Origin of the sequence: Zoogloea oryzae (assembly GCF_030161255.1) — a bacterium.
In the GTDB taxonomy this organism is placed as follows: Bacteria; Pseudomonadota; Gammaproteobacteria; order Burkholderiales; family Rhodocyclaceae; genus Zoogloea; species Zoogloea oryzae.
Map to the genome: position 1 here is coordinate 1 of NZ_BSPX01000025.1, position 57,671 is coordinate 57,671.

Genomic DNA, 57,671 nt, shown 5'->3' on the forward strand with positions numbered 1-57,671 from the left:
CCCCGGCGCGCCCCGCACCCCAGCCGGCGCCGCCCCGAGAAGCGCCGCCGGTCGCCGTCACCCCGGAGCCGGAGCCCACCGTGATCCGCCAGCCGGAACCTGAGCCCGAGCTCGCCAGGCCAGCCCCGCCCGCAGCCCGTCCGGCGCCGGCGATGTCCGGCAGCGTCGATTGGCACGGTCTCCTCAACGAGCTGGGCCTTGGTGGCCTCAACCGCGAACTCGCCCAGCACTGCGAGCTGCTGGGCACGGCCGACGACACCTTCAAGCTGCGCCTGTCCCACACCCATCGCCACCTGCTGCAGATCAACAAGGGCGGCGCCGAAAAGCTGCAGGACGCGCTGAGCGCCCATCTCGGCCGCCCCATGCGGGTGGCCATCGAGGTCGGCGAGATCGCCACCGAAACACCCGCCCAGCGCAATCAGGCCGAGAAGGCCGAGCGCCATGCGGCGGCGGTGGCGGCGCTGGAGCAGGATCCTTTTGTTCGCGAACTGATCGAACGATTCGATGCGACGCTCGAGGAAGCGTCGGTCAAACCCCTCTGAACTCAACTCTCTGGAGAAGTCACCATGATGAAAGGCGGCATCGCCGGCCTGATGAAACAGGCCCAGCAAATGCAGGAAAACATGAAGAAGATGCAGGACAGCCTCGGCGGCATCGAGGTCGAAGGCCAGTCCGGCGCCGGCATGGTCAAGGTCCAGATGACCTGCAAGTACGACGTTCGCCGGGTGAGCATCGACCCGTCGGTGATGGACGACAAGGAAATGCTCGAAGACCTGCTGGCCGCCGCGGTGAACGACGCCGTGCGCCGCGTGGAAACCACCACCCAGGAAAAGATGTCCGGCTTCACCGCGGGCCTCAACCTTCCGCCGGGCTTCAAGATGCCCTTCTGACCGGCCGTGAGCGCACCCTCCAGCCTCGACGCCCTCATCGAAGCCCTGCGCTGCCTGCCGGGCGTGGGGCCCAAGTCTGCCCAGCGGATGGCCTACCACCTGCTGCAGCGCGACCAGCGTGGCGCGGCCCGGCTGGCCACCGCCCTCGGGCATGCCCTCGAGGTGCTGCGCCACTGCGCCCGCTGCAACACCTTCTGCGAAGACGAGATCTGCGCCCGCTGCGCCAACCCTCAGCGCGACGCCAGCCAGCTGTGCGTCGTCGAGATGCCGGCCGATCTGGCGATGATGGAGCAGACCCACAGCTTCCACGGCCTTTACTACGTGCTGATGGGGCGGCTGTCGCCGCTGGACGGCATCGGCCCGCGGGAGCTGGGGCTGGAGAAGTTCCTCCACCGCGCCTGTGATGGTGTGGTGCAGGAGGTGATCCTCGCCACCAACTTCACCAACGAGGGCGAAGCTACCGCCCACATGATCTCCGAGTTGCTGCGCAGCCGCGGCATCAAGGTGAGCCGCATCGCCCGGGGCATTCCGGTCGGCGGCGAGCTGGAGCACATCGACACCGGCACCATCGCCCAGGCGCTGGTGGAGCGCCGCGCCCTCTGATTTCGTCCCCTTCGGGAGTCCCACGATGGTCCAACCGGCCAAACCCCTCGCCGGCGTCAAGGTGCTGGAACTCGGCACGCTGATCGCCGGCCCGTTCTGCACCCGCATCCTGGCCGAGTTCGGCGCCGAGGTGATCAAGGTCGAATCGCCCGATGGCGGCGACCCGCTGCGCCAGTGGCGCAAGCTGCACGAGGGCACGTCCCTGTGGTGGTCGGTGCAGGCACGCAACAAGCGTTCTTTTACCGCCAACCTCAAGGACCCGGACGGCTTGGCGGCGGTGCGCAGGCTGGCCGCCGAGGCGGACATCGTGGTCGAGAACTTCCGCCCCGGCGTGCTCGAGAAGCTCGGCCTGGGCTGGAACGTGCTCTCCGCCGCCAACCCCGGGCTGGTGATGGTGCGCCTGTCGGGCTTCGGTCAGACCGGGCCGTACAAGGATCGCCCCGGCTTTGGCGCCATCGGCGAATCCATGGGCGGGCTGCGCTACATCACCGGCTTTCCGGATCGTCCGCCGGTGCGCACCGGCATCTCCATCGGCGATTCCATCGCCGCCCTGTGGGCCGCCATCGGCGCGCTGATGGCGCTGCGCCACCGCGAGGTGAACGGCGGCGCCGGGCAGGTGGTGGATGTGGCGCTCTACGAGGCCGTGTTTGCGATGATGGAGAGCATGGTGCCGGAGTTCGACGTGGCCGGCTTCGTGCGCGAGCGCACCGGTAACGTGATGCCGGGCATCACCCCGTCGAACACCCATACCACCCGCGACGGCCGCCACATCATCATCGGCGGCAACGGCGACGCGATCTTCAAGCGGCTGATGAACGCCATCGGCCGCTCCGATCTGGCCGACGACGCCAGCCTTGGCAACAACGCCGGCCGCGATGCCCGCGCCGACGAGCTTTACGCCGCCATCGACGCCTGGGTGCGCGAGCACGACGGCGATGCGGTGCTCGCTGCGATGGAGGCCGCCCAGGTGCCGGCCAGCGCGGTGCTGTCGGTGGCCGACATGTTCAAGGACGCTCAGTTCATCGCCCGCGACATGTTCGAGCAGGTCAATCTGCCCGGCGGCCAGCCCATGAAGATCCCCGGCATCGTGCCCAAGCTCTCGGATACGCCGGGCAGCACCGAATGGCTCGGCCCGAAGCTCGGCGAGCACACCGACGAGATCCTTGCCAGCCTCGGCTACGCCCCGCAGGAAATTGCAGCCCTGCGTGAAAAAGGCGCGGTCTGAGCGCTTTCCGGCAGGCCAGTCGACGGCGTTGCCGCGGTATCATCCTGGCATTCCCGATCACTCTTCATCGCGACTGATTCAATGGCTACCATCCTCGTGACCGGCGGCGCCGGCTACATCGGCTCCCACACCTGTGTCGAACTCCTCGCGGCCGGCTACGACGTGGTCGTGGTGGACAATTTCAGCAACAGCAAGCCCGAGGCCCTGCGCCGCGTCGAGGAAATCGCCGGGCGCAAGCTGGCGGCCTTCCACCGCGCCGACATCCGCGACAAGGCGGCCCTGCGCGAGATCTTCGCCGCCCACGCCATCGACTCGGTGATCCACTTTGCGGCCCTCAAGGCGGTGGGCGAATCCGTCGCCAAGCCGCTGATGTACTACGACAACAACATCGCCGGCACGGTGGCCCTGGCCGAGGTGATGGCCGAAGCGGGCGTCAAGTCGCTGGTCTTCAGCTCGTCGGCCACGGTGTATGGCGACCCGGCCAGCGTGCCGATCCGCGAGGATTTCCCCACCGGCCCGACCAATCCCTACGGCCGCACCAAGTGGATGATGGAGTTCGTGCTGTCCGATCTCGCCGCCGCCGATCCCGAATGGCGGGTGGCCCTGCTGCGCTACTTCAACCCGGTGGGCGCCCACGCCAGCGGTCGTATCGGCGAAGACCCCAATGGCCTGCCCAATAACCTGATGCCCTACGTGAGCCAGGTGGCCGTCGGCCGCCTGCCGCAGCTGCGGGTGTTCGGCGGCGATTACCCGACGCCTGATGGCACCGGCGTGCGCGATTACATCCACGTGGTGGATCTGGCCGTTGGCCATGTGGCGGCGGTGCGCCGTCTGGCCGAGCGCCCGGGCGTGCTCACCGTCAATCTCGGCACGGGCGCGGGCTACAGCGTGATCGACGTGATCAAGGCCTTCGAGAAGGCCAGCGGTCGTCCGGTGCCCTACGAGATCGTCGCCCGGCGCCCCGGTGACGTGGCCCAGTGCTATGCCGAGCCCACGCTGGCCGAGCAGGAGCTTGGCTGGAAAGCCACCCGTGGCATCGACGAGATGTGCGCCGACGCCTGGCGCTGGCAGAGCAGCAACCCGCAGGGGTATCCGGATTGAGCGACCTTCCTCCCAGCGACGCCCTCAACGTGCTCGGCGGGCCGCTGCTCGCCTGTAGCTATGCGCCCCTCACCGGCTGGATGCGCACCGGCTGCTGCGAGGCCGACCCCAACGACATCGGCCGCCATCACGTGTGCGTCAAGGTGACGGCCGAGTTTCTGGCCTTCAGCAAGATGCGCGGCAACGATCTCTCCACGCCGCGGCCCGAGTTCCGCTTCGTCGGCCTCAAACCCGGCGATCGCTGGTGCCTGTGCGCCCTGCGCTGGCGCGAGGCCTGGGAGGCGGGCATGGCGCCGCCGGTGGTCCTCGAATCCACCCACATGGCGGCGCTGGAAGTCATCCCCTTCGACGCCCTGCGGCGCCACGCCTATCAGGGCTGATCAGAGGCCCGCGACCCACTCCATCAGCGCGTCCTGCACCTCCCGCGCCGCGCCGGCGTTGGGGTGGTTGATGATCAGCACCACCACGTAGCGCCGGCCGCTGTTGGCGAGCACATAGCCGGCGATGCTGCGCACGCCGTCGAGAGCGCCCGTCTTGACGTGGGCCGAGCCCGCCGCCGGGCTGCCGGCCAGCCGTTTGCGCGCGGTGCCGTCGATGCCGGCCACCGGGAGCGACGAGATCAGCTCCGGCATCGTCCGGCTGCGCCACGCAGACTGCAGCATCTGGCCGAGCGTGGCGGCGGTGACCCGCTCGTTCCGCGAAAGCCCTGCGCCGTTCTCGATCACCAGCCCGGCGGTCGGGATGCCGTTGCTGGCCAGGCTCCGCTGGGCCGCCCGCGCGCCCGCGGCCACCGAATCCTCGCCCGGCTCGCTCACCGCGCCGAGGGTGGCGAGCACCTCCCGGGCGATCACGTTGTTCGACCACTTGTTCATGTCCCGCAGCACTTCCGGCAGCGCCGGCGAGACCGTCTCGACGAGCAGGCGGGCGTCGGGCGGCGTGCGCCCGTCGCGGAAGCGCCCGCCGATCTCGCCGCCGAGCTCCTTCCAGATCGCCCGGAACATGCCCTCGAAGAGGCGGTCCGGCGGCAGCGGCGCGAGGTTCCAGTCGAAGGCCTCGGTACAGCCCTGGGGCAGCGCGCCTTCCAGCGTCAGGCGGACGCCGCTGGCGCCTTCGGCTTTGGTGGCCACGAGGGTGTTGGTCGGATCGCCGCAGCTGCCGTTCTGGCCGCGGCGGATCCGGTTGTCGATGGCGAGGCCGGCGGGCAGCGGATCGCTGCTCACCCCGGCGCCGCCAGCGGTGGGCTGGACGCGCACCCGGATCGCCCCGTAGTCGATGGAAAGCGCATCAGCGCCGGCGTTGTAGGGGCGCAGCGGACGCTGGTCGAAGATGCCCGGGTCGTGGGGCGGCAGGCGGAAGAAGCTGCGGTCGGTGATCACGTCGCCGTCGATGCGCCGCACGCCCTGGGCGCGAAGGTCGCGCAGGGCCAGCCACAGTCGCTCGCGGGACAGGCGCGGATCGCCGCCGCCGGTGATGTGGAGGTCGCCATGGAGCGTCTGCTGGCGAATGTCGGCGCGGGTGGCGAAGCGGGTCTTCCAGCTGAAGGCCGGCCCGAGGCGGTCGAGGGCTGCGAAGCTCGTCACCAGCTTCATCACCGAGGCCGGGTTCATCGGGTCCTGGATGCGCTGGGCGATGACCGGCGGCGTGGCGTCCACGTCCTGAACCAGCACCGCGGCTGCGCTGCGGGGAACGCCGGCCCGGGCGAGGCTGGCGTCCAGTGCCGCGGGCCAGTTGTCCGCGAAGGCGGGCAGGGCACCGCCGAGCAGGGTGGCGAAGAGGATCCGGCGGGCGAGGCGGCGGGGCAGGGCGGGCATCAAATGGCGTTCCGGCAGCAACAAGGAGGCGGCCGCGATTATGCCCGACGGCCTTCAAGCCCTTGCTGCGGCGCCAAAAAAATTGCGCCTGAAAGGGCGCAAAGTTCGATCCGGATGCCCTCCGGTTAGCCCCGAAACCCGAATAATCTCCAATGCTGGCGCGGGTTTAGCAGGCTGGCCCTTTTTTTAGGGCGGGTATTTCGCTATACTCCGCAGGTTTTCCGTATTGCGATCTTCGAAGTCTCTTTTATTGAGGTTAGTGGGCCATGAGCGTGGATCAAAAAGTGGATGCGGGTCGGCGCCAGCTGTTGCTGGTGACGTCGGCTGCGGGGGGCGTGGGCGCAGTAGCCGCCGCCGTACCGTTTGTCGCGAGCCTGACGCCGTCCGAACGAGCCAAGGCAGCCGGTGCTCCGGTTGAGGTGGACATCAGCAAGCTGCAGCCCGGTCAGATGATGACCGTCGAGTGGCGCGGCAAGCCGGTCTGGATCATCAACCGGACCAAGGAAATGCTGGATTCTCTGAAGAAGACCGATAGCGAGGTCAGCGATCCGAAATCCGAGAAGCCGATGCAGCCGGCTTATGCCCAGAACGAAACCCGTTCCATCAAGCCGGAAATCCTGGTGGCGGTTGGTATCTGTACGCACTTGGGCTGTTCGCCGTCCGATAAGTTCAAGACCGGCGCCGAAAGCGGTGTCGCGGCCGACTGGCCGGGTGGCTTCCTGTGCCCCTGTCACGGTTCGACCTTCGACATGGCCGGCCGGGTGTACAAGAGCAAGCCGGCGCCGGACAACCTCGAGATCCCGCCGCACAAGTATCTGAGCGACGCCAAGATCATCATCGGCGAAGACGGAAAGGCATAAACGATGACGACCAAATCTCAAGCGGTTTTGGACTGGATCGACGCGCGCTTCCCGCTGACGTCGACCATCAAGGGCCACCTGACCGAGTACTACGCGCCCAAGAACTTCAACTTCTGGTACTTCTTCGGCTCGCTGGCGCTGCTGGTGCTGGTGATCCAGATCGTGACCGGCATCTTCCTGGTCATGCACTACAAGCCGGACGCTTCCCTGAACGCCTCCGGCGTGCCGGTGGCCTTCGCCTCCGTCGAGTACATCATGCGCGACGTGCCGGGCGGCTGGATCATCCGCTACATGCACTCCACCGGCGCTTCGGCGTTCTTCATCGTGGTGTATCTGCACATGTTCCGCGGCCTGCTCTACGGTTCCTACCGCAAGCCCCGCGAGCTCATCTGGATCTTCGGCACCCTGATCTTCCTGGCGCTGATGGCTGAAGCCTTCATGGGCTACCTGCTGCCCTGGGGTCAGATGTCCTTCTGGGGCGCCCAGGTGATCGTGAACCTGTTCTCCGCGATCCCTGTCATTGGTCCCGACCTCTCCGTCGTGATTCGTGGCGACTTCGTGGTGTCCGACGCGACCCTGAACCGCTTCTTCTCCTTCCACGTCATCGCCGTGCCGCTGATCCTCATCGGCCTGGTTGCTGCCCACATCGTTGCCCTGCACGAAGTCGGCTCCAACAACCCGGATGGCGTCGAGATCAAGAAGAAGAAGGGCGCTGACGGCCACCCGCTGGACGGCATCCCCTTCCACCCGTACTACACCGTGAAGGACATCGTTGGCGTCGTCGGCTTCCTGATCGTCTTCTCCTTCATCGTGTTCTTCGCGCCTGAAGGCGGCGGCTACTTCCTGGAGTTCAACAACTTCATCCCGGCCGACCCGCTGAAGACCCCGCCGCACATCGCGCCGGTCTGGTACTTCACCCCGTTCTACTCGATCCTGCGTGCTGTTACCTACCCGCTGTTCGGTATCGACGCCAAGTTCTGGGGTGTGGTCGCCATGGGCGCCGCGGTGGTGATCATCGCTTTCCTGCCGTGGCTCGACCGCAGCCCGGTGAAGTCGATCCGTTACAAGGGCGGCCTCTTCAAGCTGATCCTGACGGTCTTCATCATCGCCTTCTTCATCCTCGGCTACCTGGGCGTGCTGCCCCCGACCCCGGGCCGCACCATCGTTTCGCAGATCTGCTCGGTGATCTACTTCGGCTTCTTCCTGCTGATGCCGTGGTACTCCAAGATGGACAAGTGCAAGCCCGAGCCTGATCGTGTGACCGGTTAATGAGAATGAAAGCCATGAAAAAACTTTTGACGTCTCTTCTGTTCGCACCGCTGCTTGCGCTGGCCAGCGGCCCCGAACTGCACCTGGACAAGGCTCCGGTTTCCACCGAGCCGGCTGCGCTGCAAAACGGCGCCAAGCTCTTTGTCAATTACTGCCTGAACTGCCACGGCGCCAGCTACATGCGCTACAACCGGCTGCAGCAGATCGGTTTGTCCGAACAGATGATCAAGGACAACCTGATGTTCACCGCCGACAAGATCGGCGAGCCGATGCGCATCGCGATGCAGCGTGACGAGGCCAAGGTCTGGTTCGGTGCTGCGCCTCCGGATCTGACCGTGATCTCCCGCTCCCGCGCTTCCGAGTTCGGCAGCGGCGCCGACTGGCTGTACACCTACCTGCGCGGTTTCTACCGTGACAGCGAGCGTCCGACCGGCTGGAACAACGTGGTTTTCGAGAACGTCGGCATGCCGCACGTCCTCTACGAACTGCAGGGTGAGCAGGTTGCCAAGGTCGAGGAAAAGGATGACGGTCACGGCGGCAAGACCAAAGTGATCCATCTCGAGCAGGGCAAGCCCGGCACCATGTCCAAGGAAGACTACGACAAGTCCGTTGCCGACCTCGTCTCCTTCCTGACCTGGATGGGTGAGCCGATGGCCGAAACGCGCAAGTCGATCGGTTCGATCGTCATCGCGTTCCTTGGTGTTCTTTTTGTCCTGTCGTATCTTCTGAAGAAGAACTACTGGAAGGACATTCATTAATCGGCCGGTGCATTCAAGCCGATGCAATCTCTTGCTGCAACTGAGCAAGACGCACCACGCGCCCGGCGCGTGGTGCGTGATTCAGAGTATCCGTGGGGTAACACAACGATGATGAATTTGTATTCCGGAACGACAGATCCTTTTAGTCACCGGTGTCGTATCGTGCTCTTTGAAAAGGGCATGGATTTCCAGGTGATTGATGTCGATCTCTTCAACAAACCGGAAGACATCGCCGTCATCAACCCGTACAACCGGGTTCCTGTGCTGGTTGATCGTGATCTCGTGCTTTACGAGTCCAACATCATCAACGAGTACATCGACGAGCGTTTCCCGCATCCCCAGCTGATGCCGCCTGACCCGATCATGCGTGCCCGGGCCCGTCAGTTGCTGCATACCTTTGAACTTGAGCTGTTTTCCCACATCGACGCCCTCGAAAAGAATCCCAAGGGTGCCGAGAAGGAGCGTGCTCACGTTCGCGACCAGCTGACCCAGCTGGCGCCCATGTTCACCAAGCAGAAGTTCCTGCTGGGCGAAGAGTTCTCGATGCTCGACGTGGCGATCGCACCGCTGCTGTGGCGTCTGGACCACTACGGCATCGAACTGCCGCGTTCTGCGGCACCGCTGATGAAGTATGCGGAGCGCATCTTCAGCCGCCAGGGTTTCATCGACGCGATGACCCCGTCGGAGAAGGTGATGCGGCGCTGATTGCCGATCCGGGGCCGCTTCAGACGTTGCGGCCCCGATGCTTTTCTGGTGCCCGTTCCGACCGCCATCAGGCAGTGTCCTTCAAGCAATTCCCGCGACCACCGGTCGGTCGGCTCGTCAGGGTTAAACTGGCTGGAAAGTTCGACTCATGAGTGAAATCTCCACCAAGCCTTATCTGGTCCGTGCCATCTATCAGTGGTGTGCCGATCAGGGTCTGACGCCCTACATCTCGGTGGCCGTCGATCGGCACACGATGGTGCCCCGGCAGTTCGTCCAGGATGGCCAGATCGTCCTCAACATCAGCCCCGACGCCACCCAGAGCCTCGTGATCGGCAACGAGCTGATCGCCTTTCAGGCGCGTTTTGGCGGCATCGCGCAGAACATCTCGGTTCCGGTCGACAACGTGACCGCGATCTACGCCCGCGAGAACGGCCACGGCATGGCCTTCGAGGTGGCCGGGGTGCCCGCTCATGACGCCGAGCTCGAAGCCGAGACCGAATCCGTCGTGTCCGGCGAGGCGCCTGAACTGTCCGCAACTGATGAGCGGCCCGAGCCCCCGAAGGGTGGCCGCAGCCACCTGAAGCTCGTCAAGTAAGGTCTGCCGCCGGCGGCTTGATCTTGCTCAGGGAGCCGCGTGTCCGCGCGGGCGTAAAGTAGCTCCCCTTATCCGCATTAACCCACGCTTTGAGGTTTCCCGACATGGCTGCCATGGAATGGTCTGAAAAACTCGTTCTCGGTCTGGCGCCGATGGATCAGACCCACGTCGAATTCGTCGACGCCTACAATCGTCTGCTCAATGTTTCGGGCGCCGAGCTGCTCGCCGAGATGGACGTGTTCATCGCCCACACCGTCGAACACTTCGACCAGGAAAATCGCTGGATGGAGCAGATCGGTTTCCCAGCCTGTCACAAGGCCGAGCACGACCGTGTGCTGGCCGTCTGTCAGGATGTGCGCAAGCGCATGGAGCGTGGTGATGAAGCGCTCGGCCGCCAGCTGATCCGTGAACTGCCCGTATGGTTCGACAACCACGTGGCGACGATGGACGCCGCCTTGTCGTCCTACATCGAGTCCATCGGCTTCGATACCGAAACCGGCGAGATCCGCAACCCGCCGCAGGCCGACTGCGAGGATGGCTCGTCCTCCTGCTGCACGCCGCCCGCCAAGGCGGAAGAGGCCGCGGCGGCGGCTGAAGGTCAGCCGGCCTGATCCTCGCGTTTGGCGGGGCTGGCGATGAGCATCTTCGACGTCCTTGCCGAAGAGCGCATCCGCGCAGCGCTGGCCCGGGGTGAGCTGTCCGGGCTGCCCGGTGAAGGGCGGCCGCTGGTGTTCGAGGATGACTGCCTCGTCCCCGCCGAGGCGCGGATGGCCAACAGGATCCTCCGCAACGCCGGCTATATTCCACCGGCCCTGGCGGACCTGAACGAACTCCGGACCCTCGCCCAGAGCCTGGCAACGGAGCAGGATGCACCCACGGCGGCCCGGCGCATGCGCCGGATGACCCGGCTCCTGTTACAGCTGGAGGCAGCCGGACTCTCTCATGTGTCTTCGGCGCTCCTGAAACGCGTCGGCGGGCCCGCCGATTTGCCGAAATTGCATTCCTCCGGCGAATTGCCCCTAAAGTAGTGGCGCCCTGCTGACGATATGTCGCTCACTCGTGTTCACATGGCAGGTGGGTGATGTCTTTCGTTCGTGTCAATAGTGGTGAAGTGGAGATCGGGCAACCGGTTCCTTGGGCGCTATACGACGACAGGAAACAGCTGCTGCTTGCCCGCGGCGTTGTCGTCGAGACGGAAACCCAGAAAAGGGCGTTGATGGAGCGTGGCTTGTTCCGCAAGCTGCAGATCAGCGAGACCAGGCTCAACACCGAAAGTGGCGGTGACAAGCCGAGCGAAAGTTCGTTTGCCTTCGATGACGTACGGCTCGATATCGGCGACACCCTCCAGCTCCAGTCCCAGGGCGACACGGCGCAGTCGCGTTACTACGTCAAGCTGATTGGCTATCTCAAGGGCAAGAGCATCATCGTGTCCACGCCGTCGGTGGATGGCAAGGTGCTGCTGATGCGTGAAGGGCAGGCCTTTGTCGTCCGGATGTTCTCCGGCAAGAGCGTCTACGCTTTTGGCACGACGATCTACAAGGTTGCCAACGTGCCGTTTCCGCATCTTCATCTGAGCTATCCGAACCAGGTGCGCGGGCTGGTGGTCCGTCGCGGGGCCCGGGCGCGGGTCAATCTGATCTGCGCGGTCACCGGCTCGGATGGTCGCGCCCACGCTGCGTCGTTGGTGGATCTGAGCACCGGCGGCGCGATGCTCACCGCCAAGACGCCGGTCGGGATCAAGGATGACAACATCTCGATCAAGTTCCGGGTGACGGTGAGTGATGTGGAGGAATATCTCACCGTACCGGCCGTGCTCCGTTCTGTGCATGCCACTGCGGTCGCCGAGGGCGAAGTTCCCCAGGTGACGCACGGCGTTCAGTTTGGCGACATTCCCTATTCCGAGCAGGTCGTGCTCTCGGCCTTCGTCTATCGCGCCCTGTTCGAGGAGACCGCCGAGGTCTGATTCCGTCGGGCCCCGGGCCTCAGCGGCCCTTGTCCAGCAGAAACGGAAAGTCGGGTCGGGGCTGCCGGCCGGTGACGATGTCGCTGAGTGCCTGGCCCGAGCCGCAGGCCAGCGTCCAGCCCAGGGTGCCGTGGCCGGTGTTGAGGAACAGGTTATCCACCCGCGTCCGCCCGATCAGGGGCACGTTGCTCGGCGTTGCCGGGCGCAGGCCGCACCAGTGTTCAGCCTGGCCGAGATCGGCGGCGCCGGGCAGGTGGTCTTCAATCCATTTCACGATGGCCGCGCTGCGGGCGGGGTTCGGCTCCAGGTTGTAGCCATTGAGTTCTGCCGTTCCCGCCACCCGCAGGTGATTGCCCAGCCTCGAACACACGATGCGGCGGGACTCGTCGGTCAGGCTGAGGCGTGGCGCCCGGTCGGGATCGAGGATGGGCGCCGTGATCGAATAGCCCTTGACCGGGTAGATCGGCAGTCGGATGCCCAGTGGCCGGGCAATCTCCGGGCTATAGCTGCCAGCAGCCAGCACGACGGCGTCGGCCCGCAGCACGCCCGCCCGACGGGCGCTGTCCAGCACGCGCACGCCGGTGATCCTGCCGTTGATGGTGTCGAACGACTGAAGAATGCTGTTCAGGCAGAAGCGCACGCCGGCTGCTTCGGCCCGCTTTGCCAGTTCGGTGCAGAAGAGGTGCGCGTTGCCGGTCTCGTCGTCGAGACCATGCAGGACGCCGGCCAGGCGCGGACGCAGCCCCGCCAGCGCGGGTTCGACGCAGATCGCTTCGTCGGGGTCGAGAATCCTGCCGTGGATGCCGAGCTTTTCGAGTTGGTGAAGCTTGGCGGGCAGGTGGGCAAGCTCCCGCCGGGTTTCGAACAGGTGCAGGATGCCGCCGGTGCCGGCTTCGTATTCGATGCCCGTCGCTTCGCGCAGCGCCCGCAGCTCATTGCGGCTGTAAACGGCCAGGTTGGCGATGGCCGCGGTGTTGCGGGCCGTGCGACCGGGCAGGCATTCGCGCAGGAAGGAGAAGGCCCAGCGCCACTGGGCGGCATCGGCCCGCCAGCGGAACAGCAGCGGGGCGTCGCTGCGGCCGAGCCAGCGCAGTACGGTGGCCGGCGCCGCCGGATTGGCCCAGGGTTCGGGGTGGCTGACCGAGATCTGCCCGCCATTGGCGAAACTGGTTTCCATGCCCGGGCTGGGCCGGCGATCGATGACGGTGACGCGACATCCGGCCTGGGCGAGGTACCAGGCGCTCGTGACGCCGGCGAGGCCGGCGCCTATGACCAAGACTTCCATGATGACTTGCGAAGAGTGCTTCTCGAGGGGCGGTGGCCCGCTGCAAAAAATCGATCCGCAATCATAAACGACGGAAGGCCCTGATCCGGGCGATAATCTCTACTTTTACTGGTTATTCCGGAGATCCGAGTCATGCGTCGAGTCACGCTCACCCAATTCCTGATCGAGCAACAGCGCAAAGGCCTGATGGGCGCCGATCTGCGCCTGCTGATGGAAGTCGTCGCCCGTGCGGTCAAGGCCATTGCCGTCAATGTTTCCAAGGGCGCCCTTGCCGGTGTTCTGGGCGAGGCTGGCAGCGACAACGTGCAGGGCGAGGCCCAGAAGAAGCTCGATGTCATCGCCAACGACATCCTGATCCAGGCCAACGAATGGGGTGGCCACCTCGCGGCGATGGCCTCCGAGGAAGTCGAGGAGATCCGCCCGATTCCCAGCGACTACCCGAAGGGCGGTTTCCTGCTGCTGTTCGATCCGCTGGACGGCTCGTCCAACATCGACGTGAACATCTCCGTCGGCACCATCTTCTCGGTGCTCCGCTGCCCGGAAGGCAGCGCAGCGGCTACCGAAGCCGACTTCATGCAGCCGGGCACGGCCCAGGTGGCGGCGGGTTATTCGGTATATGGCCCGTCCACCCAGCTCGTCCTCACGGTGGGCGACGGCGTGCACGGCTTCACCCTGGATCGCGAGATGGGCAGCTTCATCTACACCCATCCGTTCATGACGATTCCCGAAGACACCAAGGAATACGCCATCAACGCGTCCAACCAGCGTTTCTGGGAGCCGCCTGTCCAGCGTTACGTGGCCGAGCTGCAAGCCGGCAAGGAAGGCCCCCGCGAGCGCGACTTCAACATGCGCTGGGTGGCCTCGATGGTGGCTGACGTGCATCGTATCCTCACCCGTGGCGGCATCTTCATGTATCCGCTCGACAGCAAGATGAAGGACAAGGGCGGCAAGCTGCGCCTGATGTACGAAGCCAATCCGATGGCGATGATCGTCGAAGCCGCTGGCGGCGCCGCCACCACCGGCCGTGAGCGCATCCTAGACATCCAGCCGAATCAGCTCCACCAGCGCGTACCGGTGGTGCTCGGCTCGAAGAACGAAGTCGAGCGCGTCACCCGCTACCACCTCGAAGGCTGATCACCTTCAGTGCAGCCCGGCACACCCCGTCCAGCCGGGCGGGGGCGGGTGCCTGCTAGAATCCGCCCCGTGCCGTTTCATGTCCTTGTCCTTCGTCTGCTTTGCGTACTGATCGCCCTTGCGCCGGTCGGTGCGCACGCGGCAGAAGGCAGGGTGACGCTGGTGGCGCCCGACGAGCTGAAAACCCTGCTCGTCAGGCATCTGGATTTCCTCGACCGCAGCGCCGATGGCGCACTCGACGAAGGCGGGCGGGTGGCGCTGCTGCGCCGGGCCCGCAAGGAAATCGGCGACATCCTCGCCACCGAGGGCTATTTCTCGCCCGGCATCGAAGGTGAAGCTGGGTCGGACGGCGGATACCGGATCGTCGTCAAGCCGGGGCAGCGAACCCGGATCGCCCGCGTCGAGATCGGCGTCACCGGGGATCTGGCCCGCGACGAGGGTGACCGGGTCGCAAGGCTCGCCGCCATCAAGGCCCGCTGGGATCTGCCGGTGGGGCAGCCATTCCGTCAGGCCGACTGGAGCACCGCAAAGCAGCGGCTGCTCGACGCCATCAGTACCCGCGACTACGCCGCGGCAACGATCACCGACAGCGAGGCGGTGATCGATCCGGTCTCCGCCGAAGCCGTGCTGACCGTGCAGGTGGATTCCGGGCCGGCCTTCCGTTTCGGTCCGCTGGAGGTGACCGGGCTGGTGGATTACGACCAGTCCCTCATCGAGCGTTATCGCCCACCCAAGGCTGGCGAGCCCTACAGCCAGGAACGCCTGCTGCTTTTCCAGACCGCGCTCCAGAACACCAGCTACTTCGCCTCGGTGGTCGCCGACATCGATCGCCACAGCGAAACCCCTGGCGCGGCGCCTGTCCGCGTGCAGGTCATCGAGGCCAAGCCGCGGCGGCTCGGGTTTGGTGTGGGTGTGAGCAGCAATACCGGCTACCGGGTCGAGACCAGCTACCGGGATGCCCATTTCCTTGGCGAGCCTTACAACCTCGTGAGTGGCCTGCGGATCGAGCAGCGCCGGCAGCTGGGTTACATGGACGTGTTCCTGCCGCCGACCCTGGATGGCTACCTGGACAGCGTTGGCGCGCTGGCCGAGCACACCAACATCGCCGGTCTGCAGACCCGCCGGCAGTCGATTGGTGTCGTTCGCACCATTCCGCGGGGCAAGATCGAGAATCGCTTTTCCCTCAACTACCAGCACGAAGTGCTGATCCCCGAAGGCAGCCTGCGCACCAGCAGGGGCGCGCTGACCGCAAACTGGTCGTGGACCCATCGCAACGTCGATAGCGTCCTCGATCCCCGTCGGGGTCATGTGTTCAATGTGCAGGTCGGCGGCGCGTCCCAGGCGCTGATGTCCGACCGCAACTTTGCCCGCTTCTACGGGCGCTACCAGCGCTTCATCCCGGCCTTCGGGCGCGATGTGGTGATCGTGCGCGCGGAAGGCGGCATCACCGCGGCGCAATCCCGCGAGGGGGTTCCCCAGGATTTCCTCTTCCGCACCGGCGGCGCTCAGACCGTGCGGGGCTATGCCTACCAGAGTCTAGGCGTGCAGGACGGCAACGCCACCGTCGGCGGCCGCTACCTTGCCGTGACCAGCGCCGAATACGTCCATTGGGGCTGGGGCGACTGGGGCATTGCCACCTTTGTCGATGCCGGCAACGCCAACGACGAGCGCAAGCTCTTCAAGATGAATGTCGGCTATGGCTTCGGGCCACGCTGGAAGAGCCCCGCCGGCCCGATCGCCGTCGACCTGGCCTACGGTCAGAGCGACCACCGGGTGCGGCTGCAGTTTGCGGTGGCCATTGCGTTCTAGCCTGCGGACGTCAACGCGCCCGGGCTGCCGCGCGTTGTCGGCATGCTACCGTTTTCAACGGACGGTGCGATTTCGGGTCGCATTGGCAAACGCCCGGGCTGGGTTTAGACTCCGCTAATATTTCCCTGCATCACCACTTGAGAGGATCACAATGAAAAAACTCGTTGCTGTTGCCGCCATCGCTGGCCTGATGGGTTCCACCGCAGCCTTCGCCGACGCCGGCGCCGATCTGGCCAAGGCCAAGAACTGTCTCGCCTGCCACGCCGTCGACAAGAAGCTCGTCGGCCCGGCTTACAAGGACGTGGCCGCCAAGTACAAGGGTGACAAGTCCGCTGAAGCCAAGCTGATCGAGAAGGTCCAGAAGGGTGGCGTTGGTGCCTGGGGCCAGGTTCCGATGCCCCCCAACCCGCAAGTCAGCGCGGCTGACGCCAAGACCCTCGTGGCCTGGGTGCTCAGCCAGAAGTAAGGCTGCCGCGGGTCGGCTGGAAGAGAACGCCCCGGCATCTCTTCTGCGCACTCGGCAACAACGCCCTGCTCACGCAGGGCGTTGCTTTTTGGGGACGCAGATCAACCGTTGTGGATTGGCGTGGTGATGCAGGCTGAGCGGGGATAGCGGGTGGCGTCCAGTTTTCCATGGGCCACGGAGGTGGCTTCAGTGGCCGTCAGGGTGGCGTCCTTCGTGGCTTTTCAGGTGAATGGAAGGCCCGGTTGCCAACCTGGGCAGGCGCTTCGACGCCCATTATTCCGGCCGTCCGTTGTCGCTTGAGTACCCCCGCGCCGGTGTCGCCTTGTCTTGTTGCGAACTTGCAACAGTCCACCCGGCGGGCGCATCCAAAAAACAACGCTGTCCTTGCCCTGGGCTTCCCTTCGCACAGACAATGCAGTCCAACTTCTCGTTAGAGAGGTGAAATTGGTCGGCCCCGCGAAAGCGGCGCGTGCCAGTCTTCAATCAAGAGGAGAATCATATGCAAAAGAAACTGATCGCTCTGGCCGTTGCTGGCCTGGCTTCCACCGGCGCCTTCGCTCAAGCCAACGTTACCGTCTACGGCGTGGCCGACGCTTCCTTCGACGTTGTTCGTACCTCCAACGCCGTCAGCGAACTGGGCAACACCACCCGCGTTTCCACCAACTCGTCCCTGATCGGTTTCAAGGGTGCTGAGTCCCTGGGCAACGGCCTGACCGCCGTGTTCCAGTACGAAAGCGGTATCAGCTTTGAAAACGGTGGCGGCTTCAGCGCCTCCCGTGACAGCTTCGTTGGCCTGGCCGGCGGCTTCGGTACCGTGGTTCTCGGTAACCTGACTGGCCCGACCCGTGCTCTGGGCGGCGCTGTTGACGTCAACGCCGGCGCCACCAGCATCGGCTCCAACGCCGCGCTGCTCGGCAAGCTGGGCAACAACCTGCTGGGCACCACCAACACCACCAGCGGCAGCTACACCGCGGCTGGCAATGCCAATTGTGACCGCAACACCACCTGCACGTCGATCTTCGACACCCGTTGGAAGAACGCCATTGCGTACGTCTCCCCGACCTTCGCTGGCCTGAACGTGACCGCTGCTTACGTCGCCAACGAAAACAAGACCTTCAACAACAACGGTTTCGGCACTGCCTACAACCCGTCCAACACCAAGGGCTACGACGTTGGTCTGAAGTACGCCAATGGCCCGGCCATGGCTGCTGTCACCTACAATGCCGTTTCCCTGGGTAACGAAGCCAACACCGACGTCAGCGACTTCCGCGTTGGTGGTGTGTATGACTTCGGTATGGCTTCCGTCCGCGCCGTGTTTGATCGCGCTCGTGCTGACCACTTCGGTGGCAACACCGTTACCCAGAACGTCTTTGGTCTGGGCGGCACCTTCAACGTGACCCCGGCTGGCAAGCTGCTGGCTCAGGCTTACTTCGCTCGTGACCTGAAGGTCAACGGCTCCTCCTCCAAGGACTCCGGTGCCAAGCTGTTCGAAGTTGGCTACGAGCACAGCCTGTCCAAGCGCACCATGCTGAAGGCTGTTTACGCTCACCTGAACAACGACGACAAGGCCTCTTACGACTTCGGCATCAACGCTGTTGGCGTGAATTCCACCTACAATGGCGGCGCCACCGGCGGTGCGACCATTCAGGGTGTTCAGCTGGGCCTGCGTCACTCCTTCTAATTCAGACTTCGTCTGAGTCAGAAATCAACGGGCACCTTCGGGTGCCCGTTTTTTCGTTCACGAGGGCTGCTGGATGTGACGTGATGCCGACAGTTGCCTGCCTGTCGTGACGAGTGCGTCACCCCAAATGAAAAGGCCACCCGGAGGTGGCCTTTTCATTTGGGGCTTGAGTCGATCTCACCCGATCAGGATCAGATTGTCCCGGTGGATGAGTTCGGGCTCTTCGATGAATCCCAGCAATGACTCGATCTCGCCCGAGCCGTGGCGGACGATTCGGCGGGTGTCGTTGGCTGCGTAGTTCACCAGGCCGCGGGCGATCTCCCTGCCGTCGCGGGTGCGGCATGCGACGACCGCCCCTCGGGTGAAGTCGCCATCCGCGGCGATCACGCCGATGGGCAGGAGGCTCTTGCCGGACTTCAGGGCTTCGATCGCGCCGTCGTCGAGCGTCAGGCTGCCGGCCAGTTGAAGGTGGTCGGCGAGCCACTGCTTGCGGGCGGCGAGCGGGGTGCTGGTGGCGTAGAGCAGGGTGCCGAGCTGCTCGCCCCGGGCGACGCGCAGGAGTGCGTCCGGCTCGCGACCGCTGGCGATGCAGGTGTGGGCGCCACTGCGCGCTGCGCGTTGGGCTGCACGCACCTTGGTGATCATGCCGCCCTTGCTGATGCCGGAGCCGGCACCGCCGGCCATGGCTTCCAGGGCGGTGTTCTCGGCGCGCTCCTCGCTGATCAGCGTCGCGGACGGATCCTTGCGGGGATCGGCGGTGTACAGCCCCTGCTGGTCGGTGAGGATGACCAGCGCGTCGGCGTCGATCAGGTTGGCGACGAGGGCGCCGAGGGTGTCGTTGTCGCCGAACTTGATCTCGTCGGTGACGACGGTGTCGTTCTCGTTGATGATCGGGATGACGCCCAGCTCGAGCAGGGTGACGAGGGTCGAGCGGGCGTTGAGGTAGCGGGTGCGGTCGGCCAGGTCGGCATGGGTCAGCAGGATCTGGGCGGTGTGCAGGCCGTTGGCGGCGAAGACGCTTTCGTAGGCTTGGGCGAGGCCCATCTGGCCGACAGCGGCGGCTGCCTGGAGCTGGTGCATCTCCTGCGGGCGGCTGGTCCAGCCGAGGCGCTGCATGCCGGCGGCGATGGCGCCGGAGGAGACCAGCACCACTTCGCGGCCTTCGGCGCGCAGGCCGGCGATCTGCCGCGCCCAGTCGGCGAGGGCGTCGACGGCGAGGCCTTCGCCGTTGTTGGTGACGAGGGCGCTGCCGACCTTGGCGACCAGCCGGCGGGCGTTACGGATTGCGGTTCTCATCGTCGTCTTCGTCTTCGTAATCTTCGTCGTCGGCGTCATCGGTGGGGATGTCGTCGTCTGCTGCTTCGAAGTCAGGGGTTGCGGCTGCTTCGAGGGCGGCGGCGTCGGCGGCGGCCTGGGCCGCAGCCTTCTCTTCGTCGAGGAGATCCTGGATCGCGAAGACGACTTCCTGACAGCCCTGGCGGCTGATGGCCGAGACTTCGAAATGGCGCTCGATGGGGCCGTAGGCGTCGAGGAAGGCGGCGATGCGTTCCTTGCGTTCGTCCTCGTCGGGGATCAGGTCGAGCTTGTTGAGGACCAGCCAGCGGCGCTTCTGGTAGAGGCTTTCGTCGTACTTGCGCAGCTCTTCGACGATCGCATGGGCGTCGTGGACCGGATCGGCCTCGGGGTCAAAGGGGGCGAGATCGACGATGTGCAGCAGGATGTGGGTGCGCTGCAGGTGGCGCAGGAACTGGTGGCCGAGGCCCGCACCGTCGGCCGCGCCTTCGATCAGGCCGGGGATGTCGGCGATCACGAAGCTGCGGTTTTCGGAGGTGCGCACCACGCCCAGATTGGGGGCGAGGGTGGTGAAGGGGTAGTCGGCGACCTTCGGCTTGGCGGACGAGACCGCGCGGATGAAGGTGGATTTGCCGGCGTTGGGCATGCCCAGCAGGCCGACGTCGGCCAGCACCTTGAGCTCGAGGTTGAGGCTCTTGCGCTCGCCTTCCTGGCCCATGGTCTTCTTGCGCGGGGCGCGGTTGGTGCTGGTCTTGAAGTGCAGGTTGCCCAGGCCGCCGCGACCGCCCTTGGCGATCAGGACGCGTTTGCCGTCGTGGTCCAGGTCGGCGATGATCTCGCCGGTTTCCTGGAGCGAAACGATGGTGCCGACGGGCATGCGCAGTTCGATGTCGTTGCCACCCTTGCCGTAGCAGTCGGCGCCACGGCCGTTCTCGCCGCGTTCTGCGAGGAAGGTGCGCTTGTAGCGGAAATCGATCAGGGTGTTGAGGTTGCGGTCGCCGACGGCATAGACGTCGCCGCCCTTGCCGCCGTCGCCACCATCCGGGCCGCCCATGGGGATGTATTTTTCGCGGCGGAAAGTGGCGGCGCCGTTCCCGCCGTCCCCGGCGATGACTTCAATTCGGGCTTCGTCGAAAAATTTCATGGGTGCTTCCGGTGTTGGGGGATTCGGGCCCCCGAAAGAAAAAAAGCCCTATCGTTGGATAGGGCTTTGGCAACCTGCTGTCGGCGCTTATTCAGCGGCGGCGACGATGCTCACGGTGCGACGCTTGTTGGCGCCCTTGACGGTGAACTGCACGGTGCCTTCGGTCAGCGCGAACAGGGTGTGATCCTTGCCGATGCCGACGTTTTCGCCTGGGTGGTATTCGGTGCCACGCTGGCGAACGATGATGTTGCCGGCGAGGACGAATTGACCGCCGTAGCGCTTGACGCCAAGGCGTTTGCTTTCTGAGTCGCGACCGTTACGGGAACTGCCGCCAGCCTTTTTGTGTGCCATGTGGGTTACTCCTTAGGCAGTGATGGCTTCGATGCGAAGCTCGGTGTAGTTCTGACGGTGACCCTGATGCTTCTGGTAGTGCTTGCGACGACGCATCTTGAAGATCTTGACCTTGTCGTGACGGCCGTGGGAAACCACGGTGGCCGTGACGGTGGCGCCGGCAACCACGGGGGTGCCGATCTTGACCGACTCGCCTTCGCCGACCATGAAGACCTGGTCGATGGTGATCTGCGAGTCCACGTCAGCCGGTATCTGTTCTACTTTGAGTTTTTCGCCGACGGTGACACGGTACTGCTTACCGCCGGTTTTTATGACCGCGTACATGGATGTACTCCGAGTGATGGTTTTCAGGAAACGCGGAAGTTTATCGGTTTCCGGTCCTTGAGTCAAACGGTTTTGCGTTTTGCGTCAGTGGCCTATGCGTTCCTGAACGATCTGCCAGGCGCTGCCGCTGCGGGCCAGCTCGATGGTCTTGGGCTCGGTGAGCTTGAGATTGCCGGAGCGGTAATGCTGGATGAAGCGGGCGCTGGCCTTGTCGCCATCGACGCGGATGTCGATGGCGTCGAGCTTCACGGCGATGTCGCCGGGGCGTGCGATGCGCTGGCGCCGCTGCTCGGCCCAGGCGCTGCGGTCGAGGTCGCCGGCCGGCTTGAAGCTGGTGGCGTAGTGGGCGAGGTAGGCGTCGACATTCTTGGCGGACCAGGCGCTTGCCCAGGCCTGGAGGGTGGTCTGGATGGTGTCGCTGGCGGCGGGCGCGGCGGGGGTCGCGGGCTTGGGCGCTGCGGCCGGGACGGTCGGGTTGGCGGCAGGCGGTGCGGTGGTCGCGGGTGCCGGGGGCGCGGCGGGAGCGCTGGCCACGGGCGTGGGCGCGGCGGTGATCGGCGGCGTGCGCAGGGTGTCGTTGCTGGCAGGCGGGGTGTCGAGGGCGCTGCTGTTCCTGGCCAGGTGGGAGACTTCGGCCGGCAGGATGTTTTCGGCGCCGGAGACGAAGGTGGCGCCCGGCGTGGTGGCCTGGGCGCTGCGGATCGCCGGCGCGCTGCTGGTGGTGACCGGCGGCGTGGGGGCGGCAGAGGCCGGCACCTGGGTGGCGGGTTGCTGCGCATCGGAGAACGGCAGATTGCCTTCGAGGCCGAGCTTGATGGCGAAGATCGTCGAGACGAGGGCGAACATGCCGGCGATGCCGGCGATCAGCCAGAGGACGGTCTGCACCGCGGAAAGCGGGCGCGGACGGCTATAAGGGTGCTGCGGGTTGGTGTTGCTGGTGGTCATGTGTTGCTGGCGAGAAGTGGGTTCCGGGGATTTTAGGCGGCTGGCCGGATTGCGTTTGCAAGATTCCTCCGCATCGGGGGTTTGCTGACGCAAGTTCACAGACCCGTCCGTGAAATGCTGACGCGTCCGGCGTGGCGGGTTGCGTGAGGGTTCAGGGCAGGCGCAGGAGGACGCGCATTCCGCTGGTGATGTCGGTGCGTTCGAGGTAGCCGATGAGGTTGGGCGTTTCGGTGAGCCACTGGCGGGCTTCGCCGACGTTGTCGGCTTCGATGGGCGGGGTGGCCCGGCCGTTGAAGACCAGCCGGGATCGGTAGGCGACGATCTGGGCGGGGTTCTTGTTGGTGAGCTTGAGGTAGAAGTCGTCGCGGGTCGCGCCGTTGGGCAGATCGACCAGCTTGACCGGGGTGCCGTCGATGAGGGTGGTGGCCCGACCGAGGTAGAGCTTTTCGGCCTGTTCGCGGCTGAGCTCGATCGCACCGCTGCGCTGGCTGGTGACGATGACGATCTCGGCCTGGGCGGCTACGGGCAGCAGCGCGGCGGCAAGGGCGAGGAGTCGGATCAGGCGCATGGGTGACATGGTCGGGCGGCCTTCAGAAGACGAAGTCCACCGACAGGCTCAGGACATGGACCGGCGTGGTGGGCCGGAGGTAGTCCGCCAGGGTGTCCGAGGGGAACAGGCCGCGGCTTTGCGGCGCCGGGGTGATGCGTTCGATCTGGCCCTTGAGGGCGATGCTGCGGGCCACGTCCCAGCGGGTGCCGAAGGCGAGGGTGTGCTGGGCGGTGTTGCGGGAGTTGTTGTAGATGCCGACCAGCGGGGCGTGGATGGCCGGCACGGGCGTGCAGAAGGCGGGGGTGTCCTGGTTCTGGTTGGCGTAGGTGACGTAGGGCGTGAAGGCGTCGATGCGGTGGCCGACGGTGAGATACCAGCCGTGGGCGGTGGAGATGTAGCGGTCGACCTTGCGCTTGGCGAACTCGGCGATGGTGATCCAGTTGTTCTTTTCCCACTGGAAGCCGGCGGAGAAGAATTCGGCACTGGCGTGGGTGCCGGAGAGCTCGTCGGCGGCATCGGCTTCGCCGGCGGCGATGAGCTGGCGGCGCAGGGCCTGGTGGAAGCCGTCGGTCCAGTTGAGGTGCAGATCGGTGCGGGTGTAGCCGGCCTGGGCGCTGAAGCCGGTGCCGGCCAGGCCGACGCGCAGGGCGCGGGCGTTGCGCAGGCGACCAGAGGCGGAGCGGGTGAGTACGGCGCTCTGACCGACGAGGCCCTGGATCTCCAGGTCCATCTGGCCCAGCGGTGCGCGGTAGATCGCATCGACGCCGTCGAGATCGGAGAAGGGGTTGAGGCTGTAGACCTCGGCCGGCGGGCGGAGCCACGGGGTGGCGTAATTCACGTTCAGGGAGTCGGAGAACATGAAGAACGGGGTGGTGGTGCGGCCAGCCCGCAGGGAGAGGGCTGGCGTGGGGCGGTAGTGCAGGTAGGCCCAGGTGATGTGGGGCGTGTAGTCGTAGCCGGCGGCCTGCCGCGAGACGGCCTGGACCGTGAGGTCGAACTTGTCGGACAGGCGGGCCGTGCCCTGCACGCCGAGGACGCTGTCGGTGGACGGGTCGAAGTTCTGGCCCGGCATGGTGCTGGGCTGGGTGCTGCTGCTGTGGAAGCGGTAGTTGTCCTTGTCGCTGCGGGTGAGCCCGAAGGTGCCGAATCCGGACAGGGCGAAGCGCGGCGGTTCGTCGGCAGCGGATGCGCCGCCGGTCAGGCTGAGAAGGATGGCCGCCAGCAGCGGCCGGAGGTTCCGGCGGCGTCGGGGTTGCAGGGCTGGAGCGTTCTGGAAGCTGTCCATCCTAGACTCCGGTGGGGATGTGTTGCGTGGTGAGCCAGCGGGCGGCCTGGTCTTCGGGTTCGGCGGGGGCGAAGAGGTAGCCCTGGCCGTAGTCGCAGGCGAGTTCGCTGAGGATGTTGGCCTGGGCCTGGGTCTCGATGCACTCGGCCACCACCTGCATGCCCAGTTCGTGGGCGAGGTGGATGGTGGCACCGACGATGGCGCGCAGGCGGGTGTCGCGCTCGATCTCGCGGATGAAGGAGCCGTCGAGCTTGATGGTGTCGCAGGGGATCGAGTGCAGGTAGCTGAGGGACGAGTAGCCGGTGCCGAAGTCGTCGATGAGGATCTTGAGGCCCTTGGCGCGCAGCTTGCCGAGCTGGCTGATGGCGAGTTCCTTGCGGGTGACGAGGGTGCTTTCGGTGATCTCGAGTTTGAGGGTGCTGGGCGGCAGGCCGTGGCGTTCGATGCAGGCGACGACCTGATCGGCGAGGTCCACCTGCATGAGCTGGCGGGCCGAGAGGTTGACGCTGATGGAGAGGTTTTCGTCGGCGAGGCCCCGCTCGCGCCAGGATTTGAGCCGCGCGCAGCTCTGGTCGAGCATCTGCATGCCGAGCTCGTGGACGAGATCGAGGGATTCGGCGACCGGGATGAAGACGTCGGGGCCGATCCGCCGGGCGCTGGCCTGGGGCCAGCGGACCAGGGCTTCGAAGCCGGTGGCCTGGCGGGTCTTGAGATCGACGATGGGCTGGAAGTGGGCGACCAGCTGGTGGTCGCGCAGGGCGGCGCGGAGCTGGGATTCGAGCTGAAGATCGCGCATGACCTGCTGGTGCATGGCCGACTGGAACACGGTGATGGTGTTGTCGGCGCTGCGGCGGGAGCGCTGCATGGCGTTGTCGGCGTCGCGCATGAGGTCTTCGGCATTCTGGAAGCCGCCGCTGCCCAGCGCCACGCCGATGCGCGTCTTCGGATAGAGGATGTGGCCGTTGAGCTCGGCGCTCTCGGCGAGGTGGGTCTGCAGGTTTTCGGAGAAACGGATGGCTTCGCTGGCGTCGGCGATGTCGTTGAGGAGCACCGCGAATTGATCGCCACCGACCCGGCCGACCACGTCGCCCGGGCGGGCGAGGGCGCGGATGCGGGCGGCCACGAGGCGCAGGAGGTCGTCGCCGGCGGAGTAGCCGAGGCTGTCGTTGACGACGTGGAAGCGTTCGATGTTGATGTGCAGCACCGCAAACAGGCTGCCGGTGACCCGGTCGGCGTGGCGCAGGGTGTTCTGCAGGTGTTCGGCGAACAGGGCGCGGTTGGCGAGGCCGGTGAGGCCGTCGTGGAGGGCGTCGTAGAGGAGCTGGTCTTCGACGCGCTTGCGCAGGTGGATGTCGCTGATCGAGCCGGCCATCCGCACGGCGCGACCGGTGTGGGGATCGTGGACGGCCATGCCGCAGGTGAGGATCCAGCGGTAGCTGCCGTCGGCGTGAAGGATGCGGTGCTCGATGGTGAGCTGGGTTGATTCGCGCTTGAGGTGGGCGATCATGCGCAGGCGGAAGGCTTCGCGGTCTTCCGGGTGCAGGCGGGCGTAGAGGGCGTGGCTGTCGTCGAGCACGGCGCTGGGCGGGATGCCGAGGATTTCGGCAAAGCGCGGGGCGAAGTAGGTCTTGTCGCCCACGATGTCCCAGTCCCACAGGCCGTCGTTGGCTGCGCGGGTGGCGAGGGCGTAGCGCTCTTCGCTGTTGGCGAGCTGGCGGGCGGTGGCTTCGAGCTCGAGGATGCGTGACTGCAGGGCGCTGGCCATTCGGTTGAAGTGCTGGCACAGCTGGGAGAGTTCGTCCTTGCCTTTTTCGGGCAGGCGGTGGGAGAGCTGGCCGGCGGCAATGGCCTGGCTGCCGCGGAGCAGACGACCCAGGTTGCGGGTCATCAGATAGCCGACGGCACCGAGCAGCAGCAGGGTGAGGAGCACCTCGGCGCTGGCGATGGCGATGCCCTGGCTGAGGATCTGGCGCTTGGCGAGGGTGAGCGCCGCGACGGACACCCCGAACTGCACGAAGCCGACCTGGTTGCGTTCGAGCAGCACGGGGCGGCGGACGTGGATGAGGTTGTGGGCGACGCCCGCGTCGACGCCCAGCGCGCTGGCATCGTCGGGGGGGGGCAGAGTCTGCATGTCGGGCAGGCCGGCGCGGACGCGGGTCTTGCCGGTGGCGTCGACGATGCGGACGTAGATCAGGCCTTCGTTGGTCTCGTTGAGGAGTTCGCCGAGGGCGTCCTGCAGATCGTTGTAGCGCCCCTGGGGTACGAAGGTGGCGGTGACGACATTGAGGATGGCAGCGTTCTGGGCGATCAGCGTGTTGAGGCTCGCCGTCGTCGCCTCGTTCATGAGACGCCCGCTGTTGGTGAGCAGCAGCGTGAGCATCACGACCTGGACCACGGTGCTGGCCAGCAGGAGGCGAACGCGGATCGAGAGGTTGCTCAGCATCTGAGACGGGTATCGTGCAAGGCGAGGGGCATTTGCGACTGGAGTTTGCGTTGCCGGGTTACAAAGCGATGAGCCTATGAGGGGCGTCTGGGTGTAATCGGCACTAACGACAGAAGCTTAAGCGGAGCCGGCGTGGGGACATCCGTATGACAGCCGGCGCCCCCCTGCATATTCTTGCGATTATCGCTTGATCCATGCCGGGGCGGGGATGGAAAGACGGGGCCGTGGTGCCGCCACCTGCGTGGCAGGCACCACCTGAACGGCATGTCTATTTCTTCCAAGCGTCACGCAGGGTGACGGTGCGGTTGAAGACCGGCGCGCCCTCGACGGAATCGACCCGATCTGCCACGAAGTAGCCGTGGCGCTCGAACTGGAAGCGGGCTTCCGGCTTTGCGGCGCGCAGGGCGGGTTCGAGCTGGGCGGTGATGACCCGCAGGCTGTCCGGGTTGATGTCGCTGATGAAATCCCGCTCCAGATCTTCCGGGTCGCCCTCACGGCGGTTGCCCGGGTAGGCGTGGGCGAACAGCCGGTCGTAGAGGCGGACCTCGGCGGCATAGGCGTGCTCGACGGAAACCCAGTGCAGGTTGCCCTTGACCTTGTAGTTGTCGGCACCGGGCGTACCGGACTTGGAGTCGGGCAGGTATTCGCACAGCACGGCGGTGATGTTGCCGTCGGCGTCCTTCTCGCAGCCGGTGCACTTGACCACGTAGCCGTAGCGCAGGCGGGCCATGTTGCCCGGGTAGAGGCGGTGGTAGCCCTTGACCGGGGTTTCCATGAAGTCCTCCCGCTCGATCCACAGTTCGCGGCCGAAGGGCATCTCGCGCTTGCCGAGTTCGGTGTGGAGCGGGTGGTTGGGCGCGTGGCAGCGTTCGCTCTGGCCGGCCGGGTAGTTGGTGATGACAAGCTTGAGCGGGTCGAGCACGGCGACGCGGCGCTCGGCGGATTCGTTGAGGTGCTCGCGCATGCAGTCTTCGAGCACGCTCATGTCGATCCAGGAATCGGCCTTGGAGACACCGATGCGCTCGGCGAACAGGCGGAAGCCTTCGGCGGTGAAGCCGCGGCGGCGGGCGCCGACCAGGGTGGGCAGGCGCGGGTCGTCCCAGCCGGCGACGTGGTTTTCATCGACCAGCTGGATCAGCTTGCGCTTGGAGAGCACCACGTAGGTGAGGTTGAGGCGCGCGAACTCGATCTGGCGCGGCACCGGGCGGGGGAAGAAGCCGCCTTCGGCCAGGTTGTCGAGGAGCCAGTCGTAGAACGGGCGCTGGTCTTCGAACTCGAGGGTGCAGATGGAGTGGGTGATGTCTTCGAGCGCGTCTTCGATGGGGTGCGCGAAGGTGTACATCGGGTACACGCACCAGCGGTCGCCGCTGCGGTGGTGGGTGGCGTGGCGGATGCGGTAGATGGCCGGGTCGCGCAGGTTGATGTTGGGCGAGGCCATGTCGATCTTGGCACGCAGGATGTGGGTGCCGTCGGGGAACTCGCCGGCCTTCATGCGCTGGAAGAGCTCCAGGTTCTCGGTGACGCTGCGGTTGCGGTAGGGGCTGTCCTTGCCGGGGGCGGACAGGGTGCCGCGGTAGGCGCGCATCTCCTCGGCTGAGAGCGAATCCACGTAGGCCTTGCCGACGGTGATGAGGTGCTCGGCCATGGCGTACATCTTGTCGAAGTAATCGGACGCGAAGTACAGGTGCTCGCCCCAGTCGAAGCCCAGCCACTGGACGGCCTCGATGATGGCGTCCACGTATTCCTGGTCTTCCTTCGTCGGGTTGGTGTCGTCGAAGCGCAGGTGACAGGCGCCGCCGTAGATCTGGGCGAGGCCGAAGTTCAGGCAGATGCTCTTGGCGTGGCCGTAGTGCAGATAGCCGTTGGGCTCCGGCGGGAAGCGGGTCTCGACGCGGCCACCCCATTTGCCGAGGCGGCGGTCTTCGTCAATGATGTTGCGGATGAAGTTGCTGGGTGCGGCGTCGGCTGCCGGCGTGGTTGGAGCGGTCATCTGGGTCGTACCTTGCTTGGCGCGGGCGGTGGTCCGCCGTTGGTCTGAGTAATCCCGGGATTGTAGCCGATGGCGGCCTTTGCGCAGGGTTGCGACAGCTTTGGGGGTGGGCGTGATCTGGTTCATGGGAATGGGCATGCAAATCGGCAAAATCATATGAATGCCAACTGTTTGGCGGCGATGCTTGTGTGATTTTGTTAAAAATGCGAACTTGATGGCTGCGCGCCTTGACTCCATCCGCCCTTTTCCGAGATCTGCATTGATGCCCTGCAATCGTGTCCGTCTTGTCCTGCCCCTTGCCCTGAGTGTCCAGCTTGCCTGGGCCGACGATGCCGTCCTCGCCGACCTGGCGCTGGAGGATCTCGCCCGTCTTGATGTGGCGACCGTCTCGCGCAAGACGCAGAAGCTCTCGGAGACGCCGGCGGCGGTCACGGTGCTCACCGCCGAGGACATCCGCCGCAGCGGCGCCCGCAGCGTGCCCGAGGCCCTGCGCGAGGTGCCCGGGGTGTCGGTGGCGCAGATCGGTGCCGGTAGCTGGGCGGTGGGCGTGCGCATGGCCGAGGGGCGCTTTTCGAACAAGCTGCTGGTCCAGATCGACGGGCGCAGCGTGTATAACCCGCTGTTTTCCGGTGTGTTCTGGGAATCCCTCGATCTGCTGATGGAAGACATCGAGCGTATCGAGGTGGTGCGCGGGCCCGGCGCGTCCCTCTGGGGCGCGAACGCCGTCACCGGGGTGATCAACATCGTGACGCGCAAGGCGACCGCGACCCGGGGCTCGCTGATTTCGGCGCGGGTGGACCATAAGGGCCATCCGGCCTTGGCGGTCCGCCAGGGGTTCGACATCGGGGAGCTCGGGGCTGTGCGGGTGTATGCCAAGGGCAGCGAGATGCTGCCATCGCGCAGTGCCGATGGCCGCTCGGAGGTGGATCACAACCGGGGCTGGTCGGCCGGTTTCCGGATGGACAGTGCCGGCTCTGCGGGAAACACCTGGATGGTCCAGGGCAACAGCTTCCGTCGCACCACGTCCGAAAGCCTCGTGACGACGGGGCTTGACGGGTCCGCCGGGCTGTATCCCCTGAGTCTCGAGTTTGAGGGGTCGAGCCTGCTCGGCCGCTACAGCTGGGGTCTGCTCGGTGGTGAGGCATCCGTCCAGACCTACTTTGACAACCTGAACGCATCTGTCGGCGAGTCTGGCCGCGGCGGCATCAGCACCTTCGACCTGGATTTCCAGCACCGCCTGGCGCCGGTCGGGCGGCACGAGTTGATGTGGGGCGCCGGCGGTCGCTATGTGAAGACCGATATCGACGCCGCCACGCCCATCCTGACCATCTCGCCGGCGGAGCGCAGCCTCCAGGTGATGAGCGCCTTCGTGCAGGACGAGATCACTCTTCAGCCGCGCACCTGGAAGGCGACCCTGGGCGCCCGCCTCGAGCACTCGACCCTGTCCCACTTCGAGCCCCAGCCCACCGCCCGTCTGATGTGGACGCCGACCGAATCCGACAGCGTTTGGGCGAACTGGTCGCGGGCCACCCGCACGCCTTCGGTAGGCGAGATCGGTGCGTCGATCCTCTTTGGCGCAAAGCCCACCGGCAATCCGATGTTGCCGATCGTGTTCGTCCGCTCCACGCCGGGGCAGGGCTGGAGCCCCCGTGCCGAACGGGTCGATGCGCTGGAGCTGGGCTATCGTCGCACCCTGCGCAACGGCAGCTTCGAGGCGGTGTTGTTCCACCATGACTACCGCCGCCTGATTGCCGGCTATCTCGATCCGAACGGGCTGATCCTGCCGGGCATCCCGCTGCCGATCCCGCCTTACTTCATTCCGGTCCAGAACATTTTCCGGGGCAACGTCGGCAAGGCCCGATCGACGGGCGTCGAACTGGGGCTGGACTTGCCGGTGAACGACCGCTTCCGTTTCCAGGCGAGCTACACGGCCGTCAACCTCAAAGGCGCCCGCAGCAGCGACCCGGTCACCGATGCGGCGGGGGCCGAGCTTGAAGAGGCCTCTCCTCGATACTGGGGCACCCTGCACGGGGTGATCGGCCTTGCGCGGGGGCACGAGCTTGACCTGATGGTCCGGCGCACCGGCGCCATCACCCACGGCAACGTGCCGGCCCACACGAGCTTCGATGTGCGTTACGGCTGGCGTCCGGGGCCGGGGTTCGAGCTGACGGTCATGGGCATCAACCTGTTCGACAAACAGCACCTCGAATACATGTCGAACTTCCTCCCGACCCAGCCGGCCTACCTGAGCCGGCAGGCCTATGTCCAGGGTGTCTGGCGGTTCTGAGGGGACAGGGGTGATCCGCCGTCTCGTGGCCCATCGGGCCCTCAAAATACTCTGCGTCGCGGCTGCCTGCCTCGGCGTCGCCCCCGCGTGGGCGATGCAGCCAGGCGAGTACCAGATCAAGGCTGCCTACCTGCTCAACTTTGCGCGCTACGTGGAATGGCCCGCCCAACGCCTGCCGGCCGGCGCGCCGCTGCGGCTGTGCGTGCTCGGCCGCGACCCCTTCGGCGAGGCGCTGTCCGCCCTCGAGGGGCGGCAGGTCAATGGGCATGAAGTGAAGCCGCGCGTCGTCGATGGCGTCGAGATGGCCTCGGACTGCCACCTCGTCTTCATCACCGATTCGGAAGAGCGGCGCGTCGGCCTGCTGCTGCGCGGCCTGGCCGGGCGCAGCGTGCTCACCGTCAGCGACATCGACGGCTTTGCCGAGGCTGGCGGCGGGATCGGGCTGGTAGTGGACGAGCGCCGGGTGCGCTTCGACATCAACCTGACGTCGGTGCAGCGGGAGGGCCTGCGGGCCAGTTCGCAGCTGCTCCGTCACGGCCGCTTCGTGTTCGGCCTGAGGGCTCCCTGATGGCGCAGCTCAAGGATCTGCCCATCGGACGCAAGCTCGGCATCGTTGCCCGGCTGAGCGTGCTGATCGCCCTCGGCGTGGCACTGCTGACAATCTTCCTGACCGAAGTGAACAGCGAGCTGCGCCGGGCCGACGAGGACGGCCGGATGCTCTCCGAGATCGTCGCCGACAACGCCATCTCGCCCCTGCGCTTCGACGACGCCAAGGTGGCGGTATCGCTGCTCGGCGCCCTGCGTCACCACGAGCGGGTGGCCGCCGCGGTGGTGCTGCGCCCGGATGGCAGCGTGTTTGCCGATTACCCCCTGGGGCTGCACGCCGATACGGAGCACCTGGCCAGCCTGCGCGACAACCCGGCCGCAGGCGCGCTCAACTGGCACACCCTCAGCCTGGTCGTCACCAAGCCCCTCGAGAGCGACGGGGAGACCCTCGGCCGACTGATCCTCGAATTCGACCTGCGCTCCATTGTCGGGCGGCTGGTGCTGTGGCTGGGCCTGGCGCTGCTCGGGCTGGTGATGGCGCTGATCGCCGCCAGCCTGTTCTCCCGGCGCATGCAGGGGATGATCGTCGAGCCGCTGCAGAAGCTCGCCGATGTGGTGCGGGCGGTGAGCGCGGGCAAGCGCTACGACCTGCGCGCGCCGGCCGGCTACGCCGACGAGGTGGGCGAACTGATCACCGGATTCAACGGCATGCTGGCCGAGATCGCCAACCGCGACCGGGAGCTGACCCTTCACCGGGAACGCCTCGCCTCCGAGGTGGCCGCGCGTACCGCCGAGCTGCGGACGATGATGGAACAGGCCGAGGCCGCCAGCCGCGCCAAGACCCAGTTTCTCGCCAACATGAGCCACGAGATCCGCACGCCGATGAACGGCGTGATGGGCATGATCGGCCTGCTTCGCCAGACCTCGCTCGGTGAGCGTCAGGGGCGCTTTGTTGATATGCTGGACGACTCTGCGCGCGCCCTCATGGAAATCATCAACGACGTGCTCGACGTATCCAAGATCGAAGCAGGGCGGCTCGAACTGGAAGCCCTGCCATTCTCCCTGCGGGACACCCTCGATCAGGTGGCGACCCTGTTCGCCACCTCGGCCTACGCCCGTGGCCTGCAGCTTGGCCTGCACGTGGACCGGTGCGTGCCCGACAGGGCCGTGGGCGACGCCCTGCGCGTGCGCCAGGTGCTCAACAACCTGGTCTCCAACGCCCAGAAGTTCACCGAGAAGGGCAGCATCTCCATCGCCGTGCTGCCCGTGCCCTGCGCGCGGGAGGGCGCCCTGCGCCTGCGCATCGAGGTGCGCGACACCGGCATCGGCGTGCCGCGGGAAGCCGGCGCGCGCCTGTTCCAGTCCTTCTCCCAGGCCGACAACTCCATGGCCCGGCGCTTTGGCGGCACCGGGCTGGGGCTGGCCATCGCCCGTCAGCTGGTGGAGCTGATGTCCGGCGAGATCGGCTACGTCACCGAACCGGGCTGCGGCTCGTGCTTCTGGGTGGAATTCGAACTGACCCGCGACGTGGCCGGCGAGGCGCAGGAGCGCCCGCTGGTCGGCCGCGCGGCCCTGGTGGCGGTGGGCGACTCCCACCTGCGCGACGCATTGTTGGAGCAGCTCGCCTTTGCCGGCGCACGTTCCGAACTGGCCTACGACCGTCTGGCGGTGGATGAGATGCTGGCCATCGGCACCGGCTACGACTGGCTGATCGTCGATGCCAGCTTCGACGGTGGCAGCGGGCGGCAGCTGCTCGCAGATCTGCGCTACCGGGCCGGGCGCCCGGCCCTCGCGGCGATCGTCGGCATCGGCCGCGAAGAAGTCGCCGCGATGCGCGATATCGGCGCCGAGATCATCCTCAGCCGGCCCGTCACCAGCAACGAGATCCGCCAGGGGCTGGCGGGCGCTAGGCCGGCCGATGCGGCGCCGCCGGTCGGCCACAAGCTGGCCGCGCACCTGCTGCTGGTCGAGGATCACCCGGTCAACCGCGAGGTGGCGGTGGCGGTGCTCCAATCCCTCGGCTGCCGGGTGTCGGTGGCGGTGGATGGGCGCGACGCGGTGGAGGCCTGCCGCCGGCAGCGCTTCGATCTGGTGCTGATGGACATCCAGATGCCCGAGATGGACGGCCGTCAGGCCACCCAGGCGATCCGCGTCGACGAAAAGGCCCGCGGCCTGCCGCGGATGCCCATCATCGCCCTGACCGCCAACGCCCTGCGCGAAGACCGCGACGCCTGCCTCGCGGCGGGCATGGACGACTACGTGGTGAAGCCGGTTTCCGGCGAACAGCTGTGGGTGGTGCTGAGCCGCTGGCTGCGGGCAACCCTGCCGCCCGATCCCCCGCCCGCTCCGGCGACCCCCGCGGCCCCAGTGGCCAGCCCGAACGCCGAGCCGGTGCTCGACATGAACCTGCTGATGGGCCTGCCCGGCGTCAACGGACGGCGGGACGCGCCGATGCTCAAGCGCATCCTGACGCTGTTCATCAGCGAAACCGACCGCAACGTGGGTGGTATCGTCGATGGCGCTGCGGCCGGCGACACCGCCGCCGTGCAGCGCCTCGCCCACAAGATGAAATCCGCCTGCCTGGCGATGGGGGCGGTGCAGCTGGGCGTGCGCGCCCGGGCCCTGGATGAACGGATGAAGGCTGGCGTGCAGCCCGACGCCACCGACGCCGCACGGCTTACCGACGCCTGGGACGCCTGCAAGCGGCGCCTGGTGGAGGAAGGGCTTGCGAGCCTGGACGAGATTACCCGGGTGGAAGGCCCGATCAACCCATGACGGCGACACCCAATCCCCACATCCTGGTCGTGGACGACGACCCCCTGACCCGCATGATGGCCACCGAAGCCCTCCGCGAAGGCGGCTTTGCCACCTCCGAGGCCGAAGACGGCGTGCGGGCGCTGGCGGCCTTCGAGGCATTGCACCCGGATCTGGTCCTCCTCGACGTGATGATGCCGGGCCTCACCGGTTTCGAGGTGTGCCGCCGCGTGCGCGCCACCCCGGCCGGCGAGCTGGTGCCGATCATCATGCTCACCGGGCTGGACGACAGCGAATCGGTGGAGCAGGCCTTCGACGCGGGGGCCACCGACTTCATCTCCAAGCCGATCAACTGGACGCTGCTGCGTTTCCGCATCCGCTACGTGCTGCGCTCGGCCCAGCTGCTGAAGGAGCTCGTGCGCAACAAGGAGAGCCTCTCCAGCGCCCAGCGCATCGCCCGCCTGGGGAGCTGGGAATGGTTCGTGCCCGCCGACGAGGTGCAGCGCTCGGCCCAGTATTACCGGCTGTTCGGCCAGCAGGTTGACACCTTTGGCGAGGGCATGGATTCGCTCGTGGCCCACGTCTATGGCCCTGACCGGCCGATGGTCGGCGCCGCCCTGGCCGGTGCCCGCAAGGGCGTTGGCTACCAGCTCACCTATCGGGTCGTGTGGCCCGACGGCAGCGTGCGCACCCTCCTCGAGACCGCCGAGCGCACGAGCGACTCCGACGATCCCCAGGCGCTGCTGATGGAAGGCAGCGTGCAGGACATCACCGAGCAGGTCGAAGCCCAGCGGCGGATCCGCCAGCTGGCCTATTTCGATCCGCTCACCGGCCTGCCCAACCGCGAGTTCTTCCGGGAGAGCCTGCTCTCCGCTGCTGCCCGCTGCCTGCGCAACGACAGCCGCTGCGCGGTGATGGTGGTGGATATCGACCGCTTTGCGCGGATCAACGACAGCCTGGGCCCCGAGCGGGGCGACCAGGTGCTGCAGGTGATCGGCCACCGCCTGCGCGAGCGCATGGGCGACCGCACGCCCGCCGAGCCGGCCGGCGGCGGCGGGCTGCCGCGGCTCAAGGTGGCCCGGCTGGCGGCCGACGAGTTCGGCATTCTGGTGAGCGACGCGGGTTCGGTGGAAGACGTGCTGGCCACTGCCCACGAGCTGCTGCAGGTGGTGCAGGCGCCGATCCACGTGCCGGGGCAGGACATCACCCTGTCGGCCCGGGTGGGGGTGGCGGTGATGCCCGACCACGCCACCGAGGCCGAGGCGATCCTGAAGGCTGCCGAGACGGCGCTCAACCGGGCCAAGCGGGTCACCCGCGAATCGGTGGCGCTGTTCTCGGAAGAGATGAAGGTGGCCGCTTTCCTGCGTTTCACGCTGGAGGGCGACCTGCGCCGGGCCATCGGCGAAGAGGAGCTGCAGGTGCTCTACCAGCCCATCGTGGATGTGGCGCGCAAGGCCATCGTGAAGGCCGAGGCGCTGGTGCGCTGGCCGCATCTGGCGCGGGGTTCGGTGCCACCGCCGGAGTTCATCTCCCTGGCCGAGGAGACCGGGATGATCGTGCCCCTCACCCGCGCGGTGATGGAGCGCGTGTGCAACGATATCGCCGAGCTGGGTTCGGCGCTGCCGCCGGATTTCCGGATCAGCATCAACCTGTCGGGCGTGAACTTCATGGACGCGCAGCTCATCCCCACCGTCAGGGCGGTGCTCGACGGGGCCGGCGTGCCGGCCTCAAGGATCGAGTTCGAGCTGACCGAGACGGTGCTGATGCGCGATCTCGACTACGCCACGGTGATCCTCGCCCAGCTGCGGGAGATGGGCATCCGGGTGGCAGTGGATGATTTCGGCACCGGTTATTCGTCGCTGGCCTACCTGCGCCGGCTGGCGGTGAATACCCTCAAGATCGACCGCTCCTTCGTGGGCGAGCTGGACGACGGCCAGGGCGTGGCGATCGTCAAGGCGGTGATCGGGCTGGCCCACAGCCTGGGGCTGGAGGTGGTGGCCGAGGGCGTCGAGACAGCCGCCCAGCTGGAGGCCCTGCGCCAGCAGGGCTGCAACCTGATCCAGGGTTATCTGTTCGCCCGGCCCATGTCGATCCGGGCGCTGGCCCAGTCCCTCGCCTGTGCCAGCGTCACCCTGCCGGAGAGTCCGGCGCCGGCCGAGGACTGAGCGTGCGGCGCCTCAGCGCCGTTCGGGCTGGATGGCGATCTTGAGGCGCACGCCTTCCGAGGCTTCGAGTTCGCGCAGCTGGCGGATCAGGTTCTCGTCGAGCACGAAATCCGCCGCCAGCAACATCACCCCGTCGCGGGTCACCAGATCCCGGGCCAGCACCATGCCCGGCCGCAGCGACGTGGCGGTGACTTCGTTCATCGGCGGCGGCATGTTCTCGGTGCTGGAGCCGATCACGTCGAGGAAGGCATCCACCACCTGCGGGCAGTAGCGCTTGCCGCGGTTCTGCTGGATCAGGGCGATCGCCTCGGCGGGCTTGAGCTTGCGCGGCGAGAGGGTGCCGCTCTGCATGTCGTCGTAGTCGTTCACCACCGCGATCACCCGTGCGCCGTACGGGATCGCCAGCCCTGACAGGTGATCCGGGTAGCCCTGGCCGTCCCAGCGTTCGTGGTGGCTGCGGATCAGGGTGGCGGCGCCGCGCATGTTCTCGAGGCCCATCAGCGCGGCCTGGCCGGTGATCGGGTGTTTGCGCATCACCCCGAGCTCGTCGCCGGTCATGTGGGAGACCGGTTTGGCGAGCAGATCGTCGGGCAGGCCGATCTTGCCGATGTCGTGGAGCAGGCCGGCCAGCATCACGTCCTGGACTTCGGCCGGTGCAAAGTTCAGGCGGACGGCGACCTTGCGCGCCAGATCGGCGACCCGCTTGGCGTGGCCGGCGTTGCTGCCTTCGCGCAGCTCGATGAGGTTCGAGAACACGCGGATCGAGGTGAGGAAGTTCTGCTTGAGCTTCTCGTGGGCGCTCTTGAGTTCGGCGGTGCGGGCTTCGACCTTTTGCTCGAGGCTGGCGTTGAGCGATTTCAGCTCGTCGTTCTGCTTCTGGGTGAGGGCTTCGAGGCGGGCCTTCTCGCGGGTCAGGGCCTGGCGTTCGAGGGCCTCGCGGACGGTGAGCAGCACGTCCTGGTCGTTCCAGGGCTTGGAGATGTAACGGGTGATCTGGCCGCTGTTGATGGCCGCGACGGTCGATTCCATGTCGGCGTAGCCGGTGAGCAGCAGGCGCACGGTGTCCGGGTGGCGCTTGCGGGCTTCCGCCAGGAAGGCGGCGCCGTCCATCACCGGCATGCGCATGTCCGAGATGATGAGATCCACGTGCTCGCGGCCGAGCAGCTCCAGCCCTTCCGCGCCGCTGTTGGCCACATGCACGGTGTAGCCGTGGGGGCGGAACAGCCGGCGCAGGGCCGACAGGATGTTGGCTTCGTCATCCACGCACAGGATCGAGAAGGCGGGGGTGGGTGCCGCGCTCCGGTCGGGCGTGGCGGGGGCGGTGGCAAGGGTCATGGGGATACTCCCGGTACGGCCATGTGATGGACGGGCAGGGTGATACGGAAGCAGGTGCCGGTTTCCGGCGAGCTGCTGGCGGTGATGTGGCCGTGGTGCTTCTGCACGATGCCGTAGGAGAGCGACAGGCCGAGGCCGGTGCCCTTGCCGACGGGCTTGGTGGTGAAGAAGGGGTCGAAGATGCGGTCGAGGACGTCCGGCGGGATGCCGCTGCCGTCGTCGGCGATCTCGATCCACACCGTGTCGCCGTCGTGGCCGGTACGGACGTGGATCGTGCCGCGCCGGTTGTCCGGCATGGCCTGGGCGGCGTTCACGAAGAGGTTCATGAACACCTGGTTGAGCTGGGAGGGCAGGCACTCCACCACGGGCAGCGTGCCGTATTCGCGCACCACGTCAGCCTTGTACTTGATCTCGTTGCTGGCGATGTTGAGGGTGCTGTCGAGGCCCTGGTGGATGTCGGCGGGCTGCCAGTCCTGGCTGGCGTCGGTGCGCGAGAAATCACGCAGATCCTGGACGATCTTGCGGACCCGGGCGGTGCCTTCGGCGGATTCGCTGATGAGCTCGCCGATGTCGTCGCGCAGGTAGGTGAAGTCCACCGCGCGCTTCACGGTTTCGATGGCGTCGGCGTCGGCGGGTGGCAGGGCGCCTCGGTGGGCTTCGTAGGTGTCGAGCACCTCCAGCAGCTGGCCGACGTAGGTCTTCAGGCTGTGCAGGTTGGAATTGACGTAGCCGATGGGGTTGTTGATCTCGTGGGCGACGCCGGCGGCGAGCTGGCCGATGGAGGCCATCTTTTCGGACTGGACAAGCTGCTGCTGGGTGTCGTGGAGCCGGCAGTTGAGATCGGTGAGTTCGACATAGCGCTTGAGGAGCTCGGTCTCGGCCATCTCGCGGCGGGCGATGTCCTCCTCGAGGGTGGCCTTGGCGTCCTGCAGGTCGCGGGTGCGCTGGACGACGGTGGCTTCCAGGTCGGCGCGCATCTGCAGCAGGGCGTTTTCGGCGTTCTTGCGTTCGGTGATGTCCTGCAGGGTTTCGATGGCGCCGATCATGGTGCCTTCGGCGTTGTGGAGCGGGGCCGCGGTGAAGTACAGCCAGCGCCCGGTGCCGCCCACGCGGGGGAAGAAGTCCTCGGCCTCGTAGGCGCCGGTGATGACCTGCGAGCGGCGCAGGTTCTTGGTGCCGTACAGCCCGATGATCTCGTCCACGGTGCCCGACACGATGAGGTCGGCGAGGATCGGGCGTTCGCTGTCGTAGAAGGCTTCCCACTGGCGGCGGGTGCCGACCATCGCTGCGGCGGGCTGCCCGAGGATCTGTTCGCAGGCGCGGTTCCAGTGGGTGACCACGTGGCTGGCGTCGATCACCAGGGTGGGCACCGGGTCGCCGTCGATGATCTGGGCGAGCAGCTGCTTGGCCTGCTTCTGGGCGGCTTCGGCGAGCTTGCGGTCGGTGATGTCCACCAGGCTGCACACGGCCGTGCATTGGCCGTCGATGTCGGTGCGGGCGATGGACAGCTCGACCCAGCGCGTCTCGCCGGTGCGGGTGACGATGTCGGTCTCGTGGCGGTTCGGGGGGGCGTCCTTGATGGCGCTCCGCGCCAGCTCGCAGACGCAGTCCCGGACACCTGCCGGGAACAGCCGCGAGAAGGGCATCCGGGCGAGTTCGGCCTCTTCGTAGCCGGTGAGCCGGGTGAAGGCCTGATTGGCGAACAGGATGGTGCCGCCCCGGTGCAGGGCAAGGGCTGTCGCCACGCACTCGGCGAGGGGGAACAGGCTGGCCTGGAGGGAGTAGGTGGGGGCGCTCATCGGGTGTTCAGCCGAGCAGGGGAAGGTGGGCCTCGAAGCGCCCGTGGGTTTCGGCCAGCACGGCGGTGAGGGTTTGCCAGTCGAGCCCGAGGGCGTCGATGGCGGCAGGCTGCAGCCGGGCCATCTGGGTGTTCTCGGCGCCTTCCAGGTCGAGCGCCTTGGCGATGCCGTCGGCGTAGTGGATGATCGCCGCGAGGCTGCCCGGTGCGGTCTGCGCCGGGTTGTGGTGGAAGGCCAGGGCTTCGACGATATCGGCCGGGAAGTTCCAGTGCTGGGCGATGGCGGCGCCGACCGCGGTGTGGTCGCAGCCGAAGATCTCGGTCTCCACGTCCACCAGATGGCAATCCCGTTCGGCGGCGATCTGGATGACCCGGGCGAAGCCCTCGGGGTTGGCCGACAGCATCACCAGCCGGCCGATGTCGTGGAGCAGGCCGGCGATGAACAGGCTCTCGGGCTTGCGGCGCAGGGGGCGGGCCAGGGCCTGGGCGGCGACGGCGGTGCCCAGCACGTGGCGCCAGAAGCGGTCGGCCGAGAAGCCCGCGCACTTGCCGGCCGGCAGGGTGGTGACCACCGCGCTGGTCAGCACCAGCGAGCGCACCGCCGAGAAGCCGAGCACGACGATGGCGTCGTGGATCGAGCCGACGCGCATCTGCAGGCCGTAGAAGGGTGAGTTGGCCACCCGCAGCACGCGGGCGGTGATGGCCTGGTCGCGGGCGATGCGGCTGGCCAGGGCGTCCACGTCGGGGTCGCCGCCGGAGAGGGTCTGGAGCAGCTCCAGCGCCACCGCCGGCATGGCCGGCAGGCTGTGGATGTGGCTGACGATGTCGGCGAGGCTCGGCTGGCTCACTTGAGTTGCTCCTCGCGGAAGGCCAGCACCGCGTGCAGCAGGGGCTGGGCGGCCGGGTCATCGGCGGTGTGGCGGAAGATGTGCATCACCCGTGCCCGGGCGGCTTCCCGCTGGCGGGCCTTGGCGTCCGGCGCCTCGGGCGGCGTGATGGAGAGCTTGTCGATGCCGCGCCGGCGCAGGCTTTCGATGTGGTTTTCGGCCAGGGTGAGCCCGGCCGGCAGCAGCACCTGGCCGTTGCGGTCCACCACCGCAGCCGCCAGCGCCATGCCGGGCTGGACTTCGTCGAGGGGGCGTTCGAGGGCGTCGCTCATGGGGACTTCGTCGTCCGGTTGAAGGTCAGCAGCGTGCCGCGGGTGCTGCGGCTGCCGCCGAGGGGATGAACTTCGATGCGGCCGCCCAGTTCCGGGCAGTCGACCCCGTCGCCATCGCTGGCGGCGCTGATCTGTTCGAGCAGGCCCGCGGGCAGCACCTCGATGGCGTCCAGGCCGATGAGCGGTGCCCGTCCGGGGAACAGCCGCTCGGCGGCGCCGTTGGCCAGGGCGATCATGCCCGTCGGGTCGAGGCCCATCAGCGGCAGCGGGATGGTGGCGAGGGCTTCCTGGGCCAGCCCGAGGGAGGCTTCGCCCATGCCGAGGCGGCGCTCCCGGTCGGCCAGCACGCACTTGAGCTGGGCGTTGATGCGTTCGAGCTCGCTGTTGGCCCGGGAGAGCTCGGCGGAGAGGCGGCGGTTCTCGTCGGACAGCAGCTTGCGGCGGAAGGCTTCGTCGATGTTGGCGACGAGCATCGCGTCGTCCCACGGCTTGGTGAGGAACTTGTAGATCGCGCCTTCGTTGATGGCGTCGGTGACCGACTGGAGATCGGTGTAGCCGGAGAGCACCATCCGCACGGTGTCGGGCGCCATGTCCTTGGCCTTGCGCAGGAACTCCACGCCGGTCATGCCCGGCATGCGCTGGTCGGAGATGATCACGTCCACGCTGTGGGTGGCCAGCAACTCGAGGCCTTCCTTGCCGCTGGTGGCGGTGAGGATGGTGTAGCCCTCGCGGCGCAGCAGTCGGCGCAGGGAGGCGAGAATGTTGCTCTCGTCGTCCACCAGCAGCAGGGTGCGTTCGGTTTCGGCGGCGCGCTGGAGGTTGCCCTCGATGCGCAGGCCGGCCTTCATCAGGGCCTCGAAGCGCGCAGCGGGCTCGGGTGCGCCGAACAGCGGGCCGCGGGTCTCGTCGCAGCCGGCGGCGGTCATCACCGAGGCGGTGTGGGCGTCCACGATGCCGGCGGCGCACACCGACAGCCCCATCTTGTGGGCGCGGTTGACCAGCGCTCGCACGATGGCCACGCCTTCCGGGTCGACCACCACGTCCTGTACCAGCCGCGAGGGCACGTCGAGGCTGTCGAGGGGCAGGCGGCGGGCCCACGCCAGATGGGCGTTGGCCGGGCTGGCGGCGTCGATGGACAGGCGGATGCCGAAGCGCTTGAGGTGCTGGAGGGCGGCCTCCTCGGCGTCGGTGAGGGTGTCGCCGCTGGTGATGATCGCGAATTCGAGGGAGCAGGGCGTGAGCTGGGTGTCCAGCAGCACGCGGGAGAGTTCCTGGGCGAAGGCCGGATCGCACAGGGCGTCGAGACGGGCGCCCAGCGACAGCACGAAAGGCCGCGTGCGGCCGCGGGTCCAGGCGACCACCTGGGCGCAGGCGGCGCGCAGGGCCAGCACATCCCCGGCCGAGGCGATCGCCGCATCGACAGGGCCCGCCGGCCCGGTGACGTGGAGCCGGGCTCCCGCAAGCTCGCCGCTGCTGCATTCGAAGCGGGGCTGGTAGGCCAGCGGGTCGGGCGATTCGGGGATTTGGCTGAGGTGTTCCATCTTTCCTCCAGAGTACGTGGCGGTGCCGGCCGCCACGCCAGCTGACAGGCTATCGGCCGAAGTCGCGCGGTCTTTAGCGGGCAACGACGGGGCGGGCGGGTTAAAATCCCGGCCCATGTCCGATCACGCCCACCACTTTCCCGTCCTTGCCCTCGTCGCCATCGGTGTCGGTGCTGCGCTGGGTGCCTGGCTGCGCTGGTGGCTGGGGCTGCGCCTCAACCCCCTGTTCGCCCACATGCCGCTGGGCACCCTGGCGGCCAACCTGCTGGGGGGCTACCTCGTCGGCGTGGCGGTGGCGTGGTTTGCCCTGCGCACCGATCTGCCGCCCGAGGCGCGACTTTTCATCGTGACCGGCTTTCTCGGCGGGCTGACCACCTTCTCGTCCTTCTCGGCCGAGGTCGTCCATCTCATCGACACCGCCCGCTACGCCTGGGCCCTGGGCGCCGCCGCGCTGCACCTGGGCGGCTCCCTGTGCATGACCGCCCTCGGGATGTGGACCGTCCACGTCCTGCGCGCCTGACCCCGCTTTTTTGCAGCACCTCCGCATGGCTTCTTTGCAAGACACCCAAGATCCCTATCGCCTGCTCGAACACTGCCTGTCGGCCGACCGCCCGCGCCTGCGCCGGGATCTGCGCAAGCTCGCCCGCCGGCCACGCGTGCTTTCCGACGTGCCGGAGGCGCTGCGCCTTGCCATCGCCGATTCCGCCGCGAAGCTGATCGCCCGCCGCGAGGCGCTGCCGAAGCCGGATTTTCCGCCCGACCTGCCCGTCAACCAGCGCCGGGACGAGATCGCCGCGGCGATCCGCGACAACCAGGTGGTGATCGTCTGCGGCGAGACCGGCTCGGGCAAGACCACCCAGCTGCCCAAGATCTGCCTGGAGCTTGGCCGTGGCGTGTCCGGCCTCATCGGCCACACCCAGCCCCGGCGGATCGCCGCCCGGGCCACCGCCACCCGCATCGCGCAAGAGCTCAAGAGCGAGCTCGGCGCCACCGTCGGCTTCAAGATCCGCTTCACCGACCGCATCGGCCCCCAGAGCTACATCAAGCTGATGACCGACGGCATCCTGCTCGCCGAGACCCAGGGCGACCCGCTGCTGTCGGCCTACGACACGCTGATCATCGACGAGGCCCACGAACGCAGCCTCAACATTGATTTTTTGCTCGGCTACCTGCGCCAGCTGCTCGTCAAGCGGCCGGACATGAAGCTGATCGTCACCTCGGCCACGCTCGACGCCGAGCGCTTCGCCCGCCATTTCGGCACGGCCGACAAGCCCGCGCCGGTGATCGAAGTCTCCGGCAGGCTTTACCCCATCGAGATGCGCTACCGGCCCGTCGAGCGCGACGAGCCCAAGCCGGCCCGCCCGGGCGAACCCGCCCCGCGCCAGGACAGCCGCGGCCCCGACCGCGACCTCTACGACGCGCTGGTGGATGCCGTGGACGAAGCCCACCGCAGCGGCCCCGGCGACGTGCTGGTGTTTCTGCCCGGCGAGCGCGAGATCCGCGAGGCCGCCGAGGCCCTGCGCAAGGCTCACCACGCTGCCGGCACCGAGGTGCTGCCGCTCTTCGCCCGCCAGTCGGCCCAGGAGCAGGCGCGGGTGTTCGCGCCCTCCAAAGGCCGCCGGGTTGTGCTCGCCACCAACGTGGCCGAGACCTCGCTCACCGTGCCGGGCATCCGCTACGTGGTGGATACCGGCCTCGCCCGGGTCAAGCGCTACAGCCACCGCAACAAGGTCGAGCAGCTGCAGATCGAGAAGATCGCCCAGTCGGCGGCCCGCCAGCGCGCCGGCCGCTGCGGCCGGGTGAGTGACGGCATCTGCTTCCGGCTCTACGACGAGGACGACTTCAACAAGCGCCCGGCCCACACCGATCCGGAAATCCTGCGCTCGTCCCTGGCCGGCGTGATCCTGCGGATGAAGTCCCTCAAGCTGGGCGAGGTGGCCGAGTTCCCGTTCATCGACGCGCCGCTGCCGCGCATGGTGGCCGACGGCTACCAGCTGCTGGCCGAGCTGGGCGCCGTCGAGGAGAAGGACGGCGAGGCGGTGATGAACCTCACCCCCATCGGCCGCGAGCTCGCCAAGCTGCCCCTCGACCCGAAGATCGGCCGGATGATCCTTGCCGCGCGGGATCGCGGCAGCCTCGCCGAAGTGCTGGTGATCGCCGCGGCGCTGTCGACGCAAGACGTGCGCGAGCGCCCGCCCGAGCGCCAGGCCGCCGCCGACCAGGCCCACGCCCGCTTCCGCGGCCCGGAGCAGGAGCAGAAATCCGAGTTCCTGTGGTACTGGAACCTCTGGAAAGCCTGGGAGGAAGTCCAGCGCCACGAGACATCGAGCAAGCAGAAGGCCTGGTGCAAGAGCAACTTCCTGTCGTGGCTGCGCCTGCGCGAATGGCGCGACGTGTTCACCCAGCTCCACACCCTGTGCGCCGAGCACGGCTGGAAAGAGAACGACAAGCCCGCGAGCTTCGAGGACATCCACAAGGCGCTGCTCACCGGCCTGCTGGGGCACGTGGGCTGCAAGATCGAGGATGCCTCCGGCCCCGCCGCCGGCAGCTACCTGGGCGCCCGCGGCATCAAGTTCTGGCCCCATCCGGGTTCCGCCATCGCCAAGAAGGCCGGCAAGTGGATCATGTGCGCCGAGCTGGTGGATACCTCGCGGCTGTTTGGCCGTTGCCTCGCCCGCATCGAGCCCGAGTGGCTGGAGGAAGTGGGCGGGCATCTGCTCAAGCGCAATGTCTCCGAGCCCCACTGGTCCAAGGCCAGCGGCGCGGTGCGCGGCTGGGAGCGCGGCACGCTGTACGGCCTCACGGTGTATCCGCGCCGGGGCGTGAGCTACCGCGAGATCGACCCGGCCCTGTGTCGCGAGCTGTTCATCCGCGAAGGGCTGGTGCAGGGCGAGATCGCCGAAGGCCCGGCCCGGGGCATGGCTTTCCTGGGCCACAACCGCCGGCTGATGGCCGAGATCGAGCGGCTGGAGCACAAATCCCGCCGGCCCGATGTGCTGGTGGATGAAGAGCTGATCTACGCCTTCTACGACGCCAAGCTGCCGCCCGAGGTGCTCGACCTCGCCAGCTTCGAGGCCTGGCGCAAGGCCGCCGAGAAAAAGGCGCCCAAGGTGCTGCAGCTCACCCGCGACCAGCTGATGCGCCACGACGCGGAAGGCATCACCACGGATCGCTTCCCGTCCAGCCTGGAGGTGCTCGGCCAGAAGCTCAAGCTCACCTACCTGCACGAGCCCGGCGAGGCCGACGACGGCGTGACGCTCACCGTGCCGCTGGCGATGCTCAACCAGATTCCCGCCAACCGCTGCGAGTGGCTGGTGCCCGGCCTGCTGGAAGAAAAGGTCACCGCGCTCCTGCGCACCGTGCCGCAGAAGCACCGCCACCGCCTGCAGCCGATGGCCGACAGCGCGGCGGATTTCATGGCCAGGTTCGACGCCGGCGAGTTCGACCTGGACGACCCGCTCATCAAGGCGCTGCAGCGCTTCGTGGAAGAGCGCGTGTCGCTCAAGCTGCCGATGGAGAGCTTCCGGCCCGAGAACCTCAACCCGCACTGCTTCATGAACTTCCGGGTGCAGGACGAGCACGGCCGCATCCTCGGCCAGTCGCGCAATCTGGCCGAGCTGCGCACCAAGTTCCGCGATCAGGTGGCGGCGCGCTTCCAGAGCGCCCGCATCGTGCCGGCGGCCGAGCCCGCCGCCCCGGCCCCGAAGAAGGGCGCCGACGCCCCCAGGGCCGCCGCGCCCGCGCCGGCGGCCGACAAACAGCTCGCCGGCTTCACCGACTGGACCTTCGGCCCGCTGCCCGAGTTGCTGGAGGTGAAGGTCGCCGGCCGCGAGATCGTCGGTTTCCCGGCGCTCCACGACGACGGCGCCAGCGTCTCGCTGCGCCCCTACGACACGCCGGAAGAAGCCGCCAAGGTGCACCGCGGCGGACTCGCGCGCCTCTTTGCGCTGGCGCTGTCGGCCCAGGTGAAGGCCATCGAGAAGCTGCCGGGCATCCGCGAGCTGGCGCTGCAGTTCATCAGCTACGGGTCCGAGGCCGAGCTCAAGGCGCAGCTCGTCACCGCCACCCTGGAGCGCTGCTGCCTGCTCGAACCGCTGCCGACGGATGCCGACAGCTTCGGCAAGCGCTGCCAGGAAGCCAAGCCGCGCATCACGCTGGTCGCCCAGGAGCTGATGCGCCTCACCGGCCAGCTGATCGTCGAGCACGCCACGCTCACCAAGCGCCTCGCCGGCCTCAAGACCTTCCCGGACGTGGTGGCCGACATCAACGCCCAGGTGGGCAAGCTGATGCCCAAGCACTTTCTCGTCGCGCTGCCCTACGAGCGCATCGCCCAGATTCCGCGCTACCTCAAGGGCGCCACGGTGCGCATCGACAAGCTGCGCAACAACCCGGCCCGCGACGCCGAGCTGATGGCCGACTGGAAGAAGCTCGCCCAGCCCTTCGAGCGGGAATGGCTCGCCAAGGCCAAGGCCGGCGTCACCGACCCGCAGCTGGAGGAATTCCGCTGGCTGCTGGAGGAGCTGCGCGTGGGCCTCTTCGCCCAGGAACTCCGGACGCCCATGCCGGTGTCGGTGAAGCGCCTGCAGAAGATCTGGGAGAGCCGGCCGCGCTGACGGGCGGTTTTCTCCGGCGGGTACGCATCCGTGATGCCAGGGTGTGATGAAGTTGGCAGCGCGGAGGGCGACCGGGTTTTGCGCTGCCGATCGACATCTTATAATTTGTTAAATGTTGTGAACGACATGGCGCTGTCCGGCTGGACCATGTGGCTGCGGTTTTGACGGGCAGGGTTCCATGGGCAACCCGGAACGTGCCGCCGCGCTGTTCAAGCGCTGTTCAAGATTAGCCTGAGGCGGACGTTATCAAGGGCCAGTACACGGATTTTTAGGGGAGCAGGCCGCCAGGCCGGGCTTCTTGGGGCAAGGAATTCCGCTGGCACAGCCGGAGAAAATCGGCTTGCAGTGGGGGCGAGGAAAACGGGGAGGCGAAAGCCTCCCCGTTTTCCTTTCCACGTAGCCCGGACGCATGCGGCTGGCGTGTTTCACTCAAGAGAACGCGCCCGCCGTCGATAAGACGGGGAGGCCGCCACCGGCCGTCCCGCGCGCCCGAGGACACCGGTGGAGGACCGCAAGACGCGCCACCGCCAATCTCCACTGGTCTGTCCCGATGCAATCTTCCCCCGTTCCGGCCGACGAAGCCGCCCGGCTGCGCGCGCTTCGCGCCATCGGCTTGCTCGACACCCCGGCCGATCCCGCCTTCGACAATCTGGTCGAACTGATCCGCTCGGTCTTTGACGCATCCATCGTGGCCATTTCGCTGGTGGATGCCGAACGGCAGTGGCTCAAGGCCGCCGTGGGCATCGACGTGCGCGAGACGCCCCGGTGCGACGCCTTCTGCGCCCACGCCATCTGCCAGGACGGCCCGCTGCTGGTGTGCGATGCGACGACCGACCCGCGCTTTGCGGGCAATCCGCTGGTCTGCGGCGCGCCGGGCATCCGCTTCTACGCCGGCGTGCCCCTGCGGCCGGTGGATGGGCTGGCGGTGGGGGCGCTGTTCATCGCCGACACCGCGCCGCGCGTGCTGACCGCGGCTGAGCACGACCGGCTGATCCGCTTCGCTCGCCAGGCGGAGGCGCTGATCCGCCATCATCAGGCGGCGCTGGAGGCCCGGCGTGAGCACGACGCCCTCGAACGCGCCATCGCCCGCAAGCAGGCGGTGCTCAACCGCGCAGCGGTGGGGATCATCCGCATCACCTCGCGGGGCATCATCGAGCAGGTCAATCCCTTCGCCCAGCAGATCCTCGGCTACACGGCGGACGAGCTGCTTGGCCGCAACGTGCGGGTCATCATGCCCAGCCGCTGGGCCGAGCATCACGACGAATACCTCGCCAGCTACCTCAAGGGCCGCCCGCCCAGCGTGATCGGCATCGGCCGCGAGGTGCAGGCGCTGCATAAATCCGGGCGGACGATTCCGGTGCATCTGGCGGTGAGCGAAGTGACGATTCCCGGCCAGGAGGAGGTGGAGTTCATCGGCATCCTCTCCGATCTTTCCGAGCTCTACCGCGCCCGCGAGCGCGAGCAGGCCCAGCACCGCCTGCTGCATGTGCTGCACCGGGGCATGACCGACTTCGCCACGCTCATGTCGAGCGACCAGCTGTGGTCCTTCCTGAAAGACGCCCTGTGCGACCTGACCGGCAGCGACTACGCGCTGATCGGCGAGGTGGTGCCGGTGGAGGGCAGGCCCGGGCTGAAGATCCACGCCATCACCGATCTGTCGTGGAACGAGGATTCGCGCCGGCTGATGGAGCGCCTCAGCTCCGGCGACATGATGCTCACCAACCCGGATTCCATGCTCGGCCGCGTGTTTGCCGGCGGCGAGGTGGTGATGACCAACGACCTCGGGGCGGAGACCCGCCGAACGGGCTTTCCCCACGGCCATCCGCCGCTCCACAACTACCTGGGCGTGCCCATCGTGGATCAGGGCCAGGTGATCGGCATGTACGCCATCTCCAACTCCCGCAACAAGGTCGACGAAGAGCTGCTGGCCTGGCTGGAACCCTTCACCGCCACCTGCGCGCTGCTCATCAACCTGTACCGCCGGATCAACGAGCAGGCCCGCTTCACCCGCGAGCTGGAGATCGCCCACGCGAAACAGGCCCAGGCCAGCCGCGCCAAGACCGAGTTCCTGTCGTCCATGAGCCACGAGCTGCGTACGCCGATGAATTCGATCATCGGCTTCTCTCAGCTGCTGCTGAACAACCGCCGCCAGCCGCTGCCCGAGCGCCAGGCCGGACAGGTGGAGCAGATCCTGAAAAGCGGCCAGCACCTGCTCACCCTCATCAACGACATCCTCGACCTCGCCCGCATCGAGGCCGGCCGGCTGGTGTTTTCCATCGAGCCGGTGGAGATCGCCGCGGTGATCGAGGAATCCGTCGCCTCGGTGAGCACCCTGGCCGAGGCCCGTGGCATCGACATCCGCCTGCCGCCGGCCTCCGCCGCGCGCCACCGGGTGCTGGCCGACTACACCCGGACCAAGCAGGTGCTGATCAACTTCCTGTCCAACGCCATCAAGTACAACCGCGACGGCGGCCGGGTCGAGCTGGGCTGGGCGCCGGTGGAAGATGGGGGCCTGCGGGTCGAGGTGCGCGACACCGGCATCGGCATCCCTGCCGACCGGATCGGCGAGCTGTTCCAGCCCTTCAACCGCATCGGTGCCGAACATTCGGTGATCGAAGGCGCCGGCGTCGGGCTGGCGCTCACCAAGCAGTTGGTGGAGCAGATGTCCGGGCAGGTGGGCGTGAGCAGCGTGCACGGCGAAGGCAGCTGCTTCTGGTTCGAGCTGCCCCTGGCGGCTGGCGACGAGGCGGTGCCGATGGTGGCGCCGGCCACCGCCCAGCCCCTGGCGGACGACGACGAGGCCCTGCGCCCGCGGGTGCTCTATGTCGAGGACAACCCGGCCAACCAGCGCCTGATGACCGACATCTTCGAGGACTTCGCCCGGGCCCAGCTCAGCTGCGCCCACGAGGCCGCGCTGGGCATCGAGCTGGCCCGGGCCGAGCAGCCGGCGCTGGTCCTGATGGACATCAACCTGCCCGGCATGGACGGCTACGCCGCGCTCGCCGCCCTCAAGGCCGACGCCGCAACCCGCCACATCCCGGTGGTGGCGCTGTCGGCCAACGCCCTGCCCGCCGACGTGGAGCGGGGCCTCGCCGCCGGTTTTGCCGACTACCTCACCAAGCCGCTGGACTTTGCCCGTCTGTACGCGGTGCTCGAACACCACCTGGGAAATCCGCCCGATGCTTGAAGACTACCTCGCCGACGCCCGCATCCTGGTGGTGGACGACACCCCGGCCAACGTCGAGCTGCTGCTGGACATCCTCGACGACGCCGGCTATCGCAATACGTTGGGGCTCACCGATCCTCGTGAGGTGGCGCCGGAGATCAAACGCTGCCCGCCCGATCTGGTGCTGCTCGACATCCGCATGCCGCACCTGTCGGGCTTCGACGTGCTGCGCCACATCCGCTGGCAGCTGGGCGTGATGGCGCCGCCGGTGATCGTGCTCACCGCCCAGACCGACCGGGAGACCCGCTCCGAATCCCTTGAGCTGGGCGCCATCGACTTCCTCAACAAGCCCTTCGACCAGGGCGAGGTGCAGCAGCGCATCCACAACATCCTGGTGGCCCACTGCCAGTCCCGCGATCTGCGCGGCCAGACCGAGCTGCTCCAGACCCTGGTGGATCGCCAGACCGCCGAGCTGCGCAGCATCGCCCTCACCGACAGCGCCACCGGCCTGCCCAACCGGCGGGCGGTGCTGGCCAAGGTGGATGGCCTGCTGGCCATCGCGCGGCAAGTGGCGGTGTTCTTCATCGTGGCCGACGACGTGGAGGACATCGCCCGTCTGCAGGGCTACCCTGCCGCCGAGCGACTGCTCCAGTCGCTGGGGGAGCTGGCGGGCGGCAGCCCGGTGGCGCAGGGCGGCATCGTCGGCTGCTGGGGGAGCAGCGAGCTCGTGCTCGTCCAGCCTTCGGACGACCCGGCGGCGCTGGAGAAGACCGCCCAGCGCCTGCTGCGCCTGCTCGAAGGCGACCACCGGGTGGACGACCTGCTGCTCGCCACGCCGATCCGCATCGGGATCGCCCATTCCAGCGACGGCATTGCCGGATCGGAAGACCTGCTGCGCAAGGCTGCGGCGGCGATTCCGGCGCGCTTTGCGGGCGTGGTGGGGCGTTACGGGCCAGGGCTGGACGAAGCGCTGGTGCGGCGCCGGCAGCTGCGTCAGGCGCTCAAGCAGGCGGTGCCCGGCGGCGAGCTGGCGCTGGTGTTCCAGCCCAAGATCGACCTCGCCAGCCGCCGCCTGATCGGCGCCGAGGCGCTGCTGCGCTGGCACTCGGCCAGCGTCGGGGCGGTGCGGCCGGATCTGTTCATCCCGCTGGCCGAGGAGACCGGCGACATCCTCGCCATCGGCGACTGGGTGCTGGACGAGGGCATCCGCCACCTGCGCGGCTGGCACGACGCCGGCCGGCTGGCCGACGACTTCGCCCTGGCCCTCAACGTGTCGAGCCGCCAGCTCCAGCACGACGGCTTCGTGGAGGGCGTGCTGCGGCGCGTGGCCGAATCGGGCCTGCCGCCGGCGCGGATCAAGATCGAGGTGACCGAATCCGGCTTCATCCACGACCTGAAGGAAGCCCAGGCGCGCCTGGGGGCGCTGCGCGCGGCGGGCGTGGGGGTGTCGATCGACGATTTCGGCACCGGCTATTCGTCGCTGTCGTATCTCAAATCACTGCCGGTGTCGGAGCTGAAGATCGACCGCAGCTTCGTGCGCGAGATCGGCCACGACGCCGACGATCAGAAGCTGGTGGAGACGATCATCGTGATCGCCCACCTGTTCGGCTGCTCGGTGGTGGCCGAGGGGATCGAGACTGAGGCGCAGCTGGAGGTGCTGCGTCGGCTGGGCTGCGATGAGGGGCAGGGCTACCTGTTCTCGCCGCCGGTCAGCGTCGACGAGTTTGCCCGGATGCTCTAGTTTCCGAAGAGCGGATTTGATGCAAAAACAGCAACAATGATTGACTCATTGTTGCTGTTTTTGTTTTGAAGGGGCGCCGGCCGGCGCCCCGGGTGACGCTTACTGCTCGCCGCCGCGCTTGCCCTGATGTTCGCGGGCGAGGCGTTGCTGGACGTCGTTGGGGGCGGGCTCGTAGTGGCTGAAGGCGATGCTGCAGCTGCCGTCGCCGCCGCTGATCGACTTGAGGCGCGACTCGAAACCTTCCATCTCGGCCATCGGCACCTGGCTGGTGATCTCCGTCCAGCCCGGTTGCGGGCTGTCGGTGCCGGTGACACGGCCGCGGCGGCCGGAGAGCTCGGCGCTGATGCCGCCGAAGTGCTCGTCGGCCACCCGCACCGTGAGGGTGATGAGCGGCTCCAGCACCACCGGGCGAGCACCCTGGACGGCTTCCTGCACCGCGTGGCGGGCGGCGGTGACGAAGGAGATTTCGTTGGAGTCGACCGCGTGGTGCTTGCCGTCGAACACCGTTACCTTCAGATCCTGCAGCGGGAAGCCCGCCATCACGCCTTCGGCGATGGCCTGGCGCACGCCCTTCTCGACGGCCGGCATGAAGTTGTAGGGGATGGTGCCGCCCTTCACTTCGTCGGCAAGCTCGAGGCCGGCGCCCCGCTCCAGCGTCTCGACGCGCAGGGCGACCTCGCCGAACTGGCCGGCGCCGCCGCTCTGCTTTTTATGGCGATAGCGGGCTTCGGCCGAACCGGCGATGGTTTCGCGGTAGGGGATCGCCGGCGGGCGGGTGCCGAGGCTGAGGTTCCAGCGGGTCTTGAGGGCTTCGAGCACGGTCTTGAGGTGCACGTCGCCGAGGCCGCGGATCACGGTTTCCTTGGCCTGGATGTTGTGCTCGACGGTGAGGCAGGGGTCTTCGTCGAGCAGGCGGTGCAGGGCTTCGGAGAGCTTCTGCTCGTCGCCGTGCTTCTCGGGCTGCAGCGCCAGGCCGAACACGGCCTGCGGGTAGCGCGGCGGGGCGAGGTGGAAGTGGTCTTCGTCGTGGGAATCGTGCAGCACGGCGTCCCGGTGCATGTCGTCCACCCGCGCCACGGCGCAGATGTCGCCGGGGATGCCCACGTCGATCTCGGTCTGGTTCTTGCCCTGGACGCGCAGCAGGTGGCCGACCTTGAAGGGCTTGCGGGCGTCGCCGATGAAGAGCTGGGTGCTCGGGGTGACGGTGCCCTGGTGAATGCGGAACAGGCCGAGCTTGCCGCGGAAGGGGTCGTTGCTCACCTGGAAGACGTGGGCAATGACGTGCTTGTCGGCGTCGGTGGTGGCGGTGACGGCTTCGGCGGCCGGGCCTTCGCCCTTCAGGAACTGGGGCGGGTTGCCTTCGGTCGGGTCGGGCAGCAGGCGGCCCATGATGTCGAGGAGCTCGGTGACACCGGCACCCGTGCGGGCGGAGGTGAAGCACACGGGAATCAGGTGGCCTTCGCGCAGGGCGATCTCGAACGGATCGTGGAGCTGCTCGGGCTGGAGGGATTCGCCTTGCTCGAGGTAGAGGGCCATCAGGTCTTCGTCCACCTCGACCACCTGATCGACGATGTTGTCGTGGGCGGCGCGGACGCTGGAGAAGGCCGGCTGGGCGTCGTAGTCGGGCTTGAAGAAGCAGTCGATGACGCGGCTGCCGTCGGCGGTGGGCAGGTTGATTGGCAGGCATTCACGGCCGAAGGTGGCGGTGATGCGCTCCATCAGGGCGGCAAAGTCGACGCCCGGGGCGTCGATGCGATTGACGACGATCATCCGGCACTTGTCGGCGGCGGCGTCCATCACCTTGCGGGTGACGGTCTCGACGCCGGCGGCGGCGTTGATGACCACCACCGCGGTCTCGACCGCCGGCAGGGTGGCCAGCGCGCGGCCGAGGAAATCGGGCAGGCCCGGAGTATCAAGCACGTTGACCCAGTGCTCGGCCCATTCCAGGTGGGCGAGGGCGCTGTTCAGGGAGTGACCGAAGGCTTTTTCCTGCGGATCGTAGTCGCTGACGGTGTCGCCCTTTTCGACAGACCCGGCGGCACTGATGGCACCTGCGGCGGCCAGCAGTTTTTCCAGCAGCGTGGTCTTGCCGCTGCCGGACTGGCCGAGGAGGGTGAGGTTGCGGATGTCGCGGACCGAGGTAGGTGTCATGCTTGCTCCCTTTGCAGTTATTTTTGAAAGCCGAAACACGAGATTCCGGAAGTATCTGCCTGCAAGGCCCGCAGAACAACGATCCAGGTCAACAAAGCGGCGCTACCACTCGAAGCCGCGGCGCTGGGGGGCGGGTGCGGTGTCGCCGCCGGTGAGGCCCGGGAGAAACTCGCGCAGGGCGTCGTCCTCGGTGCGGTAGGCGGCGTGGGGCGCGAGGTCGGCCCACAGGCCGGTGCGCTCCAGCACGTCGATGACCTGCTTCTTGAGGCCGCAGCAGGCAAGCTGGCGGCCGTCGGCCAGCAGCTGGCGGCGGACGCGACGCAGGGCCTCGACTCCGCTGGCGTCGATGGCGTTGATGCCGGCGCAGGAGAGCACCAGCACCGCCATCTGCGGCTGCCCGCGGCAGGCGGCGAGCACGGCGTCTTCAAAGGTGGCGGCGTTGACGAAGTGCAGCGGGCCGTCGAAGCGCAGGATCGCCACCTGCGGGTGGGGCGGCGGAAGCTTGAAGCGTTCGGCGTCGCGCCAGGTGCCGTCCGGGTGGCGGCCCAGCAGGGCGACCCGCGGCGTCATGCTGCGGTAGATCAGCAGCGCCAGCGACAGGAACAGCCCGGCGAGGATGCCGATCTCCACATGGGGCGCGAAGGCCAGCGTCGCCACGAAGGCCACTGTGCCGGCCAGCCCGTCGTCGCGCCCGGCCTGCCAGGCTTCGCGCAACTGGGCAACGGACAGCAGCTTGGCCAGGGTGACGAGGATCACCGCCGCCAGCACCGGCCGGGGCACGTGGGCGATGGGTTCGGGCACCAGCAGCAGCGCGCCCAGCACCACCAGCGCGCCCACCACCGACGCCACGCCGGTGCGGGCGCCCGCCGCCAGCAGGAAGGCCGAGCGGCCGAACGATCCGCTCACCGGATACGCCTGGCACACCGAGGCGGTGAGCTTGGCCAGGCCCTGGCCGATGAGTTCCTGGTTGCCGTCCCATCGCTGGCCGGTGCGCGCTGAGGCCAGCTTGCAGCTCGACATGGCCTCGATGAAGCTCACCAGCGCCAGCACGAAGGCCGAGGGCAGGAGATCGGTGATCTGCGCCCAGTCGGCCTTGGGCAGGGCGAAAGCGAGGGTCTGCTCCGGCAGCTGGCCGACGACCCGTCCGCCGGTGGCTTCGAAGTCTGCGAGCCAGCCCACCGCGGCCAGCCCGGCCACCACCGCCAGCACGCCGGGGCCGCCCACCTTGAAGCGCTGGAGCACCAGCAGCAGCGCCACCGCCAGCCCGCCCAGGGCGGCGGAGGGCAGATGCACGTCGGGCAGCGTGCGCACGATGTCGACGATCGCCTCGACGAAGGGCTTCTGCCCCGCCGAGGGCAGGCCCAGCAGGGTGGGCAGCTGGGCGGTGATGATGAGCAGCGAGCAGGCGTTGATGAAGCCGTGGAGCACCGGGTGCGACAGCAGGTCGGCGAAGTGGGCGAGGCGCAGCAGCCCGAAGGCAAGCTGCAGGATGCCGGCCAGCAGCGCCAGCTGGACGGCCAGCAGCAGCCAGGTTTCGGAGCCGGGCAGGGCCAGGGGCGACAGGGCGGCGGCGGTGAGCAGGCTGGTGAGGGCCACCGGGCCGGTGTTGAGCTGGGCCGACGAGCCCCACAGGGCGCCGACGATGGAGGGCAGCAGCGACGCGTACAGCCCCACGTAGGCGGGCAGGCCGGCGAGCTGGGCGTAGGCCAGGGCCTGGGGGATCGCCACCAGGGCCACCGTGAAGCCGACCACCAGATCGTTGCGCACAGTGGCTGCGTCGAGCTGGCTGCGCCAGGCGAGAAAGGGCAGCAGACGGCGCAGCAGCGGGGGTAGGGCAGGGGGCATGGGCGGGCGTTCCGGTGCGGGCGGATCGGCGGGAATTCAAAAGTTTAGCGTGTCGGCATGGCGTCGGTCACGCGGGCGGATGCCTTGACCGTGTCGGCCTTCGGTGCCACGTTAAAGAAAGGCACCTGCCGGGACGATAACCCGACAGATCAACGTGACGCGTACGTCGGATTTCCGCTTCTCCATGACCCCCGCAACTGGAATGACTCTCCCGGTGATCCACCTGATGCCGAACCTGCCCCATGTTGCTGCCGTCTGCCCGACGGTCGCTGGCGCGCTATCCGCTGCGAGGGTGCGCGCCCGTGGATAGCCGGATCATCCGGGTCGTCCTGATCTACGCGGTGTTCGCGTCGGGGTGGATCCTGTTCTCGGATCTGCTGGTGACGAGCGTGCTGTCCGATCCCCAGGCAATCCACCGGGCCAGTACGGTCAAGGGCTGGGTTTTCGTGGGGGTGACCTCGCTGCTCCTGTGGGGCCTGCTGCGGCGGCTCACGCAGTCGGGGGCCGCGGGCGTCGCGCCGGCCGAACCGCTGCCGGGGCTGGCACGCTGGCGATCACTGGTGCTGCCGCTGGTGCTTCTGTCCATCGGCGTGGTCGCGCTGGGTTACCTGAGCGTCCTCTTCATCGTGAAGCAGCATCGGGCCGAGGAATACCGTCGCATCGAGGCGATTGCCGACCTGAAGGTCGGGCAACTGGCGATGTGGGTCAACGAGCGGCAGAGCGACGCCCTGGTGATCGAGCGCAACGCCGGGCTGCGGGAGCTGCTTGCCCGGTGGCAGCGGGATAACGACGGGCGGGCCAAGGCGTCGCTGCTGTCTGCCATCGAAGCGATTCGCGACACGTACCGCTACGCCCAGGCGGCGCTGGTGGACGCCGACGGCAAGGTGGTGCTGAAGACGGGGGGCGAGCTCGTGCCCGCCCCGCAGTTGCTGGATGCGGCGCGGCGGGTGGCGACCCGCCCCGATGGGCCTGCGCCGATCCGTTTTTTGGGTGATCCAGGCGACCAGGGCTCCGTGCCGGTGACCCTGGATTTCCTCGCCCGTCTGAGCATGCCGGAAGCCGGCCGCGCGGTGGCGGTGATCCTGCAGGCCGATCCGGCCGTTTTCCTCTACGAAAGCCTGAAGCGCTGGCCGGTGCCCAGCGACTCGGCCGAAACCCTGCTGCTTCAGCGGGAGAACGGCAAGCTGCGGCTGGTTTCGCCGCTGCGTCACCCGCCGTCGCCGCCTTTCGGCCAGCAGATGCCCCTCGATGACCGGGACACCCTGTCGGCGCGCATCGCCAGCGGGCCGGCGGCGCTGGGGGTGCCCATCGAGGCCGAAGATTACCGGGGCGTTCCGGTGGTCGGCATGGCCCGCGAAGTGCCAGGAACCGACTGGGTGCTGGTGGTGAAGATCGACGTCAGCGAGATCAAGGCGCCGACCAGCGGCTACATCTGGTCCATCGCCCTGGCTGCCGGCTTTGCACTGCTCAGCATCGGCGTGGCGGCGGTGCTGCTGTCCCAGCACCGGGCGCTGGTGATTGCCCGGGAGCGGGATGAACGCCAGACCCGTCAGCTGCGCGAGTTGCGTCTGCTCGACGCGATCGCCAACGGCTCCACCGATGCGATCTTCGCCAAGGATCAGGAAGGCCGCTATCTCTTTGCCAACCGGGAGGTGGCCCGGATCATGGGCACCACGCCGGCCGGGCTGGTGGGGCAGATCGACGACACGTTCTTTCCGCCCGCCGAATCCGCCGCCATCCGTCGGCAGGACCGCGTGGTGATGGAGACCGACTCGGTGGCCACCTGGGAAGAGGCGCTGACCACCGCCCACGGCACGCTGATCTTCCAGACCACCAAGGGCCCGCTGCACGACGAGACCGGCAAGGTGCTGGGGGTGTTCGGCATCGCCCGCGACATCACCGAGCTGCGCCACGACGAGCAGGCCCTGCGGGAGCGGGAGGAGATCTTCAGCGCCATCGTCAGCCAGGCGGCCGACGGCATCGTGCTGCTGGATACCGAGACCCTGCGCTTCGTCGAGTTCAACGATGCGGCGTGTCAGGGGCTGGGGTATTCGCGCGAGGCCTTCGCGGCGCTCACGGCGCTCGACATC

The 57,671-nt window shown here is 67.4% G+C and carries 45 protein-coding genes (1 of these 45 running past the window's edge); 27 read left to right on the forward strand and 18 right to left on the reverse strand.

The window, feature by feature from the left end:
* The 6 genes from QQK25_RS09840 to QQK25_RS09865 all read left to right on the forward strand — a co-directional run.
* Window positions 1-542: DNA polymerase III subunit gamma/tau C-terminal domain-containing protein (locus QQK25_RS09840; RefSeq protein ID WP_284187767.1), on the forward strand; the 542-nt coding region annotated here is incomplete at its 5' end.
* A 24-nt stretch (window positions 543-566) separates the two neighbouring features.
* On the forward strand, window positions 567-890 hold the full coding sequence (locus QQK25_RS09845) for a YbaB/EbfC family nucleoid-associated protein (protein ID WP_284187768.1): 324 nt from the start codon (window positions 567-569) through the stop codon (window positions 888-890).
* 6 nt (window positions 891-896) lie between these two features.
* Window positions 897-1,493 carry a recombination mediator RecR gene (gene recR, locus QQK25_RS09850; RefSeq protein ID WP_284187769.1) on the forward strand — a complete coding sequence of 199 codons (597 nt, stop codon included), beginning with the start codon at window positions 897-899 and terminating at the stop codon, window positions 1,491-1,493.
* A 25-nt stretch (window positions 1,494-1,518) separates the two neighbouring features.
* Window positions 1,519-2,718 carry a CaiB/BaiF CoA transferase family protein gene (locus QQK25_RS09855; protein ID WP_284187770.1) on the forward strand — a complete coding sequence of 400 codons (1,200 nt, stop codon included), beginning with the start codon at window positions 1,519-1,521 and terminating at the stop codon, window positions 2,716-2,718.
* Between the two features lie 81 nt (window positions 2,719-2,799).
* Window positions 2,800-3,819 carry a UDP-glucose 4-epimerase GalE gene (gene galE, locus QQK25_RS09860; protein WP_284187771.1) on the forward strand — a complete coding sequence of 340 codons (1,020 nt, stop codon included), beginning with the start codon at window positions 2,800-2,802 and terminating at the stop codon, window positions 3,817-3,819.
* Window positions 3,816-4,199, forward strand: coding sequence for a DUF2237 family protein (locus QQK25_RS09865; protein WP_153161202.1), 384 nt, complete (start codon window positions 3,816-3,818; stop codon window positions 4,197-4,199). Before galE ends, QQK25_RS09865 begins: the two co-directional genes overlap by 4 nt.
* Here the strand turns inward: QQK25_RS09865 and dacB are convergent, their stop codons facing one another.
* Complete coding sequence (gene dacB / locus QQK25_RS09870) at window positions 4,200-5,630, reverse strand: D-alanyl-D-alanine carboxypeptidase/D-alanyl-D-alanine endopeptidase (protein WP_284187772.1); 1,431 nt, start codon at window positions 5,628-5,630, stop codon at window positions 4,200-4,202.
* A 266-nt stretch (window positions 5,631-5,896) separates the two neighbouring features.
* On the opposite strand from dacB, the gene petA reads away from it, so the two are divergent.
* The 8 genes from petA (at window position 5,897) to QQK25_RS09910 (ending at window position 11,780) form a co-directional block, all read left to right on the forward strand.
* Entirely contained in the window at window positions 5,897-6,490 is a 594-nt protein-coding gene (petA, locus tag QQK25_RS09875; protein ID WP_153161204.1) for a ubiquinol-cytochrome c reductase iron-sulfur subunit, read from the forward strand.
* A gap of 3 nt (window positions 6,491-6,493) precedes the next feature.
* Entirely contained in the window at window positions 6,494-7,759 is a 1,266-nt protein-coding gene (locus QQK25_RS09880) for a cytochrome b (RefSeq protein WP_284187773.1), read from the forward strand.
* Window positions 7,759-8,517, forward strand: coding sequence for a cytochrome c1 (locus QQK25_RS09885; protein ID WP_153161206.1), 759 nt, complete (start codon window positions 7,759-7,761; stop codon window positions 8,515-8,517). Before QQK25_RS09880 ends, QQK25_RS09885 begins: the two co-directional genes overlap by 1 nt.
* A gap of 108 nt (window positions 8,518-8,625) precedes the next feature.
* Window positions 8,626-9,222 (forward strand): glutathione S-transferase N-terminal domain-containing protein, encoded by a 597-nt coding sequence (locus QQK25_RS09890; RefSeq protein ID WP_153161384.1) that lies wholly within the window; start codon window positions 8,626-8,628, stop codon window positions 9,220-9,222.
* A gap of 148 nt (window positions 9,223-9,370) precedes the next feature.
* Window positions 9,371-9,817 carry a ClpXP protease specificity-enhancing factor gene (locus tag QQK25_RS09895; protein ID WP_153161207.1) on the forward strand — a complete coding sequence of 149 codons (447 nt, stop codon included), beginning with the start codon at window positions 9,371-9,373 and terminating at the stop codon, window positions 9,815-9,817.
* A gap of 104 nt (window positions 9,818-9,921) precedes the next feature.
* On the forward strand, window positions 9,922-10,428 hold the full coding sequence (locus tag QQK25_RS09900; RefSeq protein WP_284187774.1) for a hemerythrin domain-containing protein: 507 nt from the start codon (window positions 9,922-9,924) through the stop codon (window positions 10,426-10,428).
* 24 nt (window positions 10,429-10,452) lie between these two features.
* Window positions 10,453-10,845 carry a DnaJ family domain-containing protein gene (locus QQK25_RS09905; RefSeq protein WP_284187775.1) on the forward strand — a complete coding sequence of 131 codons (393 nt, stop codon included), beginning with the start codon at window positions 10,453-10,455 and terminating at the stop codon, window positions 10,843-10,845.
* A gap of 53 nt (window positions 10,846-10,898) precedes the next feature.
* Window positions 10,899-11,780 (forward strand): flagellar brake protein, encoded by an 882-nt coding sequence (locus QQK25_RS09910; protein WP_284187776.1) that lies wholly within the window; start codon window positions 10,899-10,901, stop codon window positions 11,778-11,780.
* A gap of 19 nt (window positions 11,781-11,799) precedes the next feature.
* On the opposite strand, the gene QQK25_RS09915 is transcribed toward QQK25_RS09910, so the two are convergent.
* On the reverse strand, window positions 11,800-13,065 hold the full coding sequence (locus QQK25_RS09915; protein WP_284187777.1) for a D-amino acid dehydrogenase: 1,266 nt from the start codon (window positions 13,063-13,065) through the stop codon (window positions 11,800-11,802).
* A gap of 132 nt (window positions 13,066-13,197) precedes the next feature.
* On the opposite strand from QQK25_RS09915, the gene QQK25_RS09920 reads away from it, so the two are divergent.
* The 4 genes from QQK25_RS09920 (at window position 13,198) to QQK25_RS09935 (ending at window position 18,155) form a co-directional block, all read left to right on the forward strand.
* Window positions 13,198-14,199 carry a class 1 fructose-bisphosphatase gene (locus tag QQK25_RS09920; RefSeq protein WP_153161212.1) on the forward strand — a complete coding sequence of 334 codons (1,002 nt, stop codon included), beginning with the start codon at window positions 13,198-13,200 and terminating at the stop codon, window positions 14,197-14,199.
* Between the two features lie 69 nt (window positions 14,200-14,268).
* Window positions 14,269-16,008, forward strand: coding sequence for an autotransporter assembly complex protein TamA (locus QQK25_RS09925; RefSeq protein WP_284187778.1), 1,740 nt, complete (start codon window positions 14,269-14,271; stop codon window positions 16,006-16,008).
* 151 nt (window positions 16,009-16,159) lie between these two features.
* The gene (locus tag QQK25_RS09930; protein ID WP_153161213.1) at window positions 16,160-16,474 is read left to right on the forward strand and encodes a c-type cytochrome; all 315 of its coding nucleotides are present in this window, start codon (window positions 16,160-16,162) and stop codon (window positions 16,472-16,474) included.
* A gap of 499 nt (window positions 16,475-16,973) precedes the next feature.
* Window positions 16,974-18,155 (forward strand): porin, encoded by a 1,182-nt coding sequence (locus QQK25_RS09935; protein WP_284187779.1) that lies wholly within the window; start codon window positions 16,974-16,976, stop codon window positions 18,153-18,155.
* Between the two features lie 177 nt (window positions 18,156-18,332).
* Here QQK25_RS09935 and proB read toward each other — a convergent pair whose 3' ends face one another.
* From proB to QQK25_RS09980, 9 genes are all read right to left on the reverse strand, one after another.
* Window positions 18,333-19,451 (reverse strand): glutamate 5-kinase, encoded by a 1,119-nt coding sequence (gene proB, locus QQK25_RS09940; protein WP_284187780.1) that lies wholly within the window; start codon window positions 19,449-19,451, stop codon window positions 18,333-18,335.
* Window positions 19,432-20,592 carry a GTPase ObgE gene (gene obgE, locus QQK25_RS09945; RefSeq protein ID WP_153161216.1) on the reverse strand — a complete coding sequence of 387 codons (1,161 nt, stop codon included), beginning with the start codon at window positions 20,590-20,592 and terminating at the stop codon, window positions 19,432-19,434. Before obgE ends, proB begins: the two co-directional genes overlap by 20 nt.
* A gap of 87 nt (window positions 20,593-20,679) precedes the next feature.
* Entirely contained in the window at window positions 20,680-20,943 is a 264-nt protein-coding gene (gene rpmA, locus QQK25_RS09950; protein WP_153161217.1) for a 50S ribosomal protein L27, read from the reverse strand.
* 12 nt (window positions 20,944-20,955) lie between these two features.
* Window positions 20,956-21,267, reverse strand: coding sequence for a 50S ribosomal protein L21 (gene rplU / locus QQK25_RS09955; protein WP_153161218.1), 312 nt, complete (start codon window positions 21,265-21,267; stop codon window positions 20,956-20,958).
* A gap of 84 nt (window positions 21,268-21,351) precedes the next feature.
* Window positions 21,352-22,212, reverse strand: coding sequence for a YybH family protein (locus QQK25_RS09960; RefSeq protein ID WP_284187781.1), 861 nt, complete (start codon window positions 22,210-22,212; stop codon window positions 21,352-21,354).
* Between the two features lie 151 nt (window positions 22,213-22,363).
* Window positions 22,364-22,780: a hypothetical protein gene (locus tag QQK25_RS09965; RefSeq protein ID WP_284187782.1), complete on the reverse strand. Its 417-nt coding sequence runs from the start codon at window positions 22,778-22,780 to the stop codon at window positions 22,364-22,366.
* 22 nt (window positions 22,781-22,802) lie between these two features.
* A complete protein-coding gene (locus tag QQK25_RS09970; RefSeq protein WP_284187783.1) occupies window positions 22,803-24,047 on the reverse strand; it encodes a porin in 1,245 nt (414 codons plus the stop codon).
* A 1-nt stretch (window position 24,048) separates the two neighbouring features.
* Window positions 24,049-26,490 carry an EAL domain-containing protein gene (locus QQK25_RS09975; protein ID WP_284187784.1) on the reverse strand — a complete coding sequence of 814 codons (2,442 nt, stop codon included), beginning with the start codon at window positions 26,488-26,490 and terminating at the stop codon, window positions 24,049-24,051.
* 268 nt (window positions 26,491-26,758) lie between these two features.
* Window positions 26,759-28,480 carry a glutamine--tRNA ligase/YqeY domain fusion protein gene (locus QQK25_RS09980; protein ID WP_284187785.1) on the reverse strand — a complete coding sequence of 574 codons (1,722 nt, stop codon included), beginning with the start codon at window positions 28,478-28,480 and terminating at the stop codon, window positions 26,759-26,761.
* Between the two features lie 262 nt (window positions 28,481-28,742).
* Between QQK25_RS09980 and QQK25_RS09985 the strand changes: the two genes are divergently transcribed.
* The 4 genes from QQK25_RS09985 to QQK25_RS10000 are packed head-to-tail and all read left to right on the forward strand — an operon-like array spanning window position 28,743 to window position 36,232.
* The gene (locus QQK25_RS09985; protein WP_284187786.1) at window positions 28,743-30,767 is read left to right on the forward strand and encodes a TonB-dependent receptor plug domain-containing protein; all 2,025 of its coding nucleotides are present in this window, start codon (window positions 28,743-28,745) and stop codon (window positions 30,765-30,767) included.
* Window positions 30,768-30,777: 10 nt separating this feature from the next.
* Window positions 30,778-31,335 (forward strand): TOL_0243 family YfiR-like periplasmic protein, encoded by a 558-nt coding sequence (locus tag QQK25_RS09990; RefSeq protein WP_284187787.1) that lies wholly within the window; start codon window positions 30,778-30,780, stop codon window positions 31,333-31,335.
* Window positions 31,335-34,088, forward strand: coding sequence for a response regulator (locus tag QQK25_RS09995; protein ID WP_284187788.1), 2,754 nt, complete (start codon window positions 31,335-31,337; stop codon window positions 34,086-34,088). Before QQK25_RS09990 ends, QQK25_RS09995 begins: the two co-directional genes overlap by 1 nt.
* The gene (locus QQK25_RS10000) at window positions 34,085-36,232 is read left to right on the forward strand and encodes a putative bifunctional diguanylate cyclase/phosphodiesterase (RefSeq protein ID WP_284187789.1); all 2,148 of its coding nucleotides are present in this window, start codon (window positions 34,085-34,087) and stop codon (window positions 36,230-36,232) included. Before QQK25_RS09995 ends, QQK25_RS10000 begins: the two co-directional genes overlap by 4 nt.
* A gap of 12 nt (window positions 36,233-36,244) precedes the next feature.
* Here QQK25_RS10000 and nosR read toward each other — a convergent pair whose 3' ends face one another.
* Genes nosR through QQK25_RS10025 form a run of 5 tightly spaced genes read right to left on the reverse strand, consistent with a single transcriptional unit; the run spans window position 36,245 to window position 42,065 of the window.
* A complete protein-coding gene (gene nosR / locus QQK25_RS10005; protein ID WP_284187790.1) occupies window positions 36,245-37,567 on the reverse strand; it encodes a response regulator c-di-GMP phosphodiesterase, NosR family in 1,323 nt (440 codons plus the stop codon).
* Window positions 37,564-39,366, reverse strand: a complete 1,803-nt coding sequence (locus QQK25_RS10010; protein ID WP_284187791.1) for a PAS domain-containing sensor histidine kinase — start codon at window positions 39,364-39,366, stop codon at window positions 37,564-37,566. Before QQK25_RS10010 ends, nosR begins: the two co-directional genes overlap by 4 nt.
* A gap of 7 nt (window positions 39,367-39,373) precedes the next feature.
* Window positions 39,374-40,213, reverse strand: coding sequence for an HDOD domain-containing protein (locus tag QQK25_RS10015; RefSeq protein ID WP_284187792.1), 840 nt, complete (start codon window positions 40,211-40,213; stop codon window positions 39,374-39,376).
* On the reverse strand, window positions 40,210-40,524 hold the full coding sequence (locus QQK25_RS10020) for a hypothetical protein (protein WP_153161231.1): 315 nt from the start codon (window positions 40,522-40,524) through the stop codon (window positions 40,210-40,212). Before QQK25_RS10020 ends, QQK25_RS10015 begins: the two co-directional genes overlap by 4 nt.
* Window positions 40,521-42,065 (reverse strand): EAL domain-containing protein, encoded by a 1,545-nt coding sequence (locus QQK25_RS10025; protein ID WP_284187793.1) that lies wholly within the window; start codon window positions 42,063-42,065, stop codon window positions 40,521-40,523. The genes QQK25_RS10020 and QQK25_RS10025 overlap by 4 nt, the downstream gene beginning before the upstream one ends.
* Window positions 42,066-42,180: 115 nt before the next feature.
* Here QQK25_RS10025 and crcB point away from each other — a divergent pair, with 115 nt between their 5' ends.
* The 4 genes from crcB to QQK25_RS10045 all read left to right on the forward strand — a co-directional run bounded on the left by crcB (window position 42,181) and on the right by QQK25_RS10045 (window position 51,585).
* Window positions 42,181-42,585 carry a fluoride efflux transporter CrcB gene (crcB, locus tag QQK25_RS10030; protein WP_284187794.1) on the forward strand — a complete coding sequence of 135 codons (405 nt, stop codon included), beginning with the start codon at window positions 42,181-42,183 and terminating at the stop codon, window positions 42,583-42,585.
* A 25-nt stretch (window positions 42,586-42,610) separates the two neighbouring features.
* Complete coding sequence (gene hrpA / locus QQK25_RS10035; protein ID WP_284187795.1) at window positions 42,611-46,678, forward strand: ATP-dependent RNA helicase HrpA; 4,068 nt, start codon at window positions 42,611-42,613, stop codon at window positions 46,676-46,678.
* A 550-nt stretch (window positions 46,679-47,228) separates the two neighbouring features.
* On the forward strand, window positions 47,229-49,865 hold the full coding sequence (locus QQK25_RS10040; protein WP_284187796.1) for an ATP-binding protein: 2,637 nt from the start codon (window positions 47,229-47,231) through the stop codon (window positions 49,863-49,865).
* Window positions 49,858-51,585 carry a putative bifunctional diguanylate cyclase/phosphodiesterase gene (locus QQK25_RS10045; protein ID WP_284187797.1) on the forward strand — a complete coding sequence of 576 codons (1,728 nt, stop codon included), beginning with the start codon at window positions 49,858-49,860 and terminating at the stop codon, window positions 51,583-51,585. The genes QQK25_RS10040 and QQK25_RS10045 overlap by 8 nt, the downstream gene beginning before the upstream one ends.
* A gap of 99 nt (window positions 51,586-51,684) precedes the next feature.
* Here QQK25_RS10045 and fusA read toward each other — a convergent pair whose 3' ends face one another.
* Window positions 51,685-53,736, reverse strand: coding sequence for an elongation factor G (gene fusA, locus QQK25_RS10050; protein ID WP_284187798.1), 2,052 nt, complete (start codon window positions 53,734-53,736; stop codon window positions 51,685-51,687).
* Window positions 53,737-53,838: 102 nt separating this feature from the next.
* A complete protein-coding gene (locus QQK25_RS10055) occupies window positions 53,839-55,581 on the reverse strand; it encodes a SulP family inorganic anion transporter (protein ID WP_284187799.1) in 1,743 nt (580 codons plus the stop codon).
* A gap of 242 nt (window positions 55,582-55,823) precedes the next feature.
* On the opposite strand from QQK25_RS10055, the gene QQK25_RS10060 reads away from it, so the two are divergent.
* Window positions 55,824-57,671, forward strand: part of the annotated coding region (locus QQK25_RS10060) for a PAS domain S-box protein (RefSeq protein WP_284187800.1) (this coding region is incomplete at its 3' end). 2,327 nt of the annotated region lie beyond the right edge of the window; 1,848 of its 4,175 annotated nt are in view.

Bases quoted from the DNA above. Each gene is read 5' to 3' on its own strand.
- QQK25_RS09845 (WP_284187768.1), top strand. From the start codon at position 567: ATGATGAAAGGCGGCATCGCCGGCCTGATGAAACAGGCCCAGCAAATG.
- QQK25_RS09855 (WP_284187770.1), top strand. From the start codon at position 1,519: ATGGTCCAACCGGCCAAACCCCTCGCCGGCGTCAAGGTGCTGGAACTC.
- galE (WP_284187771.1), top strand. From the start codon at position 2,800: ATGGCTACCATCCTCGTGACCGGCGGCGCCGGCTACATCGGCTCCCAC.
- dacB (WP_284187772.1), bottom strand. From the start codon at position 5,630: ATGCCCGCCCTGCCCCGCCGCCTCGCCCGCCGGATCCTCTTCGCCACC.
- petA (WP_153161204.1), top strand. From the start codon at position 5,897: ATGAGCGTGGATCAAAAAGTGGATGCGGGTCGGCGCCAGCTGTTGCTG.
- QQK25_RS09880 (WP_284187773.1), top strand. From the start codon at position 6,494: ATGACGACCAAATCTCAAGCGGTTTTGGACTGGATCGACGCGCGCTTC.
- QQK25_RS09885 (WP_153161206.1), top strand. From the start codon at position 7,759: ATGAGAATGAAAGCCATGAAAAAACTTTTGACGTCTCTTCTGTTCGCA.
- QQK25_RS09890 (WP_153161384.1), top strand. From the start codon at position 8,626: ATGATGAATTTGTATTCCGGAACGACAGATCCTTTTAGTCACCGGTGT.
- QQK25_RS09895 (WP_153161207.1), top strand. From the start codon at position 9,371: ATGAGTGAAATCTCCACCAAGCCTTATCTGGTCCGTGCCATCTATCAG.
- QQK25_RS09900 (WP_284187774.1), top strand. From the start codon at position 9,922: ATGGCTGCCATGGAATGGTCTGAAAAACTCGTTCTCGGTCTGGCGCCG.
- QQK25_RS09905 (WP_284187775.1), top strand. From the start codon at position 10,453: ATGAGCATCTTCGACGTCCTTGCCGAAGAGCGCATCCGCGCAGCGCTG.
- QQK25_RS09910 (WP_284187776.1), top strand. From the start codon at position 10,899: ATGTCTTTCGTTCGTGTCAATAGTGGTGAAGTGGAGATCGGGCAACCG.
- QQK25_RS09915 (WP_284187777.1), bottom strand. From the start codon at position 13,065: ATGGAAGTCTTGGTCATAGGCGCCGGCCTCGCCGGCGTCACGAGCGCC.
- QQK25_RS09920 (WP_153161212.1), top strand. From the start codon at position 13,198: ATGCGTCGAGTCACGCTCACCCAATTCCTGATCGAGCAACAGCGCAAA.
- QQK25_RS09930 (WP_153161213.1), top strand. From the start codon at position 16,160: ATGAAAAAACTCGTTGCTGTTGCCGCCATCGCTGGCCTGATGGGTTCC.
- QQK25_RS09935 (WP_284187779.1), top strand. From the start codon at position 16,974: ATGCAAAAGAAACTGATCGCTCTGGCCGTTGCTGGCCTGGCTTCCACC.
- proB (WP_284187780.1), bottom strand. From the start codon at position 19,451: ATGAGAACCGCAATCCGTAACGCCCGCCGGCTGGTCGCCAAGGTCGGC.
- obgE (WP_153161216.1), bottom strand. From the start codon at position 20,592: ATGAAATTTTTCGACGAAGCCCGAATTGAAGTCATCGCCGGGGACGGC.
- rpmA (WP_153161217.1), bottom strand. From the start codon at position 20,943: ATGGCACACAAAAAGGCTGGCGGCAGTTCCCGTAACGGTCGCGACTCA.
- rplU (WP_153161218.1), bottom strand. From the start codon at position 21,267: ATGTACGCGGTCATAAAAACCGGCGGTAAGCAGTACCGTGTCACCGTC.
- QQK25_RS09960 (WP_284187781.1), bottom strand. From the start codon at position 22,212: ATGACCACCAGCAACACCAACCCGCAGCACCCTTATAGCCGTCCGCGC.
- QQK25_RS09965 (WP_284187782.1), bottom strand. From the start codon at position 22,780: ATGCGCCTGATCCGACTCCTCGCCCTTGCCGCCGCGCTGCTGCCCGTA.
- QQK25_RS09970 (WP_284187783.1), bottom strand. From the start codon at position 24,047: ATGGACAGCTTCCAGAACGCTCCAGCCCTGCAACCCCGACGCCGCCGG.
- QQK25_RS09975 (WP_284187784.1), bottom strand. From the start codon at position 26,490: ATGCTGAGCAACCTCTCGATCCGCGTTCGCCTCCTGCTGGCCAGCACC.
- QQK25_RS09980 (WP_284187785.1), bottom strand. From the start codon at position 28,480: ATGACCGCTCCAACCACGCCGGCAGCCGACGCCGCACCCAGCAACTTC.
- QQK25_RS09985 (WP_284187786.1), top strand. From the start codon at position 28,743: ATGCCCTGCAATCGTGTCCGTCTTGTCCTGCCCCTTGCCCTGAGTGTC.
- QQK25_RS09995 (WP_284187788.1), top strand. From the start codon at position 31,335: ATGGCGCAGCTCAAGGATCTGCCCATCGGACGCAAGCTCGGCATCGTT.
- QQK25_RS10000 (WP_284187789.1), top strand. From the start codon at position 34,085: ATGACGGCGACACCCAATCCCCACATCCTGGTCGTGGACGACGACCCC.
- nosR (WP_284187790.1), bottom strand. From the start codon at position 37,567: ATGACCCTTGCCACCGCCCCCGCCACGCCCGACCGGAGCGCGGCACCC.
- QQK25_RS10010 (WP_284187791.1), bottom strand. From the start codon at position 39,366: ATGAGCGCCCCCACCTACTCCCTCCAGGCCAGCCTGTTCCCCCTCGCC.
- QQK25_RS10020 (WP_153161231.1), bottom strand. From the start codon at position 40,524: ATGAGCGACGCCCTCGAACGCCCCCTCGACGAAGTCCAGCCCGGCATG.
- QQK25_RS10025 (WP_284187793.1), bottom strand. From the start codon at position 42,065: ATGGAACACCTCAGCCAAATCCCCGAATCGCCCGACCCGCTGGCCTAC.
- crcB (WP_284187794.1), top strand. From the start codon at position 42,181: ATGTCCGATCACGCCCACCACTTTCCCGTCCTTGCCCTCGTCGCCATC.
- hrpA (WP_284187795.1), top strand. From the start codon at position 42,611: ATGGCTTCTTTGCAAGACACCCAAGATCCCTATCGCCTGCTCGAACAC.
- QQK25_RS10040 (WP_284187796.1), top strand. From the start codon at position 47,229: ATGCAATCTTCCCCCGTTCCGGCCGACGAAGCCGCCCGGCTGCGCGCG.
- QQK25_RS10045 (WP_284187797.1), top strand. From the start codon at position 49,858: ATGCTTGAAGACTACCTCGCCGACGCCCGCATCCTGGTGGTGGACGAC.
- fusA (WP_284187798.1), bottom strand. From the start codon at position 53,736: ATGACACCTACCTCGGTCCGCGACATCCGCAACCTCACCCTCCTCGGC.
- QQK25_RS10055 (WP_284187799.1), bottom strand. From the start codon at position 55,581: ATGCCCCCTGCCCTACCCCCGCTGCTGCGCCGTCTGCTGCCCTTTCTC.